Source organism: Luteimonas sp. A478, assembly GCF_054052025.1.
In genome coordinates, this window is record NZ_JBSVRF010000009.1 from 1 (window position 1) to 49,912 (window position 49,912).

44 protein-coding genes are annotated in these 49,912 nt (G+C 68.4%); 24 read left to right on the forward strand and 20 right to left on the reverse strand.

Annotated elements, in window-relative coordinates; all coding sequences use genetic code 11:
- Nucleotides 1-167 precede the first annotated feature (167 nt).
- Complete coding sequence (locus ACW7G3_RS13670) at nucleotides 168-2,438, forward strand: DPP IV N-terminal domain-containing protein (protein ID WP_456983429.1); 2,271 nt, start codon at nucleotides 168-170, stop codon at nucleotides 2,436-2,438.
- 530 nt (nucleotides 2,439-2,968) lie between these two features.
- Here ACW7G3_RS13670 and ACW7G3_RS13675 read toward each other — a convergent pair.
- The 3 genes from ACW7G3_RS13675 to ACW7G3_RS13685 all read right to left on the reverse strand — a co-directional run bounded on the left by ACW7G3_RS13675 (nucleotide 2,969) and on the right by ACW7G3_RS13685 (nucleotide 7,499).
- A complete protein-coding gene (locus ACW7G3_RS13675) occupies nucleotides 2,969-4,090 on the reverse strand; it encodes an AI-2E family transporter (RefSeq protein ID WP_456983430.1) in 1,122 nt (373 codons plus the stop codon).
- A gap of 220 nt (nucleotides 4,091-4,310) precedes the next feature.
- Complete coding sequence (locus ACW7G3_RS13680) at nucleotides 4,311-4,748, reverse strand: PepSY domain-containing protein (protein ID WP_456983432.1); 438 nt, start codon at nucleotides 4,746-4,748, stop codon at nucleotides 4,311-4,313.
- An 81-nt stretch (nucleotides 4,749-4,829) separates the two neighbouring features.
- Nucleotides 4,830-7,499 carry a bifunctional diguanylate cyclase/phosphodiesterase gene (locus ACW7G3_RS13685; RefSeq protein ID WP_456983434.1) on the reverse strand — a complete coding sequence of 890 codons (2,670 nt, stop codon included), beginning with the start codon at nucleotides 7,497-7,499 and terminating at the stop codon, nucleotides 4,830-4,832.
- Here ACW7G3_RS13685 and ACW7G3_RS13690 point away from each other — a divergent pair.
- Both ACW7G3_RS13690 and ACW7G3_RS13695 read left to right on the forward strand, forming a co-directional pair.
- Nucleotides 7,498-7,620, forward strand: a complete 123-nt coding sequence (locus tag ACW7G3_RS13690; RefSeq protein ID WP_456983435.1) for a hypothetical protein — start codon at nucleotides 7,498-7,500, stop codon at nucleotides 7,618-7,620. The genes ACW7G3_RS13685 and ACW7G3_RS13690 overlap by 2 nt on opposite strands.
- A gap of 160 nt (nucleotides 7,621-7,780) precedes the next feature.
- On the forward strand, nucleotides 7,781-9,805 hold the full coding sequence (locus tag ACW7G3_RS13695) for a M3 family metallopeptidase (RefSeq protein WP_456983437.1): 2,025 nt from the start codon (nucleotides 7,781-7,783) through the stop codon (nucleotides 9,803-9,805).
- 224 nt (nucleotides 9,806-10,029) lie between these two features.
- On the opposite strand, the gene ACW7G3_RS13700 is transcribed toward ACW7G3_RS13695, so the two are convergent.
- Nucleotides 10,030-10,701, reverse strand: a complete 672-nt coding sequence (locus ACW7G3_RS13700) for an SDR family oxidoreductase (protein ID WP_456983439.1) — start codon at nucleotides 10,699-10,701, stop codon at nucleotides 10,030-10,032.
- A gap of 142 nt (nucleotides 10,702-10,843) precedes the next feature.
- Between ACW7G3_RS13700 and ACW7G3_RS13705 the strand changes: the two genes are divergently transcribed.
- The 9 genes from ACW7G3_RS13705 (at nucleotide 10,844) to ACW7G3_RS13745 (ending at nucleotide 20,006) form a co-directional block, all read left to right on the forward strand.
- Nucleotides 10,844-12,118 carry a serine hydrolase domain-containing protein gene (locus ACW7G3_RS13705; protein ID WP_456983441.1) on the forward strand — a complete coding sequence of 425 codons (1,275 nt, stop codon included), beginning with the start codon at nucleotides 10,844-10,846 and terminating at the stop codon, nucleotides 12,116-12,118.
- 236 nt (nucleotides 12,119-12,354) lie between these two features.
- The gene (locus ACW7G3_RS13710; RefSeq protein WP_456983442.1) at nucleotides 12,355-12,726 is read left to right on the forward strand and encodes a hypothetical protein; all 372 of its coding nucleotides are present in this window, start codon (nucleotides 12,355-12,357) and stop codon (nucleotides 12,724-12,726) included.
- A 101-nt stretch (nucleotides 12,727-12,827) separates the two neighbouring features.
- The gene (locus ACW7G3_RS13715) at nucleotides 12,828-13,361 is read left to right on the forward strand and encodes a hypothetical protein (RefSeq protein ID WP_456983444.1); all 534 of its coding nucleotides are present in this window, start codon (nucleotides 12,828-12,830) and stop codon (nucleotides 13,359-13,361) included.
- A 72-nt stretch (nucleotides 13,362-13,433) separates the two neighbouring features.
- Nucleotides 13,434-14,633 (forward strand): beta-ketoacyl-[acyl-carrier-protein] synthase family protein, encoded by a 1,200-nt coding sequence (locus ACW7G3_RS13720; protein ID WP_456983445.1) that lies wholly within the window; start codon nucleotides 13,434-13,436, stop codon nucleotides 14,631-14,633.
- The gene (locus tag ACW7G3_RS13725) at nucleotides 14,630-15,409 is read left to right on the forward strand and encodes a beta-ketoacyl synthase chain length factor (protein ID WP_456983446.1); all 780 of its coding nucleotides are present in this window, start codon (nucleotides 14,630-14,632) and stop codon (nucleotides 15,407-15,409) included. Before ACW7G3_RS13720 ends, ACW7G3_RS13725 begins: the two co-directional genes overlap by 4 nt.
- The gene (locus tag ACW7G3_RS13730; protein ID WP_456983448.1) at nucleotides 15,402-16,226 is read left to right on the forward strand and encodes a glycosyltransferase family 2 protein; all 825 of its coding nucleotides are present in this window, start codon (nucleotides 15,402-15,404) and stop codon (nucleotides 16,224-16,226) included. Before ACW7G3_RS13725 ends, ACW7G3_RS13730 begins: the two co-directional genes overlap by 8 nt.
- Before the next feature lie 4 nt (nucleotides 16,227-16,230).
- Nucleotides 16,231-17,862, forward strand: coding sequence for an NAD(P)/FAD-dependent oxidoreductase (locus ACW7G3_RS13735; protein WP_456983449.1), 1,632 nt, complete (start codon nucleotides 16,231-16,233; stop codon nucleotides 17,860-17,862).
- A gap of 39 nt (nucleotides 17,863-17,901) precedes the next feature.
- Nucleotides 17,902-19,161: a cation:proton antiporter gene (locus ACW7G3_RS13740; protein WP_456983451.1), complete on the forward strand. Its 1,260-nt coding sequence runs from the start codon at nucleotides 17,902-17,904 to the stop codon at nucleotides 19,159-19,161.
- Between the two features lie 335 nt (nucleotides 19,162-19,496).
- Complete coding sequence (locus tag ACW7G3_RS13745) at nucleotides 19,497-20,006, forward strand: REP-associated tyrosine transposase (protein ID WP_456983453.1); 510 nt, start codon at nucleotides 19,497-19,499, stop codon at nucleotides 20,004-20,006.
- 155 nt (nucleotides 20,007-20,161) lie between these two features.
- Here ACW7G3_RS13745 and ACW7G3_RS13750 read toward each other — a convergent pair whose 3' ends face one another.
- The 10 genes from ACW7G3_RS13750 to ACW7G3_RS13795 form a co-directional block, all read right to left on the reverse strand.
- Nucleotides 20,162-20,605 (reverse strand): hypothetical protein, encoded by a 444-nt coding sequence (locus ACW7G3_RS13750; RefSeq protein WP_456983455.1) that lies wholly within the window; start codon nucleotides 20,603-20,605, stop codon nucleotides 20,162-20,164.
- A 99-nt stretch (nucleotides 20,606-20,704) separates the two neighbouring features.
- Nucleotides 20,705-21,442, reverse strand: coding sequence for a 3-oxoacyl-ACP reductase FabG (fabG, locus tag ACW7G3_RS13755; protein WP_456983457.1), 738 nt, complete (start codon nucleotides 21,440-21,442; stop codon nucleotides 20,705-20,707).
- 70 nt (nucleotides 21,443-21,512) lie between these two features.
- Nucleotides 21,513-21,956: a phosphotransferase gene (locus tag ACW7G3_RS13760; protein WP_456983459.1), complete on the reverse strand. Its 444-nt coding sequence runs from the start codon at nucleotides 21,954-21,956 to the stop codon at nucleotides 21,513-21,515.
- Entirely contained in the window at nucleotides 21,953-24,340 is a 2,388-nt protein-coding gene (locus tag ACW7G3_RS13765; protein WP_456983461.1) for an MMPL family transporter, read from the reverse strand. Before ACW7G3_RS13765 ends, ACW7G3_RS13760 begins: the two co-directional genes overlap by 4 nt.
- The gene (locus ACW7G3_RS13770; RefSeq protein WP_456983463.1) at nucleotides 24,340-24,939 is read right to left on the reverse strand and encodes a LolA-related protein; all 600 of its coding nucleotides are present in this window, start codon (nucleotides 24,937-24,939) and stop codon (nucleotides 24,340-24,342) included. Before ACW7G3_RS13770 ends, ACW7G3_RS13765 begins: the two co-directional genes overlap by 1 nt.
- The gene (locus ACW7G3_RS13775; RefSeq protein ID WP_456983465.1) at nucleotides 24,917-25,921 is read right to left on the reverse strand and encodes an LpxL/LpxP family acyltransferase; all 1,005 of its coding nucleotides are present in this window, start codon (nucleotides 25,919-25,921) and stop codon (nucleotides 24,917-24,919) included. Before ACW7G3_RS13775 ends, ACW7G3_RS13770 begins: the two co-directional genes overlap by 23 nt.
- Nucleotides 25,918-26,235, reverse strand: a complete 318-nt coding sequence (locus ACW7G3_RS13780) for a hypothetical protein (protein ID WP_456983467.1) — start codon at nucleotides 26,233-26,235, stop codon at nucleotides 25,918-25,920. Before ACW7G3_RS13780 ends, ACW7G3_RS13775 begins: the two co-directional genes overlap by 4 nt.
- A gap of 79 nt (nucleotides 26,236-26,314) precedes the next feature.
- On the reverse strand, nucleotides 26,315-27,088 hold the full coding sequence (locus ACW7G3_RS13785; protein WP_456983469.1) for a lysophospholipid acyltransferase family protein: 774 nt from the start codon (nucleotides 27,086-27,088) through the stop codon (nucleotides 26,315-26,317).
- A 68-nt stretch (nucleotides 27,089-27,156) separates the two neighbouring features.
- The gene (locus ACW7G3_RS13790; protein ID WP_456983471.1) at nucleotides 27,157-27,885 is read right to left on the reverse strand and encodes a ketosynthase; all 729 of its coding nucleotides are present in this window, start codon (nucleotides 27,883-27,885) and stop codon (nucleotides 27,157-27,159) included.
- On the reverse strand, nucleotides 27,882-28,151 hold the full coding sequence (locus ACW7G3_RS13795) for a phosphopantetheine-binding protein (protein ID WP_456983473.1): 270 nt from the start codon (nucleotides 28,149-28,151) through the stop codon (nucleotides 27,882-27,884). Before ACW7G3_RS13795 ends, ACW7G3_RS13790 begins: the two co-directional genes overlap by 4 nt.
- Nucleotides 28,152-28,258: 107 nt before the next feature.
- Between ACW7G3_RS13795 and ACW7G3_RS13800 the strand changes: the two genes are divergently transcribed.
- Genes ACW7G3_RS13800 through aroE form a run of 3 tightly spaced genes read left to right on the forward strand, consistent with a single transcriptional unit; the run spans nucleotide 28,259 to nucleotide 31,242 of the window.
- Complete coding sequence (locus tag ACW7G3_RS13800) at nucleotides 28,259-29,284, forward strand: chorismate transformation enzyme, FkbO/Hyg5 family (protein ID WP_456983475.1); 1,026 nt, start codon at nucleotides 28,259-28,261, stop codon at nucleotides 29,282-29,284.
- A 50-nt stretch (nucleotides 29,285-29,334) separates the two neighbouring features.
- The gene (gene hemB, locus ACW7G3_RS13805) at nucleotides 29,335-30,327 is read left to right on the forward strand and encodes a porphobilinogen synthase (RefSeq protein ID WP_456983476.1); all 993 of its coding nucleotides are present in this window, start codon (nucleotides 29,335-29,337) and stop codon (nucleotides 30,325-30,327) included.
- 48 nt (nucleotides 30,328-30,375) lie between these two features.
- Nucleotides 30,376-31,242: a shikimate dehydrogenase gene (aroE, locus tag ACW7G3_RS13810; RefSeq protein WP_456983478.1), complete on the forward strand. Its 867-nt coding sequence runs from the start codon at nucleotides 30,376-30,378 to the stop codon at nucleotides 31,240-31,242.
- 3 nt (nucleotides 31,243-31,245) lie between these two features.
- Here aroE and ACW7G3_RS13815 read toward each other — a convergent pair whose 3' ends face one another.
- Nucleotides 31,246-31,791: a gamma carbonic anhydrase family protein gene (locus tag ACW7G3_RS13815; RefSeq protein WP_456976315.1), complete on the reverse strand. Its 546-nt coding sequence runs from the start codon at nucleotides 31,789-31,791 to the stop codon at nucleotides 31,246-31,248.
- 119 nt (nucleotides 31,792-31,910) lie between these two features.
- Between ACW7G3_RS13815 and xth the strand changes: the two genes are divergently transcribed.
- The gene (gene xth / locus ACW7G3_RS13820) at nucleotides 31,911-32,681 is read left to right on the forward strand and encodes an exodeoxyribonuclease III (protein ID WP_456983479.1); all 771 of its coding nucleotides are present in this window, start codon (nucleotides 31,911-31,913) and stop codon (nucleotides 32,679-32,681) included.
- A 238-nt stretch (nucleotides 32,682-32,919) separates the two neighbouring features.
- On the opposite strand, the gene ACW7G3_RS13825 is transcribed toward xth, so the two are convergent.
- Nucleotides 32,920-34,305 (reverse strand): FAD-binding oxidoreductase, encoded by a 1,386-nt coding sequence (locus ACW7G3_RS13825; protein WP_456983480.1) that lies wholly within the window; start codon nucleotides 34,303-34,305, stop codon nucleotides 32,920-32,922.
- Nucleotides 34,306-34,402: 97 nt separating this feature from the next.
- Between ACW7G3_RS13825 and serA the strand changes: the two genes are divergently transcribed.
- On the forward strand, nucleotides 34,403-35,638 hold the full coding sequence (gene serA / locus ACW7G3_RS13830) for a phosphoglycerate dehydrogenase (protein WP_456983481.1): 1,236 nt from the start codon (nucleotides 34,403-34,405) through the stop codon (nucleotides 35,636-35,638).
- 40 nt (nucleotides 35,639-35,678) lie between these two features.
- On the opposite strand, the gene ACW7G3_RS13835 is transcribed toward serA, so the two are convergent.
- Entirely contained in the window at nucleotides 35,679-37,064 is a 1,386-nt protein-coding gene (locus tag ACW7G3_RS13835) for an AMP-binding protein (RefSeq protein WP_456983483.1), read from the reverse strand.
- Nucleotides 37,065-37,150: 86 nt separating this feature from the next.
- Here ACW7G3_RS13835 and ACW7G3_RS13840 point away from each other — a divergent pair, with 86 nt between their 5' ends.
- The 4 genes from ACW7G3_RS13840 (at nucleotide 37,151) to ACW7G3_RS13855 (ending at nucleotide 40,233) form a co-directional block, all read left to right on the forward strand.
- Nucleotides 37,151-37,741, forward strand: a complete 591-nt coding sequence (locus ACW7G3_RS13840) for a 4'-phosphopantetheinyl transferase family protein (RefSeq protein ID WP_456983484.1) — start codon at nucleotides 37,151-37,153, stop codon at nucleotides 37,739-37,741.
- A gap of 25 nt (nucleotides 37,742-37,766) precedes the next feature.
- Nucleotides 37,767-38,408 carry a 16S rRNA (guanine(527)-N(7))-methyltransferase RsmG gene (rsmG, locus tag ACW7G3_RS13845; protein WP_456983486.1) on the forward strand — a complete coding sequence of 214 codons (642 nt, stop codon included), beginning with the start codon at nucleotides 37,767-37,769 and terminating at the stop codon, nucleotides 38,406-38,408.
- A 107-nt stretch (nucleotides 38,409-38,515) separates the two neighbouring features.
- Entirely contained in the window at nucleotides 38,516-39,304 is a 789-nt protein-coding gene (locus ACW7G3_RS13850; RefSeq protein ID WP_456983487.1) for a ParA family protein, read from the forward strand.
- Nucleotides 39,301-40,233: a ParB/RepB/Spo0J family partition protein gene (locus ACW7G3_RS13855; RefSeq protein WP_456983489.1), complete on the forward strand. Its 933-nt coding sequence runs from the start codon at nucleotides 39,301-39,303 to the stop codon at nucleotides 40,231-40,233. The genes ACW7G3_RS13850 and ACW7G3_RS13855 overlap by 4 nt, the downstream gene beginning before the upstream one ends.
- Before the next feature lie 33 nt (nucleotides 40,234-40,266).
- On the opposite strand, the gene ACW7G3_RS13860 is transcribed toward ACW7G3_RS13855, so the two are convergent.
- From ACW7G3_RS13860 to ACW7G3_RS13870, 3 genes are all read right to left on the reverse strand, one after another.
- Nucleotides 40,267-41,565 carry a ComEC/Rec2 family competence protein gene (locus ACW7G3_RS13860; RefSeq protein WP_456983490.1) on the reverse strand — a complete coding sequence of 433 codons (1,299 nt, stop codon included), beginning with the start codon at nucleotides 41,563-41,565 and terminating at the stop codon, nucleotides 40,267-40,269.
- A complete protein-coding gene (locus ACW7G3_RS13865) occupies nucleotides 41,565-43,160 on the reverse strand; it encodes an alkaline phosphatase D family protein (RefSeq protein WP_456983492.1) in 1,596 nt (531 codons plus the stop codon). Before ACW7G3_RS13865 ends, ACW7G3_RS13860 begins: the two co-directional genes overlap by 1 nt.
- Before the next feature lie 79 nt (nucleotides 43,161-43,239).
- Nucleotides 43,240-46,377, reverse strand: coding sequence for a TonB-dependent receptor domain-containing protein (locus ACW7G3_RS13870; RefSeq protein WP_456983494.1), 3,138 nt, complete (start codon nucleotides 46,375-46,377; stop codon nucleotides 43,240-43,242).
- 350 nt (nucleotides 46,378-46,727) lie between these two features.
- On the opposite strand from ACW7G3_RS13870, the gene ACW7G3_RS13875 reads away from it, so the two are divergent.
- The 3 genes from ACW7G3_RS13875 to rpmG all read left to right on the forward strand — a co-directional run bounded on the left by ACW7G3_RS13875 (nucleotide 46,728) and on the right by rpmG (nucleotide 49,397).
- Nucleotides 46,728-48,509 (forward strand): DUF885 domain-containing protein, encoded by a 1,782-nt coding sequence (locus tag ACW7G3_RS13875; RefSeq protein ID WP_456983495.1) that lies wholly within the window; start codon nucleotides 46,728-46,730, stop codon nucleotides 48,507-48,509.
- A 473-nt stretch (nucleotides 48,510-48,982) separates the two neighbouring features.
- The gene (gene rpmB / locus ACW7G3_RS13880) at nucleotides 48,983-49,219 is read left to right on the forward strand and encodes a 50S ribosomal protein L28 (protein WP_343259312.1); all 237 of its coding nucleotides are present in this window, start codon (nucleotides 48,983-48,985) and stop codon (nucleotides 49,217-49,219) included.
- 13 nt (nucleotides 49,220-49,232) lie between these two features.
- Nucleotides 49,233-49,397, forward strand: coding sequence for a 50S ribosomal protein L33 (rpmG, locus tag ACW7G3_RS13885; RefSeq protein WP_343259313.1), 165 nt, complete (start codon nucleotides 49,233-49,235; stop codon nucleotides 49,395-49,397).
- Nucleotides 49,398-49,912 lie beyond the last annotated feature (515 nt).

A 49,912-nucleotide genomic window follows, 5' to 3' on the forward strand; every position in this document is an offset into this window, starting at 1 on the left:
CCCCCCCCCCCCCCCCCCCCCCCCCCCCCCCCCCCCCCCCCCCCCCCCCCCCCCCCCCCCCCCCCCCCCCCCCCCCCCCCCCCGCTCCTACGGGGGCGGTGCGACTGGCGGCGGGCGGGCGCGGGTAGACTTGCTCGCACGATGAAAACGTACCGCCCGAGGTTTACATGCGCCAACTACTCGCCGCTGCCACGCTGATGATTGCCACTGCCACCATGCCCAACTCCGCCCTGGCCGATGACGGCCGCCTGACCCTGGAAGCGATCACCGGCGATGCGCCGCTGGCCGGCCCGACGCTGATGCGACCGCAGGTGGCGCCGGACGGTTCGCGGGTGACGTTCCTGCGCGGACGCGACACGGATCGCAACCGGCTGGACCTGTGGGAATACCACATTGAAAGCGGCCAGACCCGGATGCTGGTGGACTCGTCGGTGGTGCTGCCGGGTGAAGAAGAACTCAGCGACGAGGAGAAGGCGCGGCGCGAGCGCCAGCGCATCGCCGGGCTGAGCGGGATCGTGGATTACCAGTGGGCGCCGGACGCCTCGCGACTGCTGTTCCCGCTGGGCGGGGAGCTGTACCTGTACGACCTGGCGGGCGAAGGCTCCACCGCGGTGCGCCAGCTGACTGACGGCGGCGGGTTCGCCACCGATCCGAAGCTGTCGCCGCAGGGCGGGTTCGTCAGCTTCATCCGCGAGCGCAACCTGTGGGTGATCGACCTGGCCGACGGCCGCGAAGTGCAGCTGACCCAGGACGGTTCGGACGTGATCGGCAACGGCGTGCCGGAGTTCGTGGCCGATGAGGAAATGGGCCGGCACACCGGCTACTGGTGGGCGCCGGATGATTCGGCGGTCGCCTTTGCGCGGATCGATGAGTCCCCGGTCTCTATCCATCGCCGCCACGAGGTGTACCCGGACCGCACCGAGGTGATCGAGCAGCGCTATCCGTTTGCCGGCGATCCCAACGTGCTGGCGCAGCTGGGCGTGATCGCGCCGCGCCAGGGCGCCGAACCGCAGTGGATCGACCTGGGCGAAGAGACCGACATCTACCTGCCGCGCGTGGACTGGCGCGACGCCGGGCGCCTGACTTTCCAGCGCCAGAGCCGCGACCAGCAGACGCTGGAACTGATCGAGGTGACGCTCGCCACCGGCGCCCAGCGCACTCTGATCACCGAGACCGCCGACACCTGGATACCACTGCACGACAGCCTGCGGTTCCTCAAGGACGGGCGCATTTTGTGGAGCTCGGAGCGCAGCGGATTCCAGCATCTGTACATCGTTGGTGAGGACGGCGCCAACGGAGACGGCAGCGGGCTGGTGCCGCTGACTTCAGGCGACTGGCCGGTGGCTTCGCTGCTGGCGGTGGACGAAGAGGCCGGACTGGCCTACTTCGCCGGCAACCCGGACGCACCGCTGGAGATGCATGTGAACGTGGTGCCGCTGGCTGGCGGCGAGATCGTGCGTCTGTCGCAGGAGCCCGGCACCCATGCGGCCAGCTTCGCCCGCAATGCCAGCGTGTACGTGGACAGCTGGTCGAGCGTTGAATCGCTGCCGCAGGTTGAGCTGCGCCGCAATGACGGCAGCCTGATCGCGCGCCTGCTGGAGAACGATCCGACCGATCCGGAGCACCCGTACGCGGCCTTCATCGACGCCCACCTGCCGGTGGAATTCGACACCATGACCGCCGCCGACGGTCGCAGCACCCTGCATTACAGCCTGATCAAGCCGGCGGATTTTGATCCTTCGCGCAAGTACCCGGTGGTGGTGCACGTGTACGGCGGCCCGGTGGGTCGTACGGTGACCAATGCGTGGCCTTCGCGCGGCGACGCGCTGTTCAACCAGTACCTGGCCCAGCGCGGCTACGTGGTGTTCTCGATCGACAACCGGGGCACGCCCGGACGCGGCGCGGAGTTCTTGGGCTCGCTGTACCGCAACCAGGGCACGGTGGAAGTGGAAGACCAGGTACACGGCGTGGAGTGGCTGCGCCAGCAGCCGTGGGTGGATCCGGCCCGGATCGGCGTGCACGGCTGGTCGAATGGCGGCTACATGACCCTGATGCTGCTGGCCAAGGCGCCCAACCACTACGCCTGCGGGATTTCCGGCGCGCCGGTCGCCGATTGGGCCCTGTACGACACCCACTACACCGAGCGTTACATGCACCTGCCGCAGGACAACCCCGATGGGTACCGCGAGGCCAGCGTGTTCACCCATGCGGACAACATCCGCTCGGACAGCCTGCTGCTGATCCACGGCATGGCCGATGACAACGTGCTGTTCTCCAACGCGACCCAGCTGATGAGCCAGCTGCAGCAGGCCGGCACCGCGTTCGAGCTGATGACCTATCCCGGCGCCAAGCACGGCCTGCGCGGGAAGGATGCCCTGCACCGCTACCGGCTGAGCGAGTCGTTCTTCAGCCGCTGCCTGGCGCACACACCGCAGTAAACCGGCAGCCGGTACGTTCCGAACGGCGTACCGACGCGCCCCGGGGTAAGAGCGCCTCCCGGGGTAGGAGCGCCTCATAGGCGCGAAGCCGCGTGAATCATGGCGTGCGGGAATCCGTCGGACACGGCGCGGTAACCGGGGCCACACCGCGCCGCCAGACGTCACGCGGCTTCGCGCGCATGGCGCGCTCCTACCGGGCGAATCGCTCTTCGACCCATACGTCCAACCCCCCACGTAGGAGCGCCTCATAGGCGCGAAGCCGCGTGAATCATGGCGTGCGGAAATCCGTCGGACACGGTTCGGTGACCGGGGTCACACCGCGCCGCCACATGTCACGCGGTTTCGCGCGCATGGCGCGCTCCTACCGGGCGAATCGCTATTCGACCCATACGTCCACCCCCCCGTAGGAGCGCCTCATAGGCGCGAAGCCGCGTGAATCATGGCGTGCGGGAATCCGTCGGACACGGCGCGGTGACCGGGGCCACACCGCGCCGCCAGACGTCACGCGGCTTCGCGCGCGTGGCGCGCTCCTACAAATCGCCGCTGCGGGACATGAGGACGGCGATGGGGCGGGTACCGCTGAATTCGGACAGGACGATGGCCAGGACCGAGGTGATCGGCACGGCGAGGAACGCGCCGGGGATGCCCCACAGGGCGCCCCAGATGGTGAGGCTGGCCAGGATCACGAACGGGCTGAGGTTGAGCGAGTTGCCCAGCAGCCACGGATCAAGGAAGTTGCCGATCACGAACTGCGCGCTGGAGAGCAGGATCAGCAGGGTGATGACAGTGCCGATATCGCCGAACTGGACGATCGCCCAGGCCACCGGGAACAGCACGCCCAGGAACGAGCCGATGTAGGGCACGTAGTTGAGCACGGTGATCAGCACCGCCCAGAAGCCGGCGAATTCCACCCCGAAGATGGCCATGATCGCCCAGCTGATCACGCCCAGGATCACGCTGACCAGGGTCTTGAGCGCAAGGTACTGCCCGGTGCGGGTGCTGATGCTATCGAGCACCTGGCGGATGCGTGAAACATCCTGCGGATCATCCGAGAGGTTGCGCAGCTTCTGCGGGAACACCCTCTTTTCCACCAGCAGGAAAGTCACGTACAGCAGCACCACCGCCATGGTGGCCATCACCGCGGTCACCGAAACCACGGTGGAGCCGATCACCGCCTGGGTGCTGATTTGCTCGAGGATCTGCACGCGCAGGGCGTTCCAGGTGGGCGCGCTCTCGATGCCGACCAGCTCGGCCCCGCGCTGGATCATCTGCAGCAGCGATTCCTCGTAGTCCGGCGCCAGCTGCACCACCCGGCCCACGTTGTTGACTACCAGCAGCACGCCGGCGCCGATCACCGCCAGGATGGAGGCGATCGAGGCGACGTAGCACAGCCACGGCGGCAGCCAGCGGCCGACGGTGGGCACGCGGCGCAGACCGCGCGAGAGGCCGATGATGATGTAGGCCACGAGGACGCCGAAGACCATGGGCACGAACACCGGCCGGCCGATGTAGAGCACCCAGCCAATGATCATCGCCAGCAGGGCGCCGTAGACGATGGCTTGCAGACGGTCGCGCACGAGGATGCGGCGCTGACGTGGCTGGGGGGCTGTTTCCGGGGCATTTCCGGACGCACGGGGCGTGGTCTGATCCATGCACCACATTCTGGCATGCCCCCATGTAGGAGCGCGCCATGCGCGCGAAACCGCGTGAATCATGTTTCGCGGCAGAGCGTCGGACAGGGTGTGGTGTCCGGGGGTGCGCGGCGCGGATCAATGTCACGCGGTTTCGCGCGCGTGGCGCGCTCCTACGAGGGGATATTCACATCTGGTCGGCGGAGATCCGGCGGAATCCGATGAATTCGGGATGCCACGTTCAATCCCGCTTCCGGCTCACGACCTCGGCAGTGGCCGGATCCATGTACAGGTCGTATTCGACGCCATCGTGGTGGGCATCCGCCTCCCACATGCCGTCATCGAAGCGCACGTCGCGGATGCGCTCGTAGCCGGCGGCCGAGAGGCTCGCGCGCACCTCATCTTCCGTCAGCGAGGTCTGGCCGTCGTCGGGATAGATGGTGCCGGTGCGCGGATCCACCCGCACGTCGATCCGGCGTCCGTCCGCATCCCGGGCGTCGGCCTCCCACACGCCATCGTCGCGCTCGACGTCATCGATATCCGTGTAGCCGGCGGCGGCCAGCGCGTCGCGCACTTCGCGCTCGCTCATGCCGTCCTGACCGGGATCGCCCGCGCAGGCGGCGCCGGCAAATGCCAGGGCAGCGGCGAATACGGTCGTACGGATGGTTGCATGCTTCATGTCAGCGCTCCTGGGTGCGGGGGACGCCCACATCGTGTGCGGCGGGCCGCTAACACCCGGTGAAGCCCCGACAAGCGCCTGTCAGTCGCGTTGGAACACCACCCGCTGGGGCATGCTCAGCACGAAGCCCTGGCCGTAGTCCACGCCCAGCATCCACAGCACTTCGCGGATGGCGTCGTCGTCGACCCATTCGGCCACGACCTTCAGCCCGCGCTGGTGGCCGATCTGCACGATCGCACTGACGATGGTCCGGCTCATGAGGTCCTTGTCGATCTCGCGGATGAAGCTGCCATCGATCTTGATCACGTCCACCGGCAGGTTCTTCAGATAGCCGAACGACGACATGCCGGCGCCGAAATCATCCAGCGCGATCCTGCACCCGGCCGCACGCAGGCGCTCGATCACCTTGGCCACTTTCAGCAGGCTGCGCACGGCAACTGTTTCAGTAATCTCCAGGCACACCGCTTCCGCCGGAACCCCGTATTCGGCCAGGCAGCCGAGGATGAAATCGGCGATATCCTCATCGTCCACCGTGGCACCGGACAGGTTGATGGCGCAGGTTTCCAGGCCCGCACCCGACGGGTGCAGGCGGCTGAAGTTGGACAGCGCCGTGCGGATCACCCAGCGGTCCACCGCCGGCATCAATCCATAGCGCTCGGCGGCGGGCAGGAAGGTGCCCGGCGGCACCAACTGCCCGTTCTTTTCCCGCAGGCGCAGCAGCAGCTCGATATACGGGCCTTCCGCGGCATCCGGGCTGAGCGGCACCACCTCCTGGTAGTCGAGCACCAGCCGGTCCTCTTCCAGCGCGCTGGCCAGCCGGTGCACCCATTCCATCTCGCCGTGGCGGCGGGTGGTTTCGTCATCCTCGCGGTAGAGGTGCACGCGGTTGCGGCCGTTCTCCTTGGCCAGGTAGCAGGCGCTGTCGGCCCAGGCCATGACGTCCTGCAGCGTGGCGCCAGGATGGTCGAGTACCACCACGCCGATGCTTGCACTGACCGAGTGGGTGCGGCCCTTCCAGATGAAGCGCACGCTGTCGATGCTGCGGCGTAGGCGTTCGGCCAGCACCAGGGCTTCGGCCTCGCCCACGCCGTAGGCAAGCAGGCCGAATTCGTCGCCGCCCAGGCGCGCAATCAGGTCGCCCTCGCGCAGCTCGCGGCTGAGCGTCATCACCAGTTCCACCAGCAGCTGGTCACCGGCGCGGTGGCCGGACAGGTCGTTGATCACCTTGAACTGGTCGAGGTCGAAATACAGCAGGGCGAAGCGGCCGCCCTCGGGATCCACCCGCTGGCGCTCCAGCGCGCGGGCCAGGCGGCGCTCGAATTCGCGCCGGTTCCACAGTTCGGTCAGGGCGTCGTGGGTGGCCTGATAGCCCAGCCGTGCGGCCAGCTCGCGCTGTTCGCTGATGTCGCTGGCGGCCAGCAGCCGGTGGCGCTGGCCATCAACCACCACCGGGGCCAGCGATACCGAGGCCCAGAACCCCCCGGCCGGCGCGGCCAGCTCGGCTTCGCGGTCTTCCCAGCTGGACTGGCCATCCGGATCATCGGCCAGCTCGTTGCCCAGCGCGTCATCGGCGAATACACAGGCCAGCGGGCGCCCGACCACCTCGCCCAGGCGCTTGCGCGCGAACTGGTTGGCGTAGGTGATGTTGCCCTCGCCGTCAGCCAGCAGCACCAGCGCCGGCAGCAGCTCGTTGAGGGCCCGGAACCGCGCCTCGCTCTCGGCGAAGCGTGCGCTCATGCCCTGGCCGAGCGCCAGCGCGTGGCGGTGGGTGGAGGCGATCGACCACAGCAGCAGTGACAGCAGCAGGCTGATCAGCGAACCGATGGCGAGGATGGAAACGGCTTTTTCGAACTCGGCGTGGGCCGCCTGCGGACGCAGGTGCAGTTCCCAGCGGCGCCCGCCGAACTCCAGCTGGCGCACCAGCGCCGGCACGTCGTGTTGCGGCGCCGGCCCGGATTCGAACACCCGGCCATCCCCGGCAGCGTCGGGATCGTGGATGGCCACGTGCATGAACTCGAGGATCCGCCCCTGCAGGCCGGTCCGCACCAGCGGATCGAGCTGGAGGCTGATCGCGAGCGCACCGATCTCACGCGCACGCCGCTGCTCGATCGTCATGGGCGAAGGACCGCGCGAATACACCGGCAGGCGCAGGGTGATACCGCGCCCGGCCAGGCCGGCGCCTTCCATCTGGATCAGCTGCAAGGGCGCCGACATCGACAGCAGGTCGCTGTCGCGCGCCAGCTCGAGCGCGGCCAGGTTGTCCGGCTGGGTGGCCAGGTCGAACCACAGCAGCGCCTCGTTGCCATGCATTGGCGACAGCAGCTCGTAGCGGTAATGCTGCCCGCTGCCGTCGGACGGATCGATCCGCCGCGCGAACGCGGTGACGATGTATCCGGGCACGTTGCCGACCGCGCGCAGGTTCTGCTGGTAATGGGCGAAGGCGGTCTGGCTCATTTCGCCCTGCGAAAGGAACACGGTCTGCATGGCACGCAAGGCGACGGCGGCGCCTTCCAGCGGCTCGCGCACGCGGCCCCGCGCGGCATCGGCCAGCGAGGCGTGCATGGCCTCCGCGCGCGCCTGCGCGTCGCGCCATTCGTGGTGGGCGATGGCTCCGGTCCCCGCCAGGCCGACCAGCAGCACCAGCAGCGCCCACCCCAGCGGCGGCAGCGCATGGAACAATCCGTAGCGCTGATGCGGGCCGGTTTTCTCGGCACCCTGCGCGGGGACGGTCTGGGGCACCTGGGTGGACATGGATTCGGCTTCTTGCGAACGGCTGGCCGACCGGTCATCGCCCGCAGGCGACGGTGACAGCGACGGCCCGGCAGGCATCTGGCTGGGTGGATTCGGCTCGATCATGGCATGGGACATCTGAAAACGGGCCTGCCGTTGGTCCTGCGATTCAGTCCTGGGATCAGTCCTGGGATCAGTCCTGCGATCGGTCCTGCCGGCTGTCCGGCCGGCGGGCTCCCGGCGATGGGCGGGCGGGGCGGCCCGTTAGAATGACGGGTCTGTTTCCCCATCGGTACCCCCCCATGACCAATCCCCTGCTCGATTTCTCCGGACTGCCCCGTTTCGACGCGATCACGCCGGCACACGTGGCCCCCGCCATGGACGCGCTGCTGGCCGAGGCCGAGGCGGCGGTGGAGCATGCCCGCACGGTGGCGCCGGTGACCTGGGAGGGGTTCATCACGCCGCTGGAGGACGCCACCGAGCGGCTCGGCCGCGCCTGGGGCGTGGTGGGTCACCTGCAGGCGGTGGTGAACACGCCGGAGCTGCGCGAAGCCTACAACGCCGCCCTGCCGCGGGTGACCCGCTTTTTCAGCGCGCTGGCGCAGGACCAGGCGCTGTACGCCCAGTACCGGGCGCTGGCCAAGGCGCCGGAATTCGCCGGCTTCGACCAGGCGCGCAGGACGGCGGTGGAAAACGCGCTGCGCGACTTCCGCCTTGGCGGCGCCGAGCTGGAAGAAAGCCAGCGCGCGCGCTTTGCCCAGCTGCAGGAAGAGCTGGCCGCGCTGTCGGCCCGGTACTCGGAAAACCTGCTGGATGCCACCGACGATTTCGCCCTGTACGTGCAGGACGAAGCCGAGCTGGCCGGCGTGCCGGCCGATGTGCTCAATGCCTGTCGCGCCGCAGCGCGCGAGGGCGGCCGCAAAGGCTGGAAGCTGACCCTGCACATGCCCTGCTACCTGCCGGTGCAGACCTATGCCGACAGCCGCCAGCTGCGCGAAACGCTGTACCGGGCCTACGGGGTGCGGGCCTCCGAGGCGGGTCCGGCGGAGCTGGACAACTCCGGCCTGATCGAGCGCACCCTGGCGCTGCGCACGGAGTTGGCCAGGCTGCTCGGCTTTGCCAGTTACGCCGAGGTGTCGCTGGCCACCAAGATGGCGGACGCCCCGGATGACGTACTTGCCTTCCTGCGCGAGCTGGCCGGCAAGGCCCTGCCCCACGCCAGGCGCGATCGGGCCGAGCTTGATGAGTTCGCCCGCGACGAGCTGGGCCTGGACACCGTGCAGCCGTGGGACCTGGCCTGGGCCAGCGAGAAGCTGCGCCAGGCGCGCTATGCCTATTCGGCGCTGGAGGTGAAGCAGTACTTCACCGAGCCCAAGGTGCTGGACGGGCTGTTCGGCCTGATCCACGACCTGTACGGCCTGCGGGTGGAGCAGGACCAGGCGCCCACCTGGCACGAGGACGTGCGCTTGTACCGCCTGCTCGACGGCAGCGGCGGCCTGGTGGGCCAGTTCTACCTGGATCCCCATGCGCGCACCGGCAAGCGCGGCGGGGCGTGGATGAACGACTGCCGCAACCGCCGCCGCCGTGCCGATGGCGACCAGACCCCGGTGGTGTACCTGGTCTGCAACTTCGGCAAGGGGGTGGACGGCAAGCCGGCCACGCTCAGTCACGATGAAGTGGTGACCCTGTTCCACGAGATGGGCCACGGCCTGCACCAACTGCTGACCGAGGTGGGCGAGCTGCCGGTGGCGGGCATCAACGGGGTGGAATGGGACGCGGTGGAGCTGCCCAGCCAGTTCATGGAGAACTTCTGCTGGGAATGGCCGCGGGTGCGGGCGATGAGCGCGCACGTGGACAGCGGCGAACCGCTGCCGCGCGAGCTGTTCGACCGGATGCTGGCGGCGAAGAACTTCCACAGCGGGCTGCAGACCGTGCGCCAGCTGGAGTTCGCCCTGTTCGACATGCTGCTGCACAGCGGCGCCGAAGCCCGCGCTGCGGAAGTGATGGTCCTGCTGGAGCAGGTGCGCGACGAGGTGGCGGTAATCCGTCCGCCGGCCTGGCATCGTTTCCCGCACCAGTTCGGCCACATCTTTGCCGGCGGTTACGCGGCCGGGTATTACAGCTACAAGTGGGCCGAGGTGCTGAGCGCGGATGCCTATGCGGCGTTCGAGGAGGCGCCGGAGGCGCTGGCCGAGACCGGCGCGCGCTTCCGCCGCGAGATCCTGGCCCGGGGCGGCAGCCGCCCGGCGCTGGAGAACTTCACAGCATTCCGCGGCCGCGAGCCGCAGATCGAAGCCCTGCTGCGCCACAGCGGCATGACCGCGTAACGACCTGGGCCGCGCGGCCCGGATTCGGGACGCCCAACTCGAATGTAGGAGCGCGCCATGCGCGCGAAGCCGCGTGAATTCTGCACACTGGATGGGGCTTCGGTGACGACGTCGTAACCGAAGCCCCGTCCCGGTGCCAGGTGTCACGCGGCTTCGCGCGCATGGCGCGCTCCTACGGAGAGCTGGGATCCTTCAAACCCGGCGCGACCACGCGACCCGGGCGGTCACCAGGGGAGCTGGCTGCCGTTGGCGTGGCGGAAGGTGCCGGACGCTTCCAGGCCCAGCTCGTCCAGCCGCTCGACCAGCTGGGCGGCGGCGTGCTCCGGAGCCACCTCGCCGCGCCCGCCCACCATCTCGGTGGCGACGAAGCCCGGATGCAGCAGCTGCACGGCAATGCCGCGCTCCTTCAGGTCCACCGCCAGCGACCGGCCGATGGCGTTCACCGCCGCCTTGGACGCGCGATAGCCGTAGCGGCCGCCGGAGCTGTTGTCGCCCATCGAGCCCATGCGGCTGGTGATGATGCCGACCTTGCTGCCCCGCGCCAGGTTGGCATCCAGCGCCTGCAGCACCCGCAGCGGCCCGAGCGCGTTGATTTCGAACTGATCGCGCATGGCCTGGAAGCCGGCCGCGTCGATTTCGCCATAGGACTGGCGGGTGAGGATGCCGGCGTTGAGCACCACCACATCCAGCTGCTCGCCTTCCAGACGCTGGGCCAGCGAGGCCACCGCTACGTCATCGGATACATCCACACCGGCCTCGATGCGGGCGCCGGTGGCTTCGAGCGCTTCGCTGCCGGTGCGGCAGACGGCAATGACGCGATCGCCGCGCTCGCGGTAACGCTGCACCAGGGCGAGGCCGATGCCGCGATTGGCGCCGGTGACAAGGATGGTCTGCATGGAATTCTCCGCAAAGTGTTGTATGCAAGGGATGGCGTCGCCGCCTGCGCTCTTCAAGCCGGAGCAACTGCCGGGGCTGGCCACGGCGAAGCTGAAAATGTTCTAGGCTCCCGCTACCTGAACGAAAACGCCGGATGCACCAATGTTGAACAAGCTGACTACACAGGGACTGACCGCTGGCAGGCTGACGGCAGCAAGCGCCCTGCTGGCCGCGCTGCTGTGCGCCTGCGGCACCGCCTTTGCCGTCGACGACGCGCCCGCCTCTGCCACCGAACCGGTAGCCGCGGTGCGGGTCGCCTTCGACCGGGACGGCATTACCGCATCCCACGCCCGGGGCATGGCCGACCTGGCCAGCGGCCGCGAGGTCACCGCCGACTCGCCCACGCGGATGGCGTCGATCTCCAAGCTGGTGGTCGCGATCGGGGTAATGCAGCTGGTGGAAGACGGCTTGCTGGACCTGGATGCCGACGTGTCGGAAGGGCTCGGCTGGGAGCTGCGCCATCCCCGGTTTCCCGATGCGCCGATCAGCCTGCGCCAGCTGCTGTCGCACACCAGCGGCCTGACCGACGACGCGGGCTACTGGCAGACTCCGCTGGACGGCCAGCTTAAGGACCTGCTGGATGACCCGCGCGCCTGGAACGAAGAGCACGCCCCCGGCACCTGGTTCCAGTACACCAACCTCAACTTCCCGCTGGTGGCGACGCTCATGGAGAACGCCACCGGAGAGCGCTTCGACCTGCTGATGAAGCGGCTGGTGTTTGATCCGCTCGGCCTGGCCGGCTGCTATGGCTGGGCCGCCTGCGATGACGCCACCGTGGCCAACGCGGTGGTCCAGTACCGCAGCGACCGCACGCCCAGCGCCGACAACAACCAGGGCACGCGCCCCGCCTGTCCGGTGGCCCGCGCAGCCGACGGCAGCTGCAACCTGGACCTGTGGCGCCCCGGCGCCAACGGTGCGCTGTTCGGGCCGCAGGGCGGCATGCGCATTTCGGCCACGGACCTGGCGAAGATCGGACGGCTGCTGCTGGGACAGGGCAGCGTGGACGGCGTGCGCCTGCTCAGCGAAGAATCGGTGCAGACCATGCTGCGGCCGCAGTGGTCGCTGGCTTCCACGGGCGGCGACACCGTGGAGCCCGACGCGGGCGGGCATGCGCAGGAAGGCTTCTACTGCAGCTACGGCCTGGCCACCCAGGCCCTGGCCACCCCGCATGAGGGCTGCCGCGACGATCCGTTCGGCGACGGCGTACGCCGCGTGGGCCACGCCGGCAACGCCTACGGCCTGCTGTCCGGACTGTGGGTGGACATGGAAGGCGGTACGGGTGTTGTGTACTACGCCACCGGCATGACCGACGCCCCGCCTGGCAGCACCTCCGCCTTCACCGCCATCGAAGAATTCCTCGCCCAGGACCCCTTGTAGGAGCGCGCCATGCGCGCGAAGCCGCGTGACACCCGCAATCCCGCACCCTTTCTGCCGCCGCACTGTCTGAAAGGCCGGCGGGGATCCCGGAGCAAATTCGTGGACGATGCAGCAGGACCACAGCGGAGGTCACGCGGCTTCGCGCGCATGGCGCGCTCCTACAAAAGGCGTGCGTGGATTTCGTGTGGGTCTGGGGGCGGTAACCTCGGCTCAACCCCATATCTGGACACCAGATCATGAAGCTATCCGAATCCTTCCTGCTCCTTGCCCTGCTGACGCCTGCCCTCACGTTCGCGCAGGTACAGACGGCTCCGCTGCCGGTGCCCGACGAACCGACCACGCGGCCGGACCGCGCCGAGCGCCAAACCGGCATGGTCACCTTCGGCGAGGCGGGCGGCCAGCAGGTGATCATCCGCTCGTTCGAGCCCACCACGCTGCTCTCAAGTGACTACAGCATTGATTTCGAAACGCTCGACGCCGACGCGGACGGCTTCATCAGCCGCCGCGAGGCGAGCGCAAACGACACCCTGAGGCAGGAATTCAACGGCGTCGACGTGGACGGCGACGGTCTGCTCAGCCGCGACGAGCTGCGCGGCTGGATCCGCTGACGGTCCGCCTCAGAACCGGCTGTACGCAGCGCGGTACTGTCACAGTGCTTTGATGGCTACGGCGCGAGGATAGGGACCGTACCCCAACGCGGCCCCCACCCATGAACGCTCTGTCGCCCCTTACGGGAGAAGTCTCGGACAGCAAGGTTGCAGCCATCTTCGACAGCGAGAGCAACGCACGCGGCTGTGCACGCAGGCTGCGCAAGGCGCTCCGCCTGCGCCCGTCGCAGGTGCAGGTGATTACCCGCCACGACCTTCACCCGGGCCGCAAGATGGAGCCGGAAGGACGCGGCATCCTGCGCACCATCATCACCGCACACGCCAAGCTGGGAGTGGCCGGACTGGTGCTCGGTGCACTGGTGTTTGCGCTGCTGTACGCAACCGGCCTGGAGCTGGTGACCAGCTCGCCCGGCTTCGCCGCGGCGCTGATCATCGGCTACGGCGGCGTGTTCGGCCTGATGGCCGGCGGGCTGGTGTCGCTGCGACCCGATCACGACCCGTATATCCAGAAGGTGCGCGATGCGCTGGCGGAAGGCCGCTCGGCAGTGGTGGTCCACGCCTTCAATGCCGAACAGCGCGACGCGGCGAAGGACAGTCTGGACAAGGCGGGCGGGGACACCATCCGCACGCTGTGAACGGGGCGTCACCAGTGCCTGACCACTGCCGCCTATACTCGCGGCCAGTGAACAAGGAGGCCTGCGCGCCCGATGCTCTGCCCGATTCCGGCGCTGGCGATCCGCGCCTATACCGCAACCACCGCGCTTGGCCGCGGACGTGCCGCACAGGCACAGGCGCTGGACGAGCGCCGCAGCGGCCTGCGCCGCAACGATTTCGGACCCGATCCGCTGGACGCCTGGATCGGCCGCGTCGACGGGCTTGAAGACGAGGCGCTGCCCGTCCAGTTTGCCCAGTGGGAATGCCGCAACAACCGTCTTGCCTGGCTGGCTCTGCAGCAGGACGGGATGCTGGAGGCCGTGGCCGCGGCCGTCGACCGCCATGGCGCGGCGCGCGTGGCCCTGGTGCTGGGCACCTCAACTTCGAGCATTGGCGCCACCGAAGAGGCCTATGCCCGGCTCGACGACGGCGCCTTTCCCGCAGACCTGGCGCGAGCGCATGTACACACGCCACATTCGCTGGGCGGGTTCGTGCAGGAGGCGACCGGCCTGCGCGGACCGTGCATGACCGTGGCCACGGCCTGCTCATCGAGCGCCAAGGTGTTCGCCCAGGCTGCACGGCTGATCCACTCGGGGTTGGCTGACGCCGCACTGGTGGGCGGCATCGACACCCTGTGCGGCAGCGTGTTGTTCGGCTTCAACTCGCTGGGACTGGTGTCGACGCAGCCGGCGCGGCCGTTCGACCCCGCGCGCGACGGACTGTCGCTGGGCGAGGCTGGCGGCTATGCCCTGCTGGAGCGCTGCGAAGAGGGCGAGCCCGGGCTGCAGCTGCGCGGCTACGGCGAATCCAGCGACGCCCACCACATGTCAGCGCCTCACCCCGAGGGTCTGGGAGCCCGGATGGCGATGGCCGACGCGCTCAAGCGCGCCGGGATCGAAGCCGACCAGGTCGGCTACCTCAACCTGCATGGCACCGCGACGCCAGCCAACGATACGGTCGAGGCGAAGGCGGTGGCGGCAATGTTCGGCCCGGACCTGCACGCCAGTTCCACCAAGGGCTGGACCGGGCACACGCTGGGCGCGGCCGGCATCGTGGAGTCGGTGTTCGCGCTGATCGCGCTGGAGGACGGGCTGCTGCCCGGCACCCTCAACAGCCTGGCGCTGGACCCGGCCTGCGGGCCGCAGCTGCGGCTGGACAACGCGCGCGGCGACATCAGCTACGCGATGAACAACTCATTCGGCTTTGGCGGCAACAACTGCTCGCTGGTGTTTGGCAAGGCGGTGGCGCAATGACGGCGCTGGAGGCGAGGATCGACGGCGTCGGCTTCTGGGCCGGCGGGCTGCCTTCGTGGCAGGCCGCACGGGATTTTGCCGGCGGCGGTCCCGCGGTGGAGGACGCCCCGCGCAAACCCTCGCCACGGCTGCTGGCCGCCAACGAGCGCCGGCGCGCGCCGGCCACCGTGGCGGTGGCGCTGGAGGTGGCGCTGGCCGCCTGCCAAGACGCCGGGCGCGACCCGAAGGCGCTGGCATCGGTGTTCGCCTCCACCCACGGCGACCTGGCCATCACCGATTACATGGCCGCCACCCTGGCCGACGATCCGCGCGCGATCTCGCCCACCCGGTTCCACAACTCGGTGCACAACGCCGCCGCCGGCTACTGGACCATCGGCGTTGGCTGCATGGCCGCCGCCACCGCGATCAGCGCCGGTCCGGCGACCTTCGCCCAGGGACTGCTGGAGGCGCTGGCGCAGCTGGCCGGCGGCGACGAGGCGGTGCTGCTGGCAGCCTATGACATCGGCGCGACCGGCCCGCTGGGAACGATGGCGCCGAGCGAAGGACTGCTGGGCGGGGCGCTGGTGCTCTCGCGCGGCGCGGGCGGCACCCGCCTGCGGGCGAGCTTTATCGAAGGCGCGCCCGAGGCTGCCGAAGGCCGGCTGGCCACGCTGGCTGCAGGCAACGCCATGGCCCCGATGCTGCCGCTGTTCGACGCCCTGGCCACCAAGGGCGACCTGGCGCTGCTGCAGGCCGGCCCGGGCAGCGTGCTGCGGGTGGAGCTGGCTCATGGATAGCGGCAACGCCAGACTGCGCGCCGCGGACGTCGCGGTGGTGATACCGGCGCTCAACGAGGCGCTGCAGATCCGCGCAGTGGTTGAGGATGCACTGGCGCACTGCCCGCGGGTGATCGTGGTCGATGACGGCTCCGACGATGGCACTTCGGACCTGATCGCTGACCTGCCCGTCACCGTGCTGCGCCACCCCCAGAGAATGGGCAAGGGCGCGAGCCTGCGCGACGGGTTTGCCGAAGCACTGCGCCAGGGCGCGACGGCGGTGGCGACGATGGACGGTGATGGCCAGCATTCGGCGGATGACCTTCCGCGCATGATCGATGCATTCAACCGCCACCCCGGCTGCGTGATCGTCGCCGCGCGCCTGCGCAAGCGCGGCTGCCAGCCCTGGTACCGGCGGATCGGCAACGACTTCGGCGACTGGGGCATCAGCTGGGCGTGCGGCTTCCGCGTGGTCGACACGCAGAGCGGCCAGCGCCTGTACCCGGCCGCCGCCTGCGCGATGCAGGACGTGCCCGGCGAAGGGTTCGTGTTCGAGGCGCAGATGCTGATCTCCTCCGCCCGCCAGCTGGGGCTGGGCGTGGTGGCGCTGCCGGTGGACACCCGCTATGCGGATGCCGAACACCAGTTCCGCCAGAGTCACTTCAGGCTTTGGCACGATCTGCGGCTGATCACTTCGCACGTTGTGTTGCAGGTTTTCGGCCACGGCAATATGTTCGGCGAGTACCGGCGCACGCGCAGGACGCGACCGGTGATCGACGAGCCTGCGGGCGAGTTCAGCCCGACCCCCGCACCGCGCCCCTCAACGCCAACAGGCTGACACCATGGACCAGGCTTCTCCGGACACAGATATTCTGATTCTGGGCGGAGGCCTGGCAGGGCTGACCCTGGCCCTGCAGCTGCGCCAGCAGGACCCGGCACTGCGGATCAGCATCCTCGAGCGCCGCACGCATCCGGTGGCCGAGGCGGCGCACAAGGTGGGCGAGTCGACGGTGGAGATCGGCGCGCGCTATTTTTCCAGCGTGTTGGGCCTGCGCGGGCACCTGGACGAGCAGCAGATCCGCAAATTCGGCTTCCGCTTCTTCTTTTCCGATGGCCGCAGCGACGTGGATGCCTGCACCGAGCTGGGCGTCAGCAGCCTGCTGCCGACGCCGTCATGGCAGATCGACCGCGGCCGCTTCGAGAATTTCCTCGGCGAACGCGTGCGCGGGCTGGGCATCGATTTCCACGACGGCACGGTGGTGCGCTCGATTTCCATTGGCGAAGGCGAAGCGCCACATGAGGTCGGGTTTTCCGCCGATGACGGCGAACACACGCTATCCGCGCGCTGGCTGGTGGACGCCTCCGGCCGGGCCGGGCTGCTCAAGCGCAAGCTTGGCCTGGCCGAGACCAACGACCATGACGCCAACGCGGTGTGGTGGCGGGTGGAGGGGATCGTGGATCCCGCCGACTGGTCCGCAGATGCGGACTGGCTGCAGCGCTGCGACCCGCCCGAACGCTGGCGCTCCACCAACCACATGTGCGGGCCGGGCTACTGGTTCTGGCTGATCCCGCTGGCGTCCGGCGCGCACTCGGTGGGGATCGTGTGCGACGCGAAGATGCATCCGCTGGAAACCATGAACACCCACGACAAGGCCATGCAGTGGCTGCGCCGACACCAGCCGCGGGTGGCCGCCAGCCTCGATTCGGGCGCGCACGCGGTCAAGGATTTCCTGTTCCTGCGCCACTTTTCCCATGGCTGCCGGCAGCTGTTTTCCAGCGACCGCTGGGCGATCACCGGCGATGCGGGGCTGTTCCTGGACCCGTTCTATTCGCCCGGCAGCGACTTCATCGCGTTCGCCAACACCTATATCTGCGACCTGGTGGCGCGGGATCGCGCGGGCGGGTCCGTGTCGCCGTGGGCCGGGATCTACCAGCAGCTGTACCGCTCGTTCTACGACAGCATGCTGCCGATCTACCAGGGCCAGTACGCGCTGTTCGGCGATGCGCGGGTGATGCCGGTGAAGGTGATCTGGGACTACACCTACTACTGGGCGCTGCTGGCGCCGCTGTTCTTCTCCGGCCGCATCACCGACCTCGCTACCTTCCACCGCCTGCGCAAGCCGCTGCAAGCCGCGCGCGCGCTCAACGAGGCAATGCAGCCGCTGCTGCGCGAGTGGGGCGAGCGTAACGCCGCAACGGGGCTGGACGAGGAGCATGCCCGACTGCTCGACCAGGCCCGCATCGGCTGGTTCCATGAGCTCAACCGCGCCCTGTCCGACAAGCTGGACGACGCCACGTTCGACGCGCGCATGCATGCCAACGTGGAGCGGATGCGCTGGCTGGCCGGGGAGATCCTGCAGCGGGCGCGCGGCGACCATGCGGACATCGGCGCGCACGCTCTGGAGGCACTGGCCGACACCGATAGCGAAGCGCCTGTTTCCCTGGAACCACACTGGTACGCCGCCAGCGCCTGAGCGGCGCGCTCCTCTCCTTCCTATCGGCCACCCTTCCTGATGGAAAACCCGCTGCTGCTGCAACTGGTCGTGATCATCGCCACCGCACGCGTGTGCGGGCTGCTGCTGCGCTTCGTGGGCCAGCCGCCGGTGATCGGCGAGATGGCGGCGGGCATCATCCTCGGGCCGATCGTATTCGGAGCGCTGTTTCCGCAGTTCCATGGCCAGCTGTTCGCGCCGGAATCGCTGTCAGCGCTGTCGTCGCTGGCCACGCTGGGGCTGGTGCTTTTCATGTTCATCGTGGGCGTCGAGCTGCGTACGCCGCCGGAAGGGATGCGCGCGCAGTTCAGGGCCGCGGGCTGGGTGGGGGTGCTGAGCGTGCTGGTGCCGATGGCGCTGGGGATTGCGATCTCGCCGGCGCTGCATCCGACGCTGGCGCCGGAGGGGGTGGGGTTCTGGCCGTTCGCGCTGTTCATGGCCTCGGCAATGGCGATCACCGCGTTTCCGATCCTGGCGCGGATCCTCAAGGAGCGGAACATCACCCACACCCGACTGGGCCAGCTGTCGCTGAGCGCCGCGGCGATCGCCGATGTGCTGGCGTGGATCCTGCTGGCCCTGGTGGTGGCGCTGATCGGCGCGGGCGCGGGTTACGCCGGCTTCTTCAGGATCATCATCGGGCTGGCGGTGCTGTGCGCGGTGGTCTTCGGCGTGCTGCGCCCGCTGTACGCGTGGCTGCTGGCGCGCCATGCCGCCGACGGTGTGCCGGGTGGGATGGTGCTGGCGGCACTGTTCGTCGGCCTGTTCGCCTGCGCGGCGGTGACCGACTGGCTGCAGCTGCACGCGGTGTTCGGCGCGTTCCTGTTTGGCGCCTGCCTGCCGCGCGATGACCGCCTGCTGCGCACCCTGATGGAGCGCATCGAGCACGTGGCGATCATCGTGCTGATGCCGATCTTCTTCGCCCTGGCCGGCCTCAACACCACCGGCGACGCCTTCGTGGGCGCGGGGCTGGGCGCGCTGGGGCTGATCATGGCCGCGGCGGTGGTCGGCAAGATCGCCGGCGGCGCCGCTGGCGCGCGCCTGGCCGGCCTGGGCTGGCGCGACAGCATGGCGGTCGGCTCGCTGATGAACGCGCGTGCGCTGATGGAGCTGATCGTCATCAAGATCGGACTGGACGCCGGTGTGATCGGCCAGGAGGCCTTCACCCTGCTGCTGGTGATGGCCATCCTGACCACCGTCATGACCGGCCCGCTGCTGGGCCTGTTCATGGCCCGCCCCCCCGCCAAACCCCTCCCCGTCCGCGCCTCGACCCCGCAGACGTAATACCCCGCCGCTGATATCGAATGCCCCTGCGGGCGCCCGCACACGTATGACCGCCACCCGCCCCCGTAGGAGCGCGCCACGCGCGCGAAACCGCGTGAATTCCGGGGCGCGCCGGGATGTCGGTGGCAATGTTGTGGCCGGAGGAACCTCTGCGTGACGTAGATCCACGCGGTGGGGCTCCGGTTAGCGCGCACCACCCAAAAATGATCCGCGAACCGTGATTCACGCGGCTTCGCGCGCGTGGCGCGCTCCTACCGGGGGACGCAGCGTTTACCTACTGGCTTGCAGCCGGTTTGCCGATAGCGGGGACAAGACGGGGCGGCAAGGATGGAGCCATGAATACATCCACGCTTCGAACCGAACCCCGTCCCGGTCACGCTGCGTTGCGGTCGGGCCGCACCGGGGGCCACTCCGGGCAGGCCTGGCACCTGACCTTCACCACCCACGGGCGCGAGCCGCTGTTCGAAGACTTCCAGGCCGCCCGCGTTGTCTCCGCCTGCCTGCACGATTCGATTGCGATCTCCGACGGCAGCGTGCTGGCATGGGTAGTCATGCCGGACCACGTGCATTGCCTGCTGCAACTGGATGGAGACCAGCCGCTCCACGTTGCCGTCGGCGGGCTCAAATCCGGCAGCGCGCGCCGGGTCAACCGGGCTTTGGGGCGGACCGGTCCGCTGTGGACCCGCGCGTATCACGATCACGCCATCCGCTCCGGCGAGGACCTGCGGTCGGTCGCACGCTACATCGTCGCGAATCCGCTGCGCGCAGGTCTCGTCCAGCGCATCGGCGACTACCCGTTCTGGAACGCTGTCTGGATGTCGGATCCCGACCCCAGCCCCCTGTAGGAGCGCGCCACGCGCGCGAAGCCGCGTGAATTCCGGGGTCGCGGCGGGGCGTCGGTAACCACGTTTGTAGCCGAAGGAAAACCGCGTGGCGATCCGTCACGCGGTTTCGCGCGCATGGCGCGCTCCTACAGCGATGCACGGGCTGGCGGGGGTGGTCAGTTCCCGGGCGGCGGGTTGGGCACGTGAATGGCGATGCCGGTGGCGTGGACCTGGGAGGGGCTGATGTTGACGCCTACGCCCAGGCCGCCGTAACCGCGCCCGCCGATGCGACCGCCGCCGGCACCGACGCTGACGCCGCTGTTGCCATAGTCGTCGGCGGTGCCCTGGAGCAGGACGCCGTTGGCGCCGAGGCTGGCGGCCTCTTCGCGCAGCTTGCGCAGCACCGAATCGATCTTGTTCTGCTCGCCGTAGGTCAGCCCGCCGCTGCGGGTCTGCAGGACGGCGATTTCCTCGTAACCGACCGGCGGCGGGCCGTGATAGATACGCACCTGGGCGGGATCAATCGGCGCGCGGGGCGTGCCGGTAAGCATGTGCGAAGTGGCGCAGCCGACCAGCGCAAGCGCCAGCAGGATCAAGAGCAACGGACGCAAGGTGCGCATGGCGAAATCCTCTTCAAACGGCCGGACGCCCCCTTCGGCGGCCGGATCTGCGGGTCGATTATCCGCGCCGGGGCCTGAAGCGCGTGTGCATGCGGGCGCTCATCCCATCCCGCCGTTGACGCCGATGACCTGTCCGTTCACGTAGCCGGCGGCATCCGAGCACAGGAAGGCCACCAGCGCGGCGACCTCTTCCGGCCGGCCCACGCGGGCGGCAGGGACGATCTGCTTCACCACCTCCGGAGGGAACGCGTCTTTCGCCATGCTGCCCTCGATGACTCCCGGCGCCACCACGTTGGCGGTGATCCCGCGCGAGGCCATTTCCCGGGCCAGCGACTTCGTGGCCCCGTGCAGGGCGGCCTTGGCCGCAGCGTAGTTCACCTGGCCGCGGTTTCCGGTCACCGCGGCAACGCTGGACACGCTGACGATCCGGCCCCAGCGCTTGCGTGCCATCGGCAGCAGCAGCGGTCGGGTGGCATGGAAGAAGCCGTGCACGGACACGTCGATCACCCGCCGCCACTGGCTGTCGCTCATCCCGGCCAGGGGGGCGTCATCGTGGATGCCGGCGTTGTTGACCAGCACCTGGATGGGGCCGGCCTCAAGCAGGCCTTCGATGCAGGCGGTGGCGGCTTCGCCGTCGGTCAGGTCGAAGGCGACGGCCTCGGCGCTGCCGCCGGCCGCCGTGATCTCGTCAACCACCGCCTTGGCCCGGGCCAGGTTGGCATTGGCGTGCACGATCACGTGCAGGCCATCAGCGGCGAGCTGACGGCAGATCGCGCCGCCGATATCGCCGCTGCCGCCGGTCACCAGCGCGCGCCGTTGTGTTGTGTGTGCAGTCATAACTGTCAATTATCCCGTAGGAGCGCGCCATGCGCGCGAAGCCGCGTGACGATCGTTGTGGTTCGTTGGTTTATGCCGGCGGCGCGTCCGGAGCCAGCATGACGGCGGCGCGGCCTTCGGCGAGCAGGGTTCCGCCGTGGGTGATGTGGAAGGCGTATTGCTGGGTCGTTGGGGATTGGGCCAGTACCTGGGCATGGCATTCGAGCTCACCGGCCAGGCCATCAATGCGGGCAACATGCAGCTCCACCCCGCGCAGGGCCACCAGCATGCCCGGCGGGGCAACGCCGCCGGATTCACGTGCCAGCAGACCGCCGTGCACGGCCATGGCCTGGGCGCCGTATTCGCACAGGTGCACGGCACGCAGGCGACCGTCGGCCCGCAGCGGGTGGTCCGCACCGCGATGATTGCCGGCCTCGAGGCGGATGGATTCCGCGTCCCACTCCAGCACCCGGTCCCACAGGCACATCGCGCCCTGGTGGGGAATCATCGCCAGGATTTCTTCGCGTCCGATCATGCGCCCCGCTCCATCAGCTCCACCCCGCCGCCGACCTCTTCTGCCGTCCCTGCAGGTCGCCTGGCGATCAGCAGTGCCAGGATGAAGTTGCCGACCACCCCGATCGCCACCGTCACCCCGATCGCCCGCAGCACCGGGATGGAAGAGAACGCCAGCAAGCCGAACACCAGCGCGGTCATCGATCCGCACACCACGATCGCGTGCAGGGTCCGCAGCTGTTCGCGGCGGTCGCTGCCGGAGCGCTCGAAGAACAGCGCGTAGTCCAGCCCCAGCCCTGCACCCAGCACCAGTGACACCAGGTGGAACAGGGTCAGCTCGACGCCGAAGCCGCGCAGCATCGCCAGGGTCAGCACCAGGGTGAATGCCATCGGCACCAGCACCCGGGCAACGCGTCGCGGCGCGCGCAGGGCGATCCATACCGTAGCCACTAGCAGCAGCCCCGCAATGCCCAGCGCTGCCAGCACGCGACCGCGCCAGGCCTGGACCAGGGATTCCGAAGTCTGCTTGAGGTCCAGCAGGCGTGCGCCCGCGGCCTCCAGCCGGGCGGCCACGGCAACTGGATCCTCCAGCCCGCCCAGGGTGGCCAGCGCGGTCGTGCGGCCGTCTTCCGTCTGCACCAGCAGGCTGGACACCACCGCCTCCAGCGGCGTGCCTGCCAGATCGCCGGGGCGGAGCGGCGCTGCGGTGCGCGCAGTTTCAACGTCGGCCAGGAAGGGGGCGAACACGCCCACACGGAAGGGACTGCCCGTCGTGGCGGCTTCCAGGTCGGTGCGCAGCGTAGCGCTTGCCGGCAGCCGGGCCTGGCGCGCCTGCTGGGTGGCGGCACTGGGCAGGTAGCGGGCGGCGATTTCGTAACCGCTGATGGCGCCTTCGTCCACCAGCTGCTCCAGGGCCGGCAACAGGCGCTCGGAGGCCTGCAGCGCGTGTTCCGGGTCCGCGCCGTCGACCGCCAGCAGGTAGCGCACGTCCGGCGCGCCCAGCTCGCCGCGCAGGCGGCCGTCTTCGGCCAGGCCCGCTTCGGGCACGGGGGTCAGGCGGGACAGGTCGTTTTCCCAGAATGGACCCGGGGCCAGCACGGTCACCGCGATGGCTGCCACGGCCAGCGCCGCCATCAGCCCGGCACCGACCCGCGGTTGCGGCCGCGGGATGGCATCGATGGCGCGCGCAAGCGATCGCGCCCAGCGGCTGTCAGCGGCGTCCCCCCGGCGCGGATCGAGCAGCGGTGGCAGCAGGAAGCGCGTGGTCAGGGCGGCGGTGAACAGGCCGACGATGGTGAATACCGCCAGTTGCTGCAGCCCGTCGACGCCGGAGAAGAAGAAGGTGAGATAGGCGATGCAGGTGGAAACCACGCCGGTCAGCAGGGTGCTCCACAGCGCGCGCACGGTGGCCCGCGGCGGCTCGTCCGGCCGCAGGTGGCTGAACAGGTGCACGGGATAATCCTGGGCCACCCCGATCAAGGTGAAGCCAAACGCGAGGGTGATGCCATGCATGCCGCCGTACATGGCGGCCACGGCGGCAATCCCGGCCAGCGCGGCGCTGGCCAGCGGCAGCACGCCCAGCAGCAGCAACCGGCCGCTGCGGTAGGCAAACCCGTACAGCAGCACCAGCCCGATGCTGCCGATGATCCCGATCCGCGCCGCCTCGCGCGCGGTGCGGGCACCGATCTCCACCGAGAACACGCCCGGCCCGGTCATCACCAGCGAGGTGGCCGTGTCAGCGCTCACCTCGGCGAACGCGTCATTGATGGCCTGGACCACGCCGCCCTGCGCGGACGGATCGAAGCCGGCATCGCGCGTGCGCACCAGCAGCAGGGCCTCGTCGCCCACGCGGGTGAACCACACCCCGTCGATCCGCTGCGGCGCCCCCGCCGGCTCCCAGGCCTCGGCCAGGGTGGCGATTTCCAGCGTTGGATCAAATGGCAGCAGCGGCTCCACCAGCGCACCCACCGGCGAGCCCAGGTCCTGCAGCCGGTCCTCGAGCGCCTCGCGCAGCACCGTTTCATCCAGCGGGCGCTCATCCAGACCGGGACTGAGCAGGTAGCGGTAGGGACGCAGGCGCTCGGGGATCGCATCCAGCCCCGCCTCGGCTTCGCTGCCGTTGGCCACCAGCTCGATGCGGGCATCGCCATCCAGCGCAACCTGCAGCGCGCGCGACTGCGCCGCCAGGGTTTCCGGATCAGCGCCACCGATTGCCAGCAGCAGCAGCCGCGCACCCGGCCCGTCTCCCAGCTCGTCAATCAGCAGCTTCTGTTCGGGCGTGTCGGGCGCCGGCATGAAGGCGCGCAGGTCACCGCTCAGATGCAGGTGCCGGGACACCAGCAGCGCGGACAACACCAGCAGCCCCAGCCAGCACAGGGCGAGGACAAGCCGCAGCCGCGGGGACATCAGTCGCCGGCGCCGGAGCGGCACAGGCGCTCGAAGCCTTCCGCAGTATCCACCTCGGCCGCTGCCACCGCGGCGCTGCCGAGCAGGGTCCGCTGCAGGCTGTCATCGGTGCCCAGGGTTTCAATGCAGCGCAGCTCATCATTCGCGCCGAACAGGGTGATGCCCTGCACGCGCCGGGCCAGGGCGCGGTCGCGCGGGGCCATGGTCATGGTCCAGCCATCGACCGCCCCCCAGGCGCCGACCGCGAAGTTTTCTTCCAGCACCTCGCGGTCACCGGCCAGCAGCGCACCGAAGGTGTCCTGCAGTCCGGCCAGCTCCGGCGCGCGCGCAAGCGAGAAGCTGCGCGGTGCGCGTCCGGCGCGCTCCACCGTCGCCCGCCCGTCCTTCAACGTGGTGGTTTCGGCGTAGGGCGAGCGGACCTCGCGCACCAGGGTGTTGCCTTCCAGGCGGCGGTATTCACCGCTGATCTTCAGCGGCGCATCCAGCAGTTCCGACTCGCGCAGTTCCACGAACGGGGTGCTCACCGCCGCCGTCGGCTGCGCCATCTGTCGCAGGATCTGGCCACTGTCGATCGGATCAGCCTTGACCGCCTGGGCCATTGCCCACGCCGGTGCCAACAGGCACGCCAGCGTTGCGGCGGCGAGGATCGCCGGCCTGGGTGCTTTCCGGGTCGCTGCCAGCATCGTCATCCTTCCAGAAGTCGTAGAAATTGAACCAGTTCCAGGGCGCATCGCGCACATGATGTTCCAGCCGCTCGGCGTAACGCCGGATGAGCGCCGGAATCGCGGCTGCCCGTTCGCGCCGTGGCAGGTCGATGCCTTCGCTGAACGACTCGAACACCAGATCGTATCGGTTGCCACCGCGATACAGGCCGAACGCCAGCACCACCGGCACCTTGAGCACGGCGGCGATCTGCCATGGCGCCAGCGGGAACCCCGCCGGATCACCCAGGAAAGGCACCTGCTCCACCGCGCCCCCCGGCTGAGCGCGATCCACCAGCAGGGCCACGATGGCGCCTTCCTGCAGCGCCTGCTGGATCTGCAGCATGATCGTCGGTCCTGGCTGCCCGGCGTCGATGACCGTGGCGGCCACCTCGGGATTGAGCTCATCCAACAGCTGGGTCACGGCGGCGCTGTGGGCCTTGTCCAGCACCACCCGGATTGTGTAATCAGGCCGCTGGCGGGCCAGCACCCGCAACGACTCGAAGCTGCCCAGGTGCGAGCCGAACAGCAGCACCCCGCGCCCGTGTTCGACCCGCTGCTGGAGCTTTTCAATGCCGTGCACGTTGACTTGGAAGCGCCGGAAGTCCTCGCTCAGCAGGAAGCTGCGATCAAGGATGGTGGAGGCGAAGGTGTGGATGTGGCGCGCCACTTCATGCAGGCGCGCCGGGCGGCCGAACACCCGGCTGAGATAGGCACGCGAGTCACGCCGCTCCGCCGGGCGCCGCAGCATGAAATACAGTGTGATCGGCACCAGGAACAGGCGGGTGAACCCGCGACCGCCCCCCTTGGCCACGGCCAGGATCAGGCGCACGGCCAGCCGGCCACCGCCCTCGCGGCGACGCTTCCATTCCGCGCTCATCCGGCGTCCGCCACCACGTCACCGCTGGTCACGGCATCGCTGGCCACGGCTCCGCTGGCCACCACCGCATCGCCGCACAGCACCTGGAAACGCCAGCGCCCCGGGGCGGATTGTTCAAGATGGATGCGCGCCTGTTCGCCAGGCAGCAGCGGGCGCTGGAACTTCACCTGCGGCAGGCGCAGCGCCGGCAGCGGGCCGTGTTCCGCCTCGATTGCTGCCAATACCCGCTCCAGCACCACGACGCCGGGCACCACCGGGCGCCCGGGGAAATGCCCCGGCAGGGAAGGATGGTCGTGCGGAATGGTCAGCAGCATGTGGGCGGAAAGCAGCGGGACATCAGCGGAAGCATACCAATGCGCGCCTCCCCCCCCCCGACCGCGCAGGTCCGGCGGATCAGCCGTCGCGCAGCAGCCCTTCCACCGCGTCCTGGGCGCGGGCCGCCAGCTGCTGGCGGTCCAGCGGCCCGCCGTCGGCATGCAGGTCCAGTGGAGTACCGAAGCGGACCCGGATCAGGCCCGGGCGCGCGCGGAATGCGCCATCCGGCGGCAGCACGGCTCCGGTGCCTTCCAGCGCCACCGGCAGCACCCTGGCACCCGATTCAATCGCCACCTGGAACGCCCCGGGCTTGAACCGCCCGAACGTGCCGTCGCGGCTGCGGGTGCCCTCCGGGAAGATGCACAGGACCGCGCCCGAGCGGACCAACTCCGCCGACCGGCGCAGGGCCTGCGTTGCCCCGCGACGGTCGTCGCGGGGGATGAACACCATCCCCATGGCCTTCGCGTACCAGTTGACGAACGGCACCCGGGTCATTTCCTGCTTCAGCAGGAACCGCAGCGGTACCGGCACCGCCCGGAACAGCGCGCAGATATCGAGCACCGACTGGTGGTTGGCCACCAGCACATAGGGCTGCGACCAGTCGACCCGCTCCAGCCCTTCAACTTCGAACCTGCCGCCCGACGCGCGCAGCAGCCCGGACGCCCACAGCCACGAGGCCATCCGCAGCGGCACCCTGCGCCGCCCCCCGGTGAGCGCGTACACCAGCAGCGCCAGGCTCACGCACCCCATGGTCCAGGCCAGGGTGAAGACGAACTGCAGCAGGTTGAGCGCCGCCCAGCCCCAGCGCGGCAGCGCCGATTGGCCTTCAGCGGCTTCAACTCCATGACTCATGGGTACTTCCCTGCCTCGTACGGAGCGTCATGGCACCACGTGGCACCCGCCGCTGCAAGTCGCCCGCCTCAGCGCAGCTGATCGCGCCAGAACGCAGGCCCCAGCCCGCCCATCTGGCGCAGGAAGCGGAAGAAGCTGGGGAACCGGCCCGGGAAGCGCAGCTTGCGCAGCTGGAACTCGAGGATGAAGAACCCGGCCACGATGCCGTAATTGAACAGGTTGGCGAACCACGACCATTGCACGTGGGTGATCGTGACCGGCGCCGCGACGCCCAGCCGCGCCAGCAGCCCTTCCGGCGTGGCAATCATCGCCAGCCCCAGGTTGACCACGCCCAGCACCACCAGCAGCACCGCCCAGGCCGTGGTGAGCCAGCGGGTATAGGCCTCCAGTGCCGGCGCGTCGGCCGCATCCGGGACATCTTCAACAATGCTGGCGATGCGGGTGATCAGCGGAACCCGCCCCGGCACCAGGGTGCGCCCGAACATCCACGCCACCAGGCCGATGAAGGCCACCGGCACCAGCAGCAGGGGCACGGGCGCAAGGCCAGCCCGGTACACCACCCAACATGCAGCCGCCAACAGCGGCAGCGAAATCCACGCCCAGATGCGCCGCGCTGCCAGTGGCGAAGCCAGCATCATCAGCACCAGGGCCAGCAGCGCGGCCAGCGCCAGCAGATGGCTGTCGCGGGCGCTGGACAGGTGCGCAAGCACGCCGTAGCACACCACCAGGGCGACTTCGACAGCGAGGATCACAGGATTGGCGGCCGGTTCAACGGCCGCAGGCTGGACGGCGTTCAACCAGCCCGATGCTGCTGCACGTGCTCGGCCAGCGCCCGCAGCGAGGCGAAGATGCGCAGGTTTTCCTCGTTGTCCGAGCGCAGCTGGAAGCCGTAGCGCTTGCTGATCGCCAGCGACAGCTCCAGCGCGTCGATCGAATCCAGCCCCAGCCCGGCGTTGAACAGCGGCGCGTCGGGATCGATTTCGCCGGGCTGCACGTCCTCAAGGTTCAGGCTCTCGACCAGCAGTTCGGCCAGTTCACGTTCGGCTGGGGTCTGGTTGGACATGCTCATTTCCGGGTTCGAAGGTCAGGGACTGAAAACAGCGTCGCGCTATGATGCGCGCCCGGAATGATGGCATGGGCCGAACCAGACGGCGAGCAGCAAGCAGAAGAATGTTGAACCAGCAAGTGCAGTCAGCGCGTGATGCGCAGCAGGAAACAGGCGGACACGGCGCACGGCTGCGCGTGGACTACGTTTACGGACAGGTGCCGGACGCGCTGTTGGCCGAACCCGGCGTGCTGGCCGTGTTCGGTTTCGGCAGCCAGGCACCGCACAGCGACGATCCGCGCTACCTGCGCATTCCACTGGAACCGTGGGGTGAGGCGCCGCTGGAAGTCTGGCGCACGGACGCCCCCGTCCGCTACGGTCGTGACGGCGAGATCGCCTGGGCCACCGACGGACGGCTCTCGTTCGGCGTGATCGAGGTGGACGAGGCCGGCATCGGGATCAATGAAGCCGCACGCCGCGGCTACCAGACCCTGGGCAGCCACCTGCAAGCGGGCACCACACCGCACATGCTGCGGATCTGGAACTACCTGGACGCGATCACCCTTGGCGACGGTGATGAAGAGCGCTATCGCCAGTTCTGCCTGGGCCGCGCCGACGGAATGGGAAGCTTCGATCCCGACCGGCTGCCCGCAGCAACCGGCATCGGCCGCTGCGACGACACACGGATCCTGCAGATGTACTGGCTCTCGGCGGCCGAGCCGGGCACGCCAGTGGAAAACCCGCGCCAGATCAACGCCTACTGCTACCCGCGCCAGTACGGCCCGCAGCCGCCCAGCTTTGCCCGGGCCATGCTGCCGGCCGCAGGCGCCGACATCCCGCTGCTGCTCTCGGGTACTGCGGCCATCGTGGGCCACGCTTCGCAGCATGAAGGCGAGTTGCTGGCCCAGCTGGAAGAGACCTTCGCCAACTTCGATGCGCTGCTGGCCTCGGCCCGGCGCGGCCGCCCGGAGCTGCCGGCGCGCTTTGGCGCAGGCACCCGGTTGAAGGTGTACGTGCGCGATCGCGAAGACCTGCCGGTGGTGGCCCGCGCCCTGGGTGAGCGCTTCGGTGACCGGGTGCCGTACATCGTGCTGCACGCTGTCATCTGCCGGCGCGAGCTGATCGTGGAAATCGACGGCGTACACGGCTGAACCCGGGCCCGCGCCCGGCCTGTACAGGCGCCGCGGCGTAGAATGGATGGATGAACAGACTCCCGATCCGTCCGCGGCGGATGCGCCGCGATGATTTTTCCCGCCGGCTCATGCGCGAGCATGTGCTGACCACCAACGACCTGATCTGGCCGGTGTTCGTGCATGAGATCAACGGGCGCGAACCGGTGCCATCGATGCCCGGCGTGGAGCGGGTATCGATCGACGAACTGCTGCGCCTGGGCGAGCAGGCCTGCGAACTGAAGATCCCCGCGCTGGCCCTGTTCCCGGTGACCGCGCCGGAAGCCAAGTCGCTGGACGCCGCCGCTGCCTGGGACCCTGAGGGACTGGTGCAGCGCGCGCTGCGGGCACTCAAGCAGCGCTTCCCGGAGCTGGGTCTGATCACCGACGCCGCCCTGGACCCGTATACCGCCCACGGCCAGGACGGCCTGCTGGACGACACCGGCTACGTGCTCAACGACGAGACTGTCGAAGTGCTGGTCAAGCAGGCGCTTTCCCACGCCCAGGCCGGTGCCGACGTGGTGGCGCCCAGCGACATGATGGACGGGCGCATCGGCGCCATCCGCGATGCGCTGGAGGCCGGGGGCCACATCCACACCCGGATCATGGCCTACTCGGCCAAGTACGCCAGCGCGTTCTACGGCCCGTTCCGCGACGCGGTCGGATCGTCGGCGGCGCTGGGCAAGGCCGACAAGACCACCTACCAGATGGATCCGGCCAACGGCGAGGAAGCCCTGCGCGAAGTGGAGCTGGACCTGCAGGAAGGCGCGGACATGGTGATGGTCAAGCCCGGCCTGCCGTACCTGGACGTGATCCGCCGGGTGCGCGACACCTTCGGCGTGCCGACCTTCGCCTACCAGGTCAGCGGCGAGTACGCGATGCTCAAGGCCGCCGCCGCCAACGGCTGGCTGGACGAGCGCGCCTGCGCCATGGAGGCCCTGGTGGCCTTCAAGCGCGCCGGCGCGGATGGCGTGCTCACCTACTTCGCCCCCGACGCGGCCCGCTGGCTGCGCGAAGACGCCTGACCCCACCGGCGGGAGTAGACTGGCTGGACCACGTCAGGGAGGTCCGCCATGAGCACGCATCCCGATCCCGATCTCGCGCCCCGCTACGCGCTGTTCGGCCATCCCGTCGCCCACACGCTGTCACCGACCATCCATGCGGCCTTTGCCCGCGACCGCGGGATCCATATGGACTACAGCGCCATCGAGGCGCTGCCGGAGCAGTTCCCGGAGCTGCTGGCACGGTTCGCCGAGGAAGGGGGCGCCGGTGCCAACATCACCTTGCCGCTCAAACAGCTGGCCATTGACCAGTGCGACAGCCTGGGCGAACACGCCCAGCGCAGCGGCGCGGTCAACACCCTGGTCCGCCGCGACGGCGGCTGGCACGGGCTGAACACCGATGGCCGCGGCCTGGTGCGCGACCTCACCGACCGCCACGGTCTGGACCTGCGCGGCCGGCGCACGCTGCTGATCGGTGCGGGCGGTGCAGCGCGCGGCGTGGCCCCGGCCCTGCTGGATGCCGGCATCGGCGAGCTGTACGTGGTCAACCGCACCCCGGAACGGGCCGACGCCCTGGTCGATGCCATGGGCGAGCCGGACCGGACGCATGCGCGCTACATGGACGACCTGGGCAAGCTGGGCGATTTCACCCTGATCATCCAGGCCACCTCGGCCGCGCGCGGTTCGGGACTGCCGCCGCTGCCGATGTCACTGGTGGCCAACCGCGCGGCGGCGGTGGACCTCAACTACGGCGAGGCGGCAACGCCGTTCCTGGCCTGGGCCCGTGCAGCGCGGGCGCTGCACGCCGTCGACGGGCTGGGCATGCTGGTCGAGCAGGCCGCGGAAAGCTTCTTCTACTGGCATGGCGTACGCCCGCAGACCGACGAGGTGTACGCCAGCCTGCGCGGGCGCCAGGCGAGCCTGGCCACCGCCGACTGAGGCTCAGCCCGCGGCGAAGCCGGCGAGGTATTCGTCCTTCAACCGCACGTAGTGTCCGGCGCTGTAGATCAGGCCTTCGATCTCGGCATCGCTGAGCTTGCGCACCCGGCGCGCCGGACTGCCGACCCACAGCTCGCCCTCACCGACCGTCTTGCCTGGTGCCACCAGCGCACCGGCGCCGACGAAGGCGTGCTTTCCAATCACCGCGCCATCCAGGATCAGCGCGCCCATGCCCACCAGCGAGCCGTCACCGATGCTGCACGCATGCACCACGGCCTTGTGGCCGACGGTCACGTCGGCGCCGATGATGGTCGGGTAGCCATCCAGGCGCGTGTGCGGGCCGGCATGGCTGACGTGGATCACGCTGCCGTCCTGGATGTTGGTGCGTGCGCCGATGCGCACGTGGTTCACGTCGCCGCGGATCACGGTGCCGGGCCAGATCGACACGTCGTCGGCCAGGGCCACGTCGCCGATCACCGTCGCGGCCGGATCAATATAGACGCGCTCGCCGAGCGCCGGAACCTTGTCTCGATAGGGTCTGATGTTCATCGCCACAGGGTAACCGCTCCGGCAGCCGGGCTGGCACCCCGGCTGCGCAGGCTGGTCGGCTGAGGTGCTCTTTGCCGCGGTTGCCTACAATCCCTGATCCCCTGCACCAAGGAACGCCTGTGAAGATCGCCAGCTGGAACGTGAACTCCCTCAACGTGCGCCTGCCGCACCTGGAGCGCTGGTTGCAGGAGTCCGTGCCCGACGTGGTCGGCCTGCAGGAAACCAAGCTCGACGACGAGCGTTTCCCGGCGGCGGTGCTGGACGAGCTCGGCTATCGCAACGTGTTCCACGGCCAGAAGACCTACAACGGCGTGGCGATCCTGACCCGCGGACATGAGATCACCGACGCGCAGATGGGCATCCCCGGTTTCGAGGACGACCAGAAGCGCGTGATCGCCGCCACGGTCAACGGCATCCGCATCATCAACCTGTACGTGGTCAACGGCCAGGACGTGGGCACCGACAAGTACGCCTACAAGATGCGCTGGCTGGACGCGGTGCACGACTGGGTGGCCGCCGAGCTGAAGGCGCATCCGGAAGCCGTGGTGATGGGCGACTTCAATATCGCGCCCGATGACCGCGACGTGCACGATCCGGAAGTGTGGAACGACGGGCACATCCTCACTTCCACCGCCGAGCGCGCCCATCTCAAGCGCCTGCTGGACCTGGGCCTGCACGATGCGTTCCGCCTGCACCATGACGAAGGCGGGATCTTCAGCTGGTGGGACTACCGCCAGGCGGCCTTCCGTCGCGACATGGGCCTGCGCATCGACCTGACCCTGGTGTCGGACGCTCTCAAGGATCGCGCCGTGACTTCCGGCATCGACCGCGACACCCGCACCTGGGAGCGCCCCAGCGACCACGCCCCGGCATGGGTGCAGATCGCCTGATTTCGTGGCGCACGGCCCCGGAGCGGGGGCGTGCTGTCGGGCTTCTGTAGGAGCGCGCCATGCGCGCGAAGCCGCGTGACACCTGATTCAAGACGATGATCCCGCTGCCGCGCGGCGTCCGGAGCCTGCGCGCTGGCGCCGGCTTTTGGCACACACCTCCGACGGTTCGGCGCCGACCAACGTCACGCGGCTTCGCGCGTACGACGCGCTCCTACAGGAGGGGTGCGTCGGTTGGGTGTCAGTCGAAGATCTTGCCGGGATTCATTAGTCCATTCGGATCGAAGGCACTGCGAATGCCGCGCATGAGCGCCACTTCGGCGGCGCTGCGGCTGCTGCCGAGGTAGGGCTGCTTCAACAGGCCCACCCCGTGTTCGGCCGAGATGCTGCCGCCATGGCGCTGCAGCAGCCCGGCCAGCAGCTCGGTCACGTGGGCACAGCGGCGCATGAATTCATCGTCGGCCAGGCCCTCGGGCTGGAGCACGTTGATGTGCAGGTTGCCGTCGCCGATGTGGCCGAACCAGACCACGTCGAAATCCGGATAGGCCTCGCCCAGCAGGGCCTGGGCCTCGGCCAGGAACGCGGGCATGGCCGCCACCCGCACCGAGACGTCGTTCTTGTACGGGCGCCAGCGGGCCGTCGCTTCGGTGATGCCTTCGCGCAGGCGCCACAGTTGGCCGGCCTGCTCGTGGCTGGCAGCGATCACGCCATCCAGCACCCAGCCGCGCTCCGCCGCCTGTTCGAACACGGCCAGGGCAGCGGCCTCGTCGGACTCCGCCGCGGCGTCGTATTCGGTCAGCACGTACCAGGGGTGCACGACGTCAAAGGGATTCGTTCCGCCGTGTTCCAACACGTGGTGCAGGCCGCGATCGGTGAGGAATTCAAAAGCCTGCAGCTTCAGCTGCGAACGGAACAGGGCGAACACGTCCATCAGCACGTCAAACGACGGCACCGCCAGCAGCATGGTCTGCGCCTGGGGCGGTGGATCGGTGAGCCTGAGGGTGGCCTCGACCACGATGCCGAGCGTCCCCTCCGAGCCGATCAGCAGCTGGCGCAGGTCGTAGCCGCTGGCGTCCTTGACCAGGCTGCGGCCGAGATTGAGCAGTTCGCCGCTGCCGGTGACGATCTTCAGACCGGCGATCCAGTCGCGGGTATTGCCATGACGGATCACGCGGATGCCACCGGCGTTGGTGGCGATGTTGCCGCCGATGGTGCAGGAGCCCCGCGCGCCGAAATCCACCGGATAGGTCAGGCCATGTTCGCGTGCGGCGTCCTGCACCGCCTGCAGCACTGCGCCTGGCTGCACGGTGAGCGTGCGATCGACCGCATCGAAGCCGAGCACGCGGTTCATGCGTTCCAGGCTGACCACCAGTTCACCGTTGGCGGCCACCGCGCCGCCGGACAGTCCAGTGCGCCCGCCAGAGGGCACGATGGCCACGCGCTGCGCATTGGCCCAGCGCACCACGGCCTGCACCTGCTCGACGCTGTCGGGCAGGGCAATCGCCAGGGGCGCCGGTGGCCAGTGACGGGTCCAGTCACGCCCGTAGTGCTCCAGGTCCGCCGCCTCGGTTTTCACCGGCAGGCCGGGAACCGCAAGGTGCAGGCTGTCAACAATCGAAGCGTTCATCAGGACTGGTCGGCTCCCCCGGCACTGCCGGATGTTGCGGTGCAGCGTCAGCGCAAGCATAGTGCATCCCCTGTCCCGCTGCGGTGCTTTTCCGACGATGGCCAAGACTTCCTTCCCCAGACAGGACATCCGCGTGCTGCTGCTGGAGGGCGTCAGCCAAAGCGCCGTCGACGCCTTCCACGGCGCCGGCTACAGCCTGGTCGATTGCCGCGACAAGTCCCTGTCGGGCGATGCACTGAACGAGGCGATTGCCAGCGCCCACCTGGTCGGCATCCGCTCACGCACCCAGCTCGACGCCGAGGTGCTGGCGCATGCACGCAAGCTGATCGCGATCGGCTGCTTCTGCATCGGCACCAACCAGGTGGACCTGGAGGCGGCCCAGCTGGCCGGCATCCCGGTGTTCAATGCGCCGTATTCAAATACCCGCAGCGTGGCCGAGCTGGTCATCGGCCAGACCATCATGCTGATGCGCGGCATCCCGCGGCGCAACGCCGAATGCCACCGCGGCGGCTGGTCGAAGAACGCCGACGGCAGCCACGAGGTGCGCGGCAAGACGCTGGGCATCGTGGGCTATGGCCACATCGGCACCCAGGTGGGCCTGATGGCCGAATCACTGGGCATGCAGGTGCTGTTCCATGACATCGAGACCAAGCTGGCGCTGGGCAACGCGCGCGCAGCGGCCGGCTTCGACGACCTGCTGGCCCGCAGCGACGTGGTGAGCCTGCACGTGCCCGAGACCCCGGGCACCCGCCACCTCCTGGGGGCGGCGCAGATTGCGCGCATGCGCCCGGGCGCGCATCTGCTCAACGCCTCGCGCGGCACCGTGGTCGACGTGGATGCGCTGGCCGAAGCGCTGCGCAGCGACCACTTGGGCGGCGCGGCCGTGGACGTGTTCCCGGTCGAACCCAAGGGCCAGGACGAGCAATTCGAATCCCCGCTGCGCGGGCTGGACAACGTACTGCTCACCCCGCACGTGGGCGGCAGCACCCTCGAGGCGCAGGACAACATCGGCCTGGAAGTCGCGGCCAAGCTGATCCGCTACAGCGACAACGGCTCCACCCTGTCGGCGGTGAACTTCCCCGAAGTCGCATTGCCTGGCCACGACGGCAGCCGCAGGATCCTGCACATCCACCGCAACGTGCCGGGCGTGCTGTCGCAGGCGAACGAGGTATTCAGCGGCCGCGGGATCAACATCGACGGCCAGTACCTGCGTACCGACGCCAACGTGGGTTACGTGGTGATCGACGTGAGCGCCAGCGAGGAGCAGGCCGCCGAACTGCGTGCGGCGCTGGCCGCGATTCCCGGCACTCTGCGCACGCGGGTGCTTTACTGAGGTAAAACCCGGGCCCGCTCGCGCCCGGGTTCGGCGCAGCTCATTCCGCAGTCTCTGCCGCAAGCAGCTGCAGCAACGCCGTCCGCGGCAGCTTTCCAGTCTCGTTGCGCGGCAGCGCAGGGACCAGCCGCAGGCGCCGCGGCAGGAAGACCGGATCCACCACGCGCCGCAGCGCGTCCAGGATGGCGCGCTCGTCAAGCTCCGGTGCCACGGCAACCGCGGCGATCCGCCGCACCCCTCCCGAGCCTGTCTCGTCCAGCTGCAGCACCACACCGTCATGCACACCGGGAATGGCCAGCAGTTGCCGGGTCAGTTCCCCGAGCGAAGCACGCTTGCCGGCCACCTCGAGCAGGTCGGCGCGGCGACCGCGCAGGCTGAATCGGTCCGGTCCGTGCAGTTCGACCAGATCGGCAAGGACCACGGGGTGGGCCAGGTGCGGCGCCTGCACCAGAGTGCCGTCCGGCCTGGGCTGCAGGCGTACGCCGGGCAGCAGGGTCCAGGCCTGCTCCCGGGAAGTGCGGCGGCGGGCAATGATGCAGGTTTCGGTGGAACCGAACAGCTCCCGCACCTCGGTGCGGAAGCATGCCTCGGCGGCAGCCGCCAGCTCGGGAGGCATCGGCGCCGTGGCGCTGACGATGCCGCACAGCGGCGGCAGAGCGGCACCGGATTCGACCAGCGCGCGCAGGTGCACCGGGGTGGTCACCAGCACCCGGTGACCCGGCAGCTGGCTCAGCGCCGCAGCGATGTCGGCCGGGAAAAACGGGCGCCCGGCATGCACCGCCGCTCCGCCAAGCAAGGGCAGCAGCACCGACATCTCCATGCCATACATGTGCTGCGGTGGGACCGTGGCCACCACGTGCGGCTGGGCGCCGGCCGGCCACAGGCCCTCCAGCGCCGCCACGTTCTGGCCGCTGCTGCGAACGAACGAGCCCCAGGTCTTGGCATTGGCTTCGGGCTCGCCGGTGCTGCCGGAGGTGAAGCCGATCGCCACCACGGCATCGGCGTCGATCAGCGGCAATGGTCCATCCTGGCGCGGCAGCGGGTCGGGCAGGCGCAGGTAGTGCCCCGCCTCCAGGGGTCCGCAGCCGCAAGCATGGCCATCACCGATGCAATAGCTGTCCGGATACCGCTGCCGCACCTGCTCGATCGCAGCCGAAGTGCGCGAGGGCGGCATCAGCGTGGTCTGGCCTCGCAGCGCCACCGCGCAGAATGCCACCAGGAAGCGGTAGCGGTCCTCGCACAGGTTTACCGCATGGCCAGCGTTGGGCAGCAGCGCCGCCACCGCGCGCACCTGGTCCAGGAACTCGTGCAGGTTGACCGGCTGGCCGGCCACCAGCGCCAGCAGGCGCGCGGGGTCGCCGGAAACCAGGGGCAGCTTGGTGCCGGCGGAACCGGAACGCGCGGGATCGTCGATGACTGCGGACATGTCTATGCTGTTGGACCTGCGGCGTACCCACGCCGAAACGGCGATAGCTTACGCTGCCGCACCCCCAATCTCCCCAATTCCCCTTCATGTCCCTGACTGCAGGCCAGCTCAAGTTCGAACGCGTCCGCTGCGCCTGGCGGCCTTACCGCCGTGGCGAAGCCGCCGAACCGATCGTGCGCACCTGGCTGCAGGATGAGCTGCGCCTGGCTGCCGATGAGCTGCAGCTGGACCGCGACCCGCGGGGCCGGCCGTGCCTCGGCCCCGCCCACGAAGGACACGACACCAGCTGGAGCCACAGCGGCGAAGGGCTGTTGATGGCGCTTGGCCATGGCGTGCGCCTGGGCTGCGACTTGGAATGGGCACGCCCGCGGCCGCGGGCCCTGGAGCTGGCCCGGCGCTACTTCAGCCCGTCGGAGGCCGACTGGCTGCAACGCCTGTCCGGCCCGCTGCGCGAAGCGGTGTTCGTGCGTATCTGGTGCGCCAAGGAGGCCATGCTCAAGGCCCATGGCCGCGGCATCGCTTTTGGGCTGCACCGGCTGGAGTTCGGCGAGCGCGATGATCGGCTGGTGCTGCTGGACTGCGACCCGGAACTGGGCGCGCCAGGCGATTGGACTCTGCAGGCCTTCGAGCCCGCCCCCAATTATCTGGCGACCCTGGCCTGGCACCGGACGCTGTAAGGCCGCCGGCTCCTACAATAGGGCGATGACCAACACCTTCGACCCCGCGCTGCGCGATTCGCTGGACTCCGGCCTGGCGACGCTGGGCATGGACCCGGCACTGGCACAGCCGCTGCTGGATTACCTGGCCCTGCTGGTGCGCTGGAACCGGACCTACAACCTCACCGCCATCCGCGACCCGCACGAGATGGTGACCCTGCACCTGCTCGACTCGCTGGTATTGGCCCCGCACCTGGACGGCGTGGGCAGGCTGGCAGACCTGGGCGCAGGCGCAGGCCTGCCGGGGATCCCGCTGGCACTGGCACGGCCCTCGCTGCAGGTGGAACTGGTGGAATCGAACGGCAAGAAGGCCCGCTTCATGCGCCAGGCGGTGCGCACCCTGGGCCTGTCCAACGCGACCGTGCACGAATGCCGTGCCGAAGCCCTCGACATGCCGGGACAGTTCGACGCCATCACCGCACGTGCCCTGGCCACCCTGGCCGACATCGTTGCCGTCGGCGGCCACCTGCTGCGTCCCGGCGGCCGCCTGCTGGCACTCAAGGGCGTGCGCCCCGATGAGGAAATCGCCGCCCTGCCCGAAGGCTGGAGAGCAGGCGACATCACCCCGCTCCAGGTCCCGGGCCTGGCCGCGGAACGGCATCTGGTGGTGGTCCACGCGCCAGGCTGAGGCGGGGGCAGGACAACGCGTCCCTTACGCCGCCGCGGCACTTGGGCATAATGATCGACCGGCCCGCCATCCTGCGGTCCGGATCCATACACCGGACCGGGGAGCCCATGGCCCGCATCATTGCCATTGCCAACCAGAAGGGTGGCGTCGGGAAGACCACCACCGCGGTCAACCTGGCGGCCGCGCTTGCCGGCATCCCGAAGCGGGTGCTGCTGGTGGACCTGGACGCCCAGGGCAACGCCACCATGGGCAGCGGCGTGGACAAACGCGACCTGCAGGCCTCCACCTGCGATGTACTGCTGGGTGAGTTGCATGGCGAAGATGCGATCAGCGAGACGGCCGAGGGCTATGACCTGCTGCCCGGCAACACCGACCTGACCGCCGCCGAGATCGAGCTGATGGCGGCCGAAAACCGCGAGCAGCGGCTCAAACAGGCGCTCGGCCCGCTGCGCCCCCGCTACGACTACATCATCATCGACTGCCCCCCGGCGCTTTCACTGCTCACCCTCAATGCGCTCACCGCCGCCGATTCCGTACTGGTGCCCATGCAGTGCGAGTACTACGCGCTGGAAGGGATCAGCGCGCTGATGGAAACGATCGAAGCGGTGCGCTCGCGGCTCAACCCGGGGCTGGAGATCGAAGGCGTGCTGCGGACCATGTTCGACGTGCGCAACAACCTGACCAACGCCGTGTCCAACGAGCTGGTCGAACATTTCGGCGACAAGGTGTTCCGCACCATCGTGCCGCGCAACGTGCGCCTGGCCGAAGCTCCCAGCCACGGGCAGAGCATCGTCGGCTACGACCGCGCATCGCGCGGAGCGATCGCCTACCTCGGGCTGGCCGGCGAGATCATCCGCCGCCAGCGCGAGCGCGAACAGAAGGAGAAAGCGGCATGACCGCCCCCAAGGCTAAAAAGGCGCCTGCCAAGAAGCGCGGACTGGGACGCGGCCTGGAGGCATTGCTCGGGCCCAAGGCGGCCGAAACCGCCCCGGTGCTGGAGGCCGGCCCCGGCGACACCCTGCAGAACCTGCCGATCGACGCCCTGGCGCCAGGCAAATACCAGCCGCGCCGGACCATGAGCGAGGACAAGCTGGACGAGCTGGCCGAGTCGATCAAGGCCCAGGGCGTGATCCAGCCGATCGTGGTGCGCGAGATTCGCTCGGGCAGTGGCCGCACCTGGGAAATCATCGCCGGCGAGCGCCGTTGGCGCGCTTCGCGCCGGGCCGGACTGACCGAGATACCGGCGGTGGTGCGCGAGGTCGACGATCGCACCGTGGTGGCGATGGCGCTGATCGAGAACATCCAGCGCGAAGACCTCAATCCGCTGGAAGAAGCCGAGGCGCTGGCGCGGCTGATCGAGGAATTCATGCTCACCCATGCCCAGGCCGCCGCGGCGGTGGGGCGCTCGCGCGCGGCGGTCTCCAACCTGCTGCGCCTGCTGGAACTGCCGCCGGCGATCCGCAAGCTGCTGCAGGAGCGGCGGCTGGAAATGGGCCATGCCCGCGCTCTGCTCACCCTGGCGCCGGAGCTGGCCAGCAAGCTGGCCGCCGAAGCCGCCGAACACGGCTGGTCGGTGCGCGAGGTGGAGCATCGCGCCCAGCAGTTCGCCGAGGGCCGTGTCCCCGGCAAACGTGGTCGCACCAGCGCCAAGCCTCGCCCGCAGCAGGCCGATATCGCCACGCTGGAAAACGAACTGGCCGAGACGCTGGGCGCCAAGGTCAGCATCGCCCACGGCCGCGGCGGCAGGGGCCGACTGGTCATCCACTATGCCGACCTGGACACCCTGGACGGCGTGCTGGAGCGGCTGCGCAAACGCGCCGGCTGAGAGGCTGGGGGCAGCGCCGCCCCCAGCCACGGATCAGCGCGAAGAATACGGCCCGGATACGGCCTTGACCGTCATGTCCTCGCTTTCGTCGTCGAGGACGAAGATCCGATACCGTCCCCCTCCCTTCTCCACCCGAACGACCACATGCCCGTGCGTGCTGGCGGCACTTTCCACACCGTAGGTGGTGCTGGCGGTCGCCGGCGACACGGCGGTGATGAAGATGTCGCGCTCGCCGGGCCACACCTTGCGCGAGGTCATGCGCCGGTAGGTGTTGATGGCTGGATGGCCATCGGCGCGGGCGGTCACCACGATCGCCCGGGGCCGCAGCGCGGCGAGGAACGGAATGCTGTTGGCGTCCCAGCTGCCGTGGTGGTTGGCCTTCATGACGTCGACGGGACCGCTGGCCAGCGCCACCGCCGGCTCCACGTCCAGCCACGGCGCGGGAGCGGCGGCAGTTTCCTCGTCGATCGAGGACAGGTCGCCGCCGGAGAAGTAATCAAAGCTGCCATAGCTGATGCGGAAGGCGATGCTGAGCTTGTTCTCGTTCGGATAGTCGCCGGGAGCAAGGTGCTCCAGCGGCGGGAACAGGCTGCGCGTGCCGCTGTCCAGGCCGGTCCAGACCTCGCCATTGGCATAGAGGTTGCGCAGCTCGAACTGGGGATAAGCAGCCGGGTCGTGCAGCAGCCGGATCTGGTCGTTGGCACCAGGCTGGAACCGATCCACCTGCAGGCCGCGGTTGCGGACCTGCCAGTCAACGAAGCGGCGGTAATTGTCCATCGTAGGAGTCGCAATCGGCTTCGGATAGCTGTAATCCGGCCACCCACGGTCGATCAGCGTGGCGATCGGGACCAGTTCGGCGACCTGGGTAACGCCGCTGAGCCGGTACCCGCCGCCTGTCGCGGTCAACGGTGAACCGGCATCGATGGCACCCATGTGGTCGCCGTGGAAATGCGAGATCAACGCATAGTCCAGGCCTTCGACGCCCTCCGGCAGAGCGCGCCGGATGTAGCGGGCCACCCACTCCCCGGGTGGGCGCGAGGTGTCCGGTTTCGTCGGCAGCGAGAAGGGCGCTTTCTCGACGGTCTTCCCGCTGGCATCCTTCATCAGGCTGGTGCCATCCGGGAACACGAACAGCAGCGCGTCGCCACGCCCGGTGTTGATGTGGTGGATGTCCAGCTCGCCAGGCGACCACGCGGGCAACGGCTGGCCCACGACGTTGCTGCCCGCGGTCTCCTCCAGGCCGGCAGCGACGGCGGCAGCGGGCACCATCAAAGCCAGCAGGACGGGCCACAGCCACTCCCACCGGCGCCACGGCGCTTGATGGGGGGCCATCATGCGGGCTCCGCGCCGGGCCGGCCGCGCTCGGTCACCAGGCGGGCAATGACCCGCTTGCTTCCGCCTGGGGCGGACACGCGATCTATGGCAACCACGTCGGTACGCCACTGCTCCGGGCCGATGTCGAATACCTGGTAACCACGGCGGTCGTTGAGCAGCACGTTGTGCGGATTTTCCGCCAGCACATTTCCCCAGGTGTCGGGAATGTCACTGCCATCGCCTCCCGAGGAGATCGAGGTGGTAACGAACTCGGTCGCGACCGGCGTGCTGAGCAGGTCGTCCGGAGACGAAGGCACGACGCCGACGTGATGCTTGTGCACGTCGCCCGTGGCGACGATGACACTGCCCTGGCCGTGCTGGGCGAGCAGGTCGATCACCCGCTGCCGCGCATGCGGATATCCACTCCAGGAATCGGTGTTCAACGGCCCGGCAGGGCGGCTGTCCGGATACCGATAGGGCATCATCATCACCTGCTGGGCCAGCAGGTTCCAGCGAAAGGCGCCGTCCAGGCCCTGCGCCAGCCAGTGCTCCTGGGCCTGGCCGATGATCTGCTCGTCATGGGCGTCTTCCGGCGAGCGGCACGGGCGCTGCAACCGCTCCATCGTCGCATCGCAGCGCTGCTTGGTGCGGTACTGGCGTGTGTCCATCACATGCACACGCAGCAGCTGCCCGTAATCAAGGCGGCGATGCATGGTCAGGCTGCCCAGCCCCGGGAACTGCGCGCGGCGCACCGGCATGTTTTCGTACCAGGCCTGCATCGCGGCGTGTCGGCGCAGGGCGAAAATCTCCGGCGGGGTGCCATCCTGATCGTCACCGCCAGCCCAGTTGTTATCGATCTCATGGTCGTCCCAGCTCGACAGGAACGCCGTCGCCGCGTGGGCGGCTTGCAGATCGGGATCGGTCTTGTACTGGGCGTAGCGGCGCCGGTAGTCATGCAGGGTGTGGATCTCGTCCCCAGCGTGCTGGCGCACGATGGGATTGCCGGCTGCATCGACGATCGTGCTGCCAGCTCTGCCCTTGCCCTCATAGATGTAGTCACCGTAATGGAAGACCGCATCCAGCTCCGGTTCCTCGCTGAGGTGGCGATAGGCGGTGTAAAGACCAGCTTCCCAATGCTGGCAGCCGGCCACGCCTATGCGCAGGCGCTCGACCGCGGTGCCTGCCTCCGGCGCCGTGCGCACCCTGCCGACCGGACTGGTTGCCTGCCCGGCCACATGGAAGCGGTACCAGTACGGGCGATGCGGGCGCAGGCCTTCCACTTCCGTATGCACGCTGTGTCCCAGCTCCGGACGTGCCAGCGCTTCGCCGCTGCGGACCACCCGGTTGAACTGCTCGTCCTCCGACACCTCCCAGCGCACGGGCACGGCCAGCATGGGCATGCCCGCATTCTCAGCCAACGGTTCGGGCGCCAGCCGCGTCCAGATCACGAACCCGTCCGGATGCGGATCGCCTGAGGCCACGCCGAGCGCGAACGGATAGGACTGGAAGGCCGGCGCGGCCCACAGGCGTGCGGGCTGCAGGCCAGCAAGGATGGCCAGGCTGCCGGCGCCCACCAGGAACTTGCGCCGGTCGATCGTGAAGCGGGTACCCATGTTTCAACTCCTCGAGAAGGTTGTACGAGCCGGCGCGATGCCGGCCCTTTCCAATGACCGATTGAGGCCCTGGCGGGCCTCAGAAACGGCCGCGGAAGCCGAACGCCACCCGTCGCCCGCTGTGGATGTAGATCTGGCTGTGGTGGCCCTTCTCGGAGAGACCGGTTTCACCATTGGAATAGACGGTATGCCGGTTCTGGTCGAACAGGTTGTTGGCGCTGAAGTAGAAATCCAGACCCATGAAGTTGTCGCGGGTCTTGGGAATGATGGTGTAGCTGCCCGACAGGTTGACCTCCAGGTAGTCGTCGAACGGCTGCTTCTGGTTGATGGTTTCTCCGAACGCGTTGACGATGTTGTTGGTCAGACCGCGGTCCTTCTCGTCGCTCCAGACGGTGTTGAGGTTCAGCCGCGTGCGCCCGTACTGCCAGCCCATGCCCAGGTTGGCGACCTGCGTGGCAACCCGCGGCAACACCACGTCTGGGCTGCTGCGGGTGTATGAGCCACGCAGCGTCAGACCCTTCAGAGCGCCGGGCAGGTAGTCCATGGCGTGGTTGAACTCGAACTCCCAGCCGCTGATGTTGATCTCGTCTTCCATGTTCGTCTTGGTATTGACCAGGACGACGGGATCAGTGCCGTCGTAACCGAACTCTTCCGGGGTCATCGACACGCTGCTGATCAGGTCGGTAACCTGGTTGCGGTACCAGTTCACCGAGACCAGTCCGACCGGCTCGAAATACTTCACCAGACGGACCGAGAAGTTGTCCGAGTATTCGGGCCGCAGGGACGGGCTGGGGGCGTTGAGGACAGGACCGTCCTCCGCCTCGTAGTTGATTGACCACACCCCGGCAAGGTCGCTTACCTCGGGGCGGTAGATGGTTTTGGCATACCCGGCGATCAGGTCGAGGCTGTCGGTGAAGCCGTACTTGACCGATGCGCTGGGAAAGAACTCGCTGTAGCTGCCCTTGCGCTCGACCCTGGGGTTGGTGAGGTACTGGTATTCCAGCCCTTCGATGGTGGTGGCGCGCCCGGTGGACGAAGATACGTCGAAGCCGGCGGCAACAACCTCGTCCACGCTGAGCGGGTCAACATCGTAGCTGGTGCTGCTTGTCCGCTCCCAGCGCAGGCCGGCCTGGGCCTGGAGGCGGTCGGTGAACTCGGCCGTGCCCATGAAGTAGAGCGAATCGATGTTCTCGTCCATCTTCCGGTCATTGGCCACGTGCGCGTTGTACCAGTTGGTCGGCGTGATGGTGTGCGCCCATTGCTCCGGGTTGGCCTGCATCATCTGGTAGATCTTGGTCAGGCTGTGCACGTACAGGTGGTCACCGCCCAGAGGGTTGACGTGCATCCCCGTATCGCCCGCGGAGAACTGGTTTGCGCTCTGTATCGCGCGCAAGAACCCCGCATTGTCCAGCGGACCGTCGTAGGTCCAGTGCTTCGCCTCGGAACTGTTCCCGTATTCATAGGCTGCACGGACCACTTTGGCGCCGGTTTTCCATGTCAGCGCTACATCGCCGATGTCCTGGTAGAACGAGAAATTCAGGGCGCCGCCGCGATACTCCAGTTCACCGCTGCTGCCATGGTCGGCACGCACGACCGGGCGGTTTGAACCACCGTATGCGCCAAGGTTGAAGCTGTCCGGATCAGACCAGTCCGGACCATCGACCTGGCGGATGTCCCAGTCCTGGGTCATCCAGTTCTCGCGCGATGCGGAAAAATTTCCGGTCGACGTCACCGGGTTGAGCAGGTCATAGACCTGGCCCTTCTTGTTGGCGTTGTAGCGGCTGTTGGAGCTGGAGGAGAACAGGTTGCCGTCGAGCTTGAAGCGCTCGGTATTCCACTCGAAGCTGGGGATTAAATTGCGGGTATAGCCGACCTTGTAGTTGAAGGTGTGGTTGACGTTGAGCGTGTTCTGGTCGGCGCCGGCCTGGGTGGTGAAGTCGAGCGAAGGGTCGCCGATCACGCCGCGTGACCGGGCGTGGGTGGTGAAAGCCGGATTGATGACGCTGGGCTCGATGTCGCCGCGGCTGGCCGATGCCATCAGTGACAGGATCAGGTCATCGGAGGCCTTGAAATCCAGTGCCATCTGGGCAACCCGGCGGTTGTACTCGCGGCCGTAGTTGTTGGCCGAGATCGAGGTCACCGCATACGACTCGGGGCTGAGTGCGGTCGGCACGTAGTTGCGCCCGGCAGTGACCTGCTCGTGCTCGACGTAGTTGGTGGTATTGCCAACTCCGGCGGCGACGCCCAGGCGGCCATCGAGGAACACGTCCGACCAGTTGATTTCACCCACCGGCAGGAACTTCCGGTCATAGCCGCCTTCCATCGGCCCTGAGTCAAAGCTGTCCCACATGTTGGAGTGGGTAGTGGCACCGAGCTTGACGGTAATGTTGCGCCCCGTGCGGTCGAACGCCCGCCGGGTCCGGATATCGATGGTGCCGGCCGGCGCATTCGCATCCATATCGGCGCTGGTGGTCTTGTAGATGGAGATGGACTCCACGCCCGAAAGTGCCATCTGCTCGAAGCTGAAGGTCCGCGATCCCGAACTGGGGTTGGCATCGACGCTTGCCAGGCTCACGCCGTTGACGGTCACACCGGTGTACTTGGCAGGCAGCCCGCGCAGGGAAATGTTGCGCGGGGCGTCGTCCGCCACCACGTCGAAGTCCACGCCGGGCATGTACTTCAGGAACTCACCCGGGTTGCCGTCACCGATCTCGCCGAAGCTGTCGGCCGACAGGGTGTTGGTGATGTTCATGGAGGCGCGCTGCTCCATGATCGCGCGGGCGTCGCCCTCGCGCACGCCAACCACTCGCACTGCGTCCAGCGATACGGCATCCGCTCCGCCGCTGATCGTGGTGAACATTTCGAACAGGACTTCGCTGGTTTCGCCTGCACGGACATCCACTTCCTGCTGCACCGGGCTGAAACCGGTGAACTCCACCGTCATCACCCGCTTGCCCGTCGACACCCCACTGATGCGGAACTCGCCGCGGTCGCCGGAAGTGGCGACCTGGCGACCGCCGACCATCACCCGTGCATTGCGCAGGTACTCGCCCGTCGCCGGATCGTATACGCGGCCATGTACGGTGCCCGTAGCCGCGGCCTGGCTGCCCTCCTGCAGGGCCTGGCTCGGATGAACTTCGTTGGCAAACGCCTGGACTTGAACACACAGGGCAAGCAGCACTGCGCCGGACAGCACAGTTTTCTTCAATACAGACATGGGTTCTGGCTCTGGTTGATTCATGGGGTGGGATCTGTGCGACAGAGCTGCGCGCCTCATGCGCCTGCACCACACTCGGGAAAAGGCGGCCTATCCCTGATGCCGGCATTCCAGCGGTGGCGGCGTTCGCCCCCTCCCGCACCTGCTCTCCCCGACCGCTTCCAGCTCCCGCGCTGGAAAGCGACCCGGCAATCATCCTCGTCCAATATGACAATGCATTGACGCCCACATCTCGTGGCCCTCCCGACTGTCTCGCGGCCACCACTACTGCGCTGAAAACTCCTTTGCCACGGAACGTGCGGATTGCCGGGACTTCCGGGCCGGGGCTCTGCCGCGCCATGGATGCGATGATGCGCGATCCGCAACATCCAACGGACCGCAACGTGACCCGATTCTTCACCGCCTGCCTGTTTGCCCTGTGCCTGGTTGCACCCGCAGCATGGGCGCAACCCTCCGCCGCCGATGCCGCCTTCCAGGCCATCTACGAGAAAGAATGGGACTGGCGCCAGGCCGAGTTCGGCCGCGGCGGCGACGAAGACGTCGATCCGTCCAGCAGCACCCTTTCCGACGTCAGCGCCGAGGCCCAGGCCCGCCGCCTGCAGATGTGGGAGAGCGTGCTGGCCGAGCTGAAAACCATTGATGCCACCGCCCTGTCGGAACAGAACCGGGTGAACCTGGCCGTATACCGGCCGCAGCTGGAGGCGATGGCGGCCAACATCCGCCTGGGCGCCTATGAAATGCCGTTCAACTCGGACAGCTCGTTCTGGTCCAGCCTGGGCTTCATGACCCGCGGCCGGTTCGACAGCGCCCGCGACTACCAGGTCTACGCCGCGCGCCTGCGCGACGTGCCGCGCTATTTCGATCAGCAGATTGCCAACATGCGTTCCGGCCTGGCGCGCGGTTTCAGCGTGCCGCGGGCGGTGCTGGATGGCCGCGACGTATCGATCGCGGCCGTGGCCGACCTTGAGGGTGCGGAACAGGCGGCGCTCTGGGAACCGTACCGCAACATGCCCGCGTCGATCTCCGCCGCCGAGCAGGAAGCGTTGCGTGCCGAAGGCCGTGCCGCAATTGCCGACGCGGTGATCCCCGGCTTCCGCACCCTGCTGACCTTCTTCCGCGAGGAATACGTACCCCAGGCGCGCACCACCCTGGCAGCCGAGGCCATGCCGGGCGGCGAGGAGTTCTACCGCGCCCAGATCCGTGAATACACCACCCTGGACCTCTCGCCGCAGGAGATCCACGACATCGGTTTGGCGGAAGTCGCCCGGATCCGGGCTGAAATGGACGAGGTGATTGCCGGCACCGGCTTCGAGGGTGACTTCGACGCCTTCCTGCATTTCCTGCGCACCGACCCGCAGTTCTACGCCACCAGCGCGCAGGAGCTGCTGAACCACGCCGCCTGGATCGCCAAGCGCGTGGACGGGGTGATCGGCCGCTTCTTCGATCCGCTGCCGCGCGGGCGCTTCACCATCATCCCCGTGCCCGACGACATCGCTCCGTTCTGGACCGCCGGCCGCGGTGGCCGCGGCACCTACTGGCTCAACACCTACGACCTGCCCTCGCGCCCGCTGTACAACCTGCCGGCGCTGACCGTGCACGAGGCGGAGCCGGGCCACGCATTTCAGGGAGCCCTGGCGCAGGAGCAGGACGAACAGCCCGAGTTCCGCCGCAACAGCTACATCTCCGCCTACGGCGAGGGCTGGGGCCTGTACGTGGAGAAGCTGGGCAAGGAAATGGGCATCTACGAGACGCCCTACCAGGACTTTGGCCGCCTGACCTATGAGATGTGGCGCGCAGCGCGGCTGGTGATCGACACCGGCGTGCATCACCTGGGCTGGAGCCGTGACCAGGCACTGGCGTTCTTGCGCGACAACACCGCGCTGTCCGAGCACGAAGTGACCACCGAAGTGGACCGCTATATCTCCTGGCCCGCGCAGGCGCTGAGCTACAAGCTTGGCGAGCTGAAGATCTGGGAGCTGCGCCACGAGGCCGAGGCGGAACTCGGCGCGGACTTCAACCTGCCCGCCTTCCACCACGCCGTGCTGAGCCTGGGCTCCGTACCGCTGCCGGTCCTGGAAGAGCAGATCCGCAGCTTCATCGCCGAAAGCAAAGCCGCAGCCCAGGCTCCCTGACAGCTCCTGTAGGAGCGCGCCATGCGCGCGAAGCCGCGTGAATCACGGCAGCAACTGAGGCTTCGGCCCGCGCGCCCGGCGCGAAGCCCCACCGCCCGGCTTCGGATCCCGCACCGGTGCCGAAGCCCCACCCCCTGGCTTCGAGCCCCGCACCGGAGCCGAAGCCACGCAGCGCGGATCAACGTTCCGCGGCTTCGCGCGCATGGCGCGCTCCTACAGGGGCAAAAGCTTGCCTGTGGGAGCCTGCCGGGTGATAATGCCCGGCTCACTGTGTCCCGCTGATCCACCAGATCGGCACGGTAGTCCTCCGGAAGCGCGATTTCGGGGGTCAGCCCGCACAGCCCGCCGCAACCGCGGCAACGTTCCCGAATCGCGCGCCGCTGAGTGGATATCCGCACAGCCGGCGGGGCCGACGCTTCCCTGGCCAAGGGGAGCCCCCATGCGGAATATTCCGCGACCCACCGAGGTGCTTCATGTCACGAGTCTGCCAAGTCACCGGCAAGCGTACGACGACCGGCAACAACGTCTCGCACGCAATGAACAAAACCCGCCGCACTTTCCTGCCCAACCTCCATGAGCGCCGCTTCTGGGTTGCTTCCGAGAACCGCTGGGTGAAGCTGCGCGTTTCCACCAAGGGTCTGCGTACGATCGACAAGAACGGCATCGACACCGTCCTGGCCGACCTGCGCAGGCGCGGCGAAAAGATCTGAGGAGGATCGAAACATGGCTTCCAAGCGCGACAAGATCCGCATGAATTCGTCGGCCGGTACCGGTCATTTCTACACCACCGACAAGAGCAAGAAGAACACCCCGGGCAAGCTGGAAATGAAGAAGTACGATCCGGTTGTCCGCAAGCACGTGATGTACAAGGAAGGCAAGATCAAGTGATCAAGGCCGGTGCGCCTGACGCACCGCCAGCCTGACCAGAAAAGCCCGCCGCAAGGCGGGCTTTTTTGTGGCCTTCGCCGCGCCTTTTGCCCCCCGCCTTTGCCCTCCGAAGCCGAGCCCCGCCGTGGGTGGCAGGTCTTTTCGGCGAAATCAAGGAGGAGGCCTTCGCCGCAGGCGGAGGCTGGGGGACATTCGCCGAAAAGAGCCTGCCGCCCACAGCGGGGCCCAAACGCTCCAGCGCAGGGACCGAGTCAACACCGGATAATCCGGCCCCAAACCCAAACCCAAACTCAAACCCAAAGCGTCGGCAGCGTATCCCCAACCTACGCGCCCACACCAGCCCCGCAGAGCCTTTCCGTTGCCGGCGCCCCGCCGCCAGTAGGCACGGCCCTTTTCCTTCGCCCATAGAAAAGCCCCGCAGCGTTGGCTGCGGGGCTTTGGGGTAAAAACCCTGGCGATGACCTACTCTCGCATGCTAGATGCACACTACCATCGGCGCGTGCGCGTTTCACTTC

What these genes read in the sequence shown, in the direction of transcription:
- ACW7G3_RS13670 (WP_456983429.1), top strand. Translation starts at nt 168, where the DNA reads ATGCGCCAACTACTCGCCGCTGCCACGCTGATGATTGCCACTGCCACC.
- ACW7G3_RS13675 (WP_456983430.1), bottom strand. Translation starts at nt 4,090, where the DNA reads ATGGATCAGACCACGCCCCGTGCGTCCGGAAATGCCCCGGAAACAGCC.
- ACW7G3_RS13680 (WP_456983432.1), bottom strand. Translation starts at nt 4,748, where the DNA reads ATGAAGCATGCAACCATCCGTACGACCGTATTCGCCGCTGCCCTGGCA.
- ACW7G3_RS13690 (WP_456983435.1), top strand. Translation starts at nt 7,498, where the DNA reads ATGGATTCGGCTTCTTGCGAACGGCTGGCCGACCGGTCATCGCCCGCA.
- ACW7G3_RS13685 (WP_456983434.1), bottom strand. Translation starts at nt 7,499, where the DNA reads ATGTCCACCCAGGTGCCCCAGACCGTCCCCGCGCAGGGTGCCGAGAAA.
- ACW7G3_RS13695 (WP_456983437.1), top strand. Translation starts at nt 7,781, where the DNA reads ATGACCAATCCCCTGCTCGATTTCTCCGGACTGCCCCGTTTCGACGCG.
- ACW7G3_RS13700 (WP_456983439.1), bottom strand. Translation starts at nt 10,701, where the DNA reads ATGCAGACCATCCTTGTCACCGGCGCCAATCGCGGCATCGGCCTCGCC.
- ACW7G3_RS13705 (WP_456983441.1), top strand. Translation starts at nt 10,844, where the DNA reads ATGTTGAACAAGCTGACTACACAGGGACTGACCGCTGGCAGGCTGACG.
- ACW7G3_RS13710 (WP_456983442.1), top strand. Translation starts at nt 12,355, where the DNA reads ATGAAGCTATCCGAATCCTTCCTGCTCCTTGCCCTGCTGACGCCTGCC.
- ACW7G3_RS13715 (WP_456983444.1), top strand. Translation starts at nt 12,828, where the DNA reads ATGAACGCTCTGTCGCCCCTTACGGGAGAAGTCTCGGACAGCAAGGTT.
- ACW7G3_RS13720 (WP_456983445.1), top strand. Translation starts at nt 13,434, where the DNA reads ATGCTCTGCCCGATTCCGGCGCTGGCGATCCGCGCCTATACCGCAACC.
- ACW7G3_RS13725 (WP_456983446.1), top strand. Translation starts at nt 14,630, where the DNA reads ATGACGGCGCTGGAGGCGAGGATCGACGGCGTCGGCTTCTGGGCCGGC.
- ACW7G3_RS13730 (WP_456983448.1), top strand. Translation starts at nt 15,402, where the DNA reads ATGGATAGCGGCAACGCCAGACTGCGCGCCGCGGACGTCGCGGTGGTG.
- ACW7G3_RS13735 (WP_456983449.1), top strand. Translation starts at nt 16,231, where the DNA reads ATGGACCAGGCTTCTCCGGACACAGATATTCTGATTCTGGGCGGAGGC.
- ACW7G3_RS13740 (WP_456983451.1), top strand. Translation starts at nt 17,902, where the DNA reads ATGGAAAACCCGCTGCTGCTGCAACTGGTCGTGATCATCGCCACCGCA.
- ACW7G3_RS13745 (WP_456983453.1), top strand. Translation starts at nt 19,497, where the DNA reads ATGAATACATCCACGCTTCGAACCGAACCCCGTCCCGGTCACGCTGCG.
- ACW7G3_RS13750 (WP_456983455.1), bottom strand. Translation starts at nt 20,605, where the DNA reads ATGCGCACCTTGCGTCCGTTGCTCTTGATCCTGCTGGCGCTTGCGCTG.
- fabG (WP_456983457.1), bottom strand. Translation starts at nt 21,442, where the DNA reads ATGACTGCACACACAACACAACGGCGCGCGCTGGTGACCGGCGGCAGC.
- ACW7G3_RS13760 (WP_456983459.1), bottom strand. Translation starts at nt 21,956, where the DNA reads ATGATCGGACGCGAAGAAATCCTGGCGATGATTCCCCACCAGGGCGCG.
- ACW7G3_RS13765 (WP_456983461.1), bottom strand. Translation starts at nt 24,340, where the DNA reads ATGTCCCCGCGGCTGCGGCTTGTCCTCGCCCTGTGCTGGCTGGGGCTG.
- ACW7G3_RS13770 (WP_456983463.1), bottom strand. Translation starts at nt 24,939, where the DNA reads ATGGCCCAGGCGGTCAAGGCTGATCCGATCGACAGTGGCCAGATCCTG.
- ACW7G3_RS13775 (WP_456983465.1), bottom strand. Translation starts at nt 25,921, where the DNA reads ATGAGCGCGGAATGGAAGCGTCGCCGCGAGGGCGGTGGCCGGCTGGCC.
- ACW7G3_RS13780 (WP_456983467.1), bottom strand. Translation starts at nt 26,235, where the DNA reads ATGCTGCTGACCATTCCGCACGACCATCCTTCCCTGCCGGGGCATTTC.
- ACW7G3_RS13785 (WP_456983469.1), bottom strand. Translation starts at nt 27,088, where the DNA reads ATGAGTCATGGAGTTGAAGCCGCTGAAGGCCAATCGGCGCTGCCGCGC.
- ACW7G3_RS13795 (WP_456983473.1), bottom strand. Translation starts at nt 28,151, where the DNA reads ATGTCCAACCAGACCCCAGCCGAACGTGAACTGGCCGAACTGCTGGTC.
- ACW7G3_RS13800 (WP_456983475.1), top strand. Translation starts at nt 28,259, where the DNA reads ATGTTGAACCAGCAAGTGCAGTCAGCGCGTGATGCGCAGCAGGAAACA.
- hemB (WP_456983476.1), top strand. Translation starts at nt 29,335, where the DNA reads ATGAACAGACTCCCGATCCGTCCGCGGCGGATGCGCCGCGATGATTTT.
- aroE (WP_456983478.1), top strand. Translation starts at nt 30,376, where the DNA reads ATGAGCACGCATCCCGATCCCGATCTCGCGCCCCGCTACGCGCTGTTC.
- ACW7G3_RS13815 (WP_456976315.1), bottom strand. Translation starts at nt 31,791, where the DNA reads ATGAACATCAGACCCTATCGAGACAAGGTTCCGGCGCTCGGCGAGCGC.
- ACW7G3_RS13825 (WP_456983480.1), bottom strand. Translation starts at nt 34,305, where the DNA reads ATGAACGCTTCGATTGTTGACAGCCTGCACCTTGCGGTTCCCGGCCTG.
- serA (WP_456983481.1), top strand. Translation starts at nt 34,403, where the DNA reads ATGGCCAAGACTTCCTTCCCCAGACAGGACATCCGCGTGCTGCTGCTG.
- ACW7G3_RS13835 (WP_456983483.1), bottom strand. Translation starts at nt 37,064, where the DNA reads ATGTCCGCAGTCATCGACGATCCCGCGCGTTCCGGTTCCGCCGGCACC.
- ACW7G3_RS13840 (WP_456983484.1), top strand. Translation starts at nt 37,151, where the DNA reads ATGTCCCTGACTGCAGGCCAGCTCAAGTTCGAACGCGTCCGCTGCGCC.
- rsmG (WP_456983486.1), top strand. Translation starts at nt 37,767, where the DNA reads ATGACCAACACCTTCGACCCCGCGCTGCGCGATTCGCTGGACTCCGGC.
- ACW7G3_RS13850 (WP_456983487.1), top strand. Translation starts at nt 38,516, where the DNA reads ATGGCCCGCATCATTGCCATTGCCAACCAGAAGGGTGGCGTCGGGAAG.
- ACW7G3_RS13855 (WP_456983489.1), top strand. Translation starts at nt 39,301, where the DNA reads ATGACCGCCCCCAAGGCTAAAAAGGCGCCTGCCAAGAAGCGCGGACTG.
- ACW7G3_RS13860 (WP_456983490.1), bottom strand. Translation starts at nt 41,565, where the DNA reads ATGGCCCCCCATCAAGCGCCGTGGCGCCGGTGGGAGTGGCTGTGGCCC.
- ACW7G3_RS13865 (WP_456983492.1), bottom strand. Translation starts at nt 43,160, where the DNA reads ATGGGTACCCGCTTCACGATCGACCGGCGCAAGTTCCTGGTGGGCGCC.
- ACW7G3_RS13870 (WP_456983494.1), bottom strand. Translation starts at nt 46,377, where the DNA reads ATGTCTGTATTGAAGAAAACTGTGCTGTCCGGCGCAGTGCTGCTTGCC.
- ACW7G3_RS13875 (WP_456983495.1), top strand. Translation starts at nt 46,728, where the DNA reads ATGCGCGATCCGCAACATCCAACGGACCGCAACGTGACCCGATTCTTC.
- rpmB (WP_343259312.1), top strand. Translation starts at nt 48,983, where the DNA reads ATGTCACGAGTCTGCCAAGTCACCGGCAAGCGTACGACGACCGGCAAC.
- rpmG (WP_343259313.1), top strand. Translation starts at nt 49,233, where the DNA reads ATGGCTTCCAAGCGCGACAAGATCCGCATGAATTCGTCGGCCGGTACC.